Origin of the sequence: Enterococcus xiangfangensis, assembly GCF_005405365.1 — a bacterium.
GTDB classification, from domain to species: Bacteria; Bacillota; Bacilli; order Lactobacillales; family Enterococcaceae; genus Enterococcus_A; species Enterococcus_A xiangfangensis.
The window spans coordinates 288,357-345,526 of record NZ_BJDX01000003.1 but is presented as its reverse complement, the minus strand read 5'-3'; the positions used below and the strand labels follow the sequence as shown (position 1 = coordinate 345,526).

Below are 57,170 nucleotides of genomic sequence, written 5' to 3'. Positions count from 1 at the left end.
TAAAGGTTACAACTAAGAGCTGGTCGACTGAAAGCTTCTGACGTTTGATTTTTTCAATGACACGCCGAACCAACACTGCCGTTTTTCCTGATCCAGCCGAAGCCGAAACTAAAAGATTGGTTCCTTGATCATAAATCGCCTGCCATTGTGAATCCGTGTAGACCTCATTCGGTGTTTTCGGAGGGATGGGATAGTTAGTTGTCATGCAGTTCTTCCTCCATTCGTTTCAAGACTTCCTCTTTAGAAAGTTTTTCTAAGCGGTGATAATTATTTTCTTTCAACATCGCGTCAAATTTGCAGACACTGCGGAATGGACAGTATTGGCAAGCAATCCGCTGATTGTCTTTATAAGTTGGATTCAATTTGATTTCCCCAGAAACAATTTGATTGCCGGCTTGTTGGATTTTTTCTCGATTGTATTTGCGCAGCAGTTCAATCTCAGATAGATCATAAAATTTATCTTTAGACTGCGATACGATCACTGTTTGCCCATCCTTATCTTTTTTGATTGGGAACAATGGTGAGTTTTCTTTTTCTTGTAAACTCTGATCCAGCTGATCATAAAGCTCCGGCTCTTTTGCAAACAAACCATCGTATTGATACGCCTTCAACATCTCTTTTTCAATATTTTTAGGTTCTTTCAACACAGGATTGTGAATATGCAAATAGTAAGCGCCCGCCGGCTTGACCTCTTTTGCATTGGCTTGATTAAAATCGGTGACAGCCACATCCAAGTACGTGATCAATTGCAATGCGATGCCATAATACGCATCCGTCACATTGAAACTATGAGGACTCGACTTATAGTCGATCACACTCAACCAATCATTTTCTTTGCCTTGCAATTGGTCTAAGCGATCAATCTTTCCGCGAACTGCCACTTTTCCGCCATTTGATAGAGGCAAGTTGATTCCTGGGATCCCTTTTTGTCCGCCGATTGATCCAAAAAGAACTTCTGTCTGCTGCGGTTCAAGTTTTGTCCGCATACCTTGCTGGACCAAGCCCCAGCTGACCCTTTGGATTGTCCGCGACAGCTGGTAGCGAATATAATTCATTCGAGCTGAACTGGAGAGGATGGCAAATTTCAACTCGCCAAAAATTTTCTTCAAAACTTCTTCAGCCAACTGATTGCGCTCTGCTTCATTTAACTCTGCTAAGCGCAAACCTTGCTCTTTGATTAAATGGAAAAAATAATCCAATGCTTCATGATAAAAATCCCCTGCTGCTGCCGGTGTCAGCCCGTAAACCGTCCGTTCTTTTAGGCCTAATCCAAAATTAGCAAAATATTTATATTGGCAATTATAGAAATTTTCGATTCGTGAAACGGAAACATAAAGATTTTTCCCATATAACTGTTCCGCCGTTTCTGGCAGCAGTTCCCGCGGGACATTAAGATCTTGTAAACTCTTAAAGACACGTTGAGCCATTGGCGCCAGCGAACTATTTTGGATAAATTTTTGCAATTCTCGCCATGATGGCAAGAAAGCTCGATTCTCATCTTGAGCAAAACGGTTTAAAGCAATTAGATCAGACAGCAACGTCCGCAGCGTCCCTAGATGATCTTCTGGTAAACTCGTTAGCTTCAACGACGCATTTTCTTTGATTGTCAATTGAAGTCCTTGACTTAATTGACGTAAAAAGGAGGAAACTTCTAATTTTTTCTCACCTTCAACTGTTGCCGCCATACTCAAATAGAGTTTTTCCGTCGCGGAAAGAAAAATGGAGTACGCTAAAAACGGTTCTCGGCTTACTTTGGAACTATTACTTTCTGGTAAAAACTTTCCATCCGGCAAATTTTGATTGAACAATGAGCGTTCTTCTGCCGATAATAACCCCTTATCATCAAAACGAGCAGGAAAATCATTGTTGTTCAGCCCGATTGCAAATGTGACTTTCATTTGATCCACACGAGCCAATTCTAAATCATTGACTCGAACTTGATCAATCGCAGTTGGAATCTTGCCGTAAGATAGATTCATCAAGCCCGCTAAAAAGATTTCTTGAAAGGCGGCCCAGTCGAAAGGATCTGCACCATAGATCAAGACATACTCGTCTAAAAGATCAAGTAATGCCTGCCAGGTTTGTTCATGATTGCGAGCTTTATCTAAATTTCCTCTTTCAACTTCTTGATCCCGCCAAAAAAGCAATTGTTTTTTTACTCCGCTGTTTTCTAAGAAACGATAAAAAATCGTTGCGGCTTCTAGTCCATCTGCCGCTTGTTTGATTTTTTCAAAAAATGCCGGTAATACTTGCTGGATTGAGCGGCGGACTTCATTGGTGCTTGCTTCCAATTGTTTCGCATCATTAAAAACGTCCACCTCAAAATCATAATCAACAAATTCCCAATCGGATTTTTTTGTCCAAGCGTTTCCGCGAAAATTATAAGCTAAACAAACATTTTCAGTCTGATCGATTTTTTCGCGATAAATTTGTTGCTGTAAAAACCAAGTATCTGCTGCCCAATTAAAGGGGGCAAATAATTCTGTGCGCAGTAAACGAAATACATCATTGATTCGATAATGGTAATTATCAACCAAAAACAACGCTTGTAAAAATTCAATCAACGGATGAGCCGCCATTACTTGCGTCTCGTCCAAATAAAACGGAATGGCCAGTTTTTGAAAAATATCCGGCAACGCACTGTTATAAATTTGCGGATTCCGCAATAAGATTTGAATATCTTTATAGCGATAGCCCTCGTCTCTGACCAAATGACGGATCTCCTCACCGACCTTTCGGATTTCCTCCGCTACTGTAGCATATTTGGTCAGTTTGATCTGTTCTGTTTGTGACAAATCTGCTTTTTTTTGATCTGCCCAAAAGGCGCCGATTTGATTGAACACCGTTTGTTTCGCTTGTGAAAAACGATCTGACCGTACGGGAATTTGTTGCAAGTCCGCATTTTTCTTTAACTGAAAATAGGTTTTGCCTGGATCTGCAAATAGGTTCAAAGGATTTGGTTCTTCATTTGGATACGGACGATCCAATTCCAAAGAAACAAACAGTTCCCCACAAGTCATCAATGTATTCAAAACATTCAATTCTCTAGCATTGAACCGTGTGAATCCGCTGACGATAAACAAACTTTGTGACAAGTCTTGTCCGTTCAAATAATCATGCAGCAACAATAACGGATCCTCATTGGCTACCTGATAATCGATCAACGCTTCTTCATAAGCCGCAAAGACTTTCTGCAAGTCTTGCAGTTTTAAAACTTGGTCTGGATCGCTCCCATTTTCAACTAAATCTGCAACAGTGACATTGCCAACCTGCATTTCTTGATAGAAGCCTACCAGTTGTTGAATAAATCCTGTTTTATTTACTTCGCCACGAAAAATTGTTAGTTCTTCACGCTGTTCTTGGAGAATTTTTCGCAAAATCATTGCATTGCCGGCTTCAGATAAAATATTTCCTGGAACTTGTCCATCACGCTGTAAAAAATACCAAGCCAAACGTTGAAAACTAAAAACTTGTGTGCGGATCGTACTAAACGCTGTCTTTTTTTCTGTCTGTTTCATAGCAGACAAGAGTGTAATCTCTTGTTCAAATTTATTGTAATTGGGGACTAAGAAAAACACCCGATTCTCTGAACTGCGCGCTAACCAAGCTTGTGCCGTCTGAATCATTTGTTCTGTTGCGTCATTCTGCCCAGCACCTAACAAAAATTGTAATGCCATCGTTTCCCCTCTTTTCTTTAAATGATAGTACTTGTTTATTATAACAGTTCCAGTAAAACAGCGCATAACGAAAAACAAGACAAAAAAAGACTAGCAATTTCTGCTAGTCTACAGTTCCAAAGCGACCAAGTGGCCAAAAAACGAATTTTACATCAGCCATAATATCTTTTTTCTTGATCATACCGATGATTCGACTGTCCTTTGAGATTCGGCGGTTATCACCTAATACAAATAATTCACCCGCCGGAACTTTTTCCGAACCGAATAACTCCTTTAAATCAAAATCATAAGTCAATGGTTGATCGTCGGTCAGTTTCCCTTTAAATTCATCCAAATACGGTTCATCGTATTTTTTTCCATTGATGTAGAGCGTATCGTTTTTATATTCGACTGTGTCGCCAGGTAATCCAATCACTCGTTTAATGTAATTTTTACCAAGATCATCAGGTGCTGGGAAAGTAACGATGTCGAACCGCTTAATCTCCGTATTTTTTAAAGCAATCACACGTTCACCATCAATCAATGTTGGATCCATCGAATCTCCTTTAACAACTACAGGAGTAAAAACAAATTGGCGCAAACCAATTAAAATAGCTGCTAGAAATAAAAAATAAAGAATCGTCTTTCCTATCTCTTTGATATTCATTTATGTGCCTCCATTTTCTCCGTTAATATCGCTAGTTTATCATATTTTAAAAGGATTATTGCAGGTTAATCCTCCACCTTTGAAAAAAATTTCGTTTTTGCGAGCATATTTCTTTCCTTACTTTTTGTAAGATGGTAAAGTAGTCTTTGTAAACAAGAACAAAACAAGAAAAGGTGGAATTTATTATGTCTCAATTTTTAGAATCATTAAAAAACCGTCGTTCATTTTACGCTTTAGGCCGCGACGTTAAATTATCACAAGAAGAAATCACTGAACTAATTAAAGATACTGTGAAAAATAGCCCAACCGCATTCAATGCACAATCACCACGCGCAGTTATTCTATTTGGAGCAGCTCATGAAAAATTATGGAACATCGTTGAAGAAGCGTTGAAACCATTAACTCCAGCAGAAGCTTTTGCTAACACACAAGAAAAACTAGCTGGTTTCCGTAATGCTTACGGTACAGTATTGTTCTTCAAAGAAACAGATACTGTGAAAAACTTACAAGAACAATTCGCATTGTATGCAGATAACTTCCCTGACTGGGCAGAACAATCAAATGGTATTGCTACAGCAAACACATGGACTGCTTTAACAACAGCTGGTCTTGGTGCTAACTTGCAACATTACAACCCAGTTATCGACGATGCTGTCGCAAAAGAATGGAACATTCCTGCTAACTGGCAATTACGTTCTCAATTAGTCTTCGGTTCTAAAGAAGCTGAAGCAAACGAAAAAGAATTCTTAGCTGACGACGAACGTTTCCGCGTTTTCAACTAATTCGCTAAAAATGATAGAAAGCAATACTGATCGATTCAGTATTGCTTTTTTTGATTACAAAAAAATCGTTTTTCGAACAATCACATCAGACACTGTCCGCTACTTGCCAAACAAAAAAAAGATGACGTTTCCGTCATCTTATTGACCGTTCTTATCTTGATCGTCTTTAGTTAAAATTTCTAACTTACTTCCTTCGTTGAGATGTGTCGAAAGAAACACGACAAGCTCCGTTAGCGAATAATCAAAGGTCAAAATTGGCCCCCGACGGTCTTTTCGAAAATAGTTAAGTTTGATCAAACCGCTTTCCTCTTGGAATAAAACTACTCGCTCAATCTCCTTTAAAGGAATTCCACGATTATCTAAACTAAAAAGAATCAAACTCTCTTCAGTAAATCCTCTTTTATCCAACAAAAAACTCAACATTACTAGCGCAGCGAAAACTGTCTGAACACGGCCATTCAAATCTTGCCAGCTAGTGAAACCAATCCATAGAATTAGACCTGTTAAGAAAAGATAAAAAAGATCTTGCTTTCGCCGTTTAACTACTGGGATGACGATGTCTCTGCGAACCATCAGTAAAAAAGCATACAGAACGATCGTAAAAATCCCCAATATTATTGTAAATATACTCAAAAAAACCGCCTTCTAACTTGGAATGAAATTAGAATATTTTACCACGACCATGTTAGATTTGTCATCTCGTTGCTCTTGATCAATCTCTTCACATTGGTTAATACGAACGACTGCGCAATTCGTCATCTTAGAAATTACTTCGCCTTCCACACTTTCTTCAAAACCAATTGGATGACAACGATAACTTCTTCCTAGTTCAATTTCTTCTTCATTCATAAGTAAGCCCTCCAGTATCGACATTCATTGTTCGTCTAGCTTTTGGATCAATGTTATTCGCAATTATACCGAAGTATGGAATGGTTTACAATTATTTTTTTCGCTTCAGTCGCAAAAAATCGTCGAATCGGGTAGAATTATTTTAAAGGAGTGATACTTATGTCAAATTTTATCGATTCAATCAAAAAATATGGCTATCTGAGGAGCGCTTGTTATCTAATTCTCGGAATTGCCACCTTACTTTCACCGCAAAGTGTTTTTAAGGGAATCGTTTATATTATTTTCTTCTATCTGTTGATTTTAGGCATTTTGCAGATTATTCGCGGCTTGAGAGCGAAAAAATATACCGGAAATGTCGGCTTTGAAACTACCGGTGGAATCACCCGTGTCATCATCGCATTCGTTGTTCTGTGGTTTTCAAAAGGGATCATCAGTATTTTACCGATGTTCTTAGGTTTCCTCATTTTGATTTTTTCGATTGGACAATTTATGCAAAACTGGACGGCTAAGAAAAATGGTTTTCCAGTTACTGGTCAAATGATTTATAGTGCGTTGCTGATGATCGCCGGCTTTTTTCTCTTGTTCAACCCTTTCAGTAGTATGATGATTCTCTTTCAAATTTTTGGGTTCTTGTTGATTACCATGGCTGTTTCTGAATTCATCAATACCCGCCGTTTCAATCGCTGACCCATTGTTTCTATTAATAGAAACCCTTATACTAAAAGTATCAAACAGAGCGAGGTTATTATGAATACAGCAAGCGAGCTTTATCAATTCACTAAAAAATATGGAATCAATTACAATACGAATGAAGACAAAGGTATGCTTTTATTCGATCGTTTCTTACAAGCATTTCCCAAAACAAATTTTACTTTTTCTTTTATCGGCTTTCATAAATATGAAAGTCTGAAAAAGCAGGAAGGCTTGACGGCTTATGGGCTTTCTGGAAATACCCTCTATGCACTAAGTAAACAAAAAGCCTATCGCTATAATTTGTATCAATGTCAAGAAATCAGCGGCAAAAAGAGACTAAACGGCATCCGTTTGACTTTGGTTTTTAAAACTGAGATTATTAAAATCAATCTTGGTTTTGCTGACGGCAACTTAGTTTTAGCGGCATTAAAACAAGCCAGTCAAAAAAAATAAGTCGCTTTATTTGAAGAATAGAAAAACTAGAGTTATAATACTTTCTGTTCTTAGTGGGATATGGCCAAACTGGTAAGGCGTCTGACTCTGAATCAGAAGAGTGCAGGTTCGAGCCCTGCTATCCCAATAGCTACAACAATTGATATGACGGTCTTCCTTAACGGGTTGACCGTTATTTTTTTGATATAACATTAGGGCTGACTACCATTTTGACTACCACTAATGCGAAAAAATATTTTTAAATACCATCAACCAAGGCTCTGAGCTTAGTGTCGCAACGCTTGATGCAAAAAATGGTCGCTTTAAGACTGTAGGAGAAGTTTTTCAGTTTAAGGGCTTAACAAGAATTAAGCACATAAAAAAAGTTTTTGCTTTGGTCAAAGCAAAAACTTTTTTGAGTGTTGAAACATTGATTAAGATTTGACTACCATAACATTGCAATGTGCATGATTGATGACATATTCCGCAGTTGAGCCAACTAATGCTTGTTCGACTGCGCCTCGGCCGGTTGCACCAAGAATGATCAGATCTGCTTGAATTTCCAATGCGTAATCAATGATCTTGCGTTTAGGATTTCCTGAATCAATTTTTGTTTCATAATCCAGTTGATTTAATGCTGAATTAGCCGTCAGCTGCTCCAATTCGATTTCAGCATTATTAAGATGAAATTTCAATGCGTCATTGATAAATGCCGGATCGCCAATTGAAAATTTGTAATCGACTACTGTAATGATAAAAAGTTTTGCCCCGTTGCGTTCAGCAATATTTAATGCTTCATTAAAAGCATTGGTTGAAGCAGTTGACCCGTCCGTTGCAACAAGAATCTTATGATAACTTTCTTTCACTGAAAACGCCTCCTCTTGTGGCTATTATACCTCAAACAGATCTTTCTATAAAACTAAAGACATTCCGCTCAAATAAAAATATTTTTTATCACTTTCGTTCAAAAAAGTATTTTTTTTAGTTTTTATTCAATATTTTTATGATAAAATAAAGTGAGCAACAATTTCCCCACCAATTGATCACTTGTTATCATTGGGTTGTTGCTCTTTTTATTTCTGCCTCTTGTTTTTTCATTAGATTTGTTCTAATATGATTAAAACAAAATGAGAGGGTGACCGGATGAATAATCAATCAACACAAACTTCTAGCTTCTCTGACGGTATAAGAGATTGTATTCCAACAGTCATGGGATATTTGGGAATTGGAATCGCCATGGGAATCGTAGGAAAATCTGCTCATCTGGCTATTTGGCAAATATTTTTAATGTCTACATTTGTCTATGCAGGCAGTGCTCAATTTATTCTCTGCGGCTTGATTTTAATTGGTGCGCCTGTTCTATCAATCGTCTTTACGATCTTTCTTGTTAATCTACGCCATCTTCTGATGAGTCTTTCTGTCGCCCATTATTTCAAAGAAGATTCCTTAGTCAACGGTATTGCGATTGGAACACTGCTGACAGATGAATCGTACGGTGTGTTGACAGCTGCTCTTGCTAAAGAAAAAAATGTCACCAGCAATTGGATGCATGGTTTAAATATCACCGCTTATTTGGTTTGGATCCTTTCAACTATTCTTGGTGCATTATTAGGAAATTTTATTCCTGATCCAACGATATTCGGATTTGATTTTGCACTGACAGCCATGTTTCTTGGTCTCTTTCTATTCCAAGTCCAACTACCGCTTAAAAAAAGAAAAAACAAAACACTGATCATTTTGGCCGTGACATCGATTAGCCTATTTCTTTTGATGCGCTTTGTTACTGCCGAACTCTCTGTTATTTTGTCAACTTTATTCGGTTGTTTAACGGGGGTGCTGATCAACAATGAGTAATTCTTATTATTTATTAATAATTTTAGGTTGTACCTTAGTCACCTGGATCCCACGAATCTTACCATTTGTTTTAACTAAAGCAATCACGCTGCCGCCTATCTTGGAAAGATTTTTAAGTTATCTGCCAATGACGATTTTAACCGCGCTGCTGTTACAAAGCCTTTTAAATTTCCACGAAGGTCATTTTCCAACCCTTCGTTTCCCTGAAATTATCGCTTGTGTCCCAGCTCTGATCGTTGGGATTCGAACAAATGACCTCATGAAAATTGTCTTGACCGGCGTTTTGGGAATCGCTTTGTTGCGACTAATTTAAATAACATTTGTTATAGAGCTTATTTCTGGTTTTACTCCTTCTACTGATGTAATATATAACAAAATAGAACAAAAGGAGCACATTCCATGAAAAAGATTACTGGATATTTCTTTAAAAAACCCTTAGTGTTGGAGGACAAAAAACCTTTCGAAATTCATCTTCAAATAGACGCTTTATACGATGGAAAAGAACCGGTCATAAAGTCTAACCAACAAATTTTGCGTGAGATAGGGAAGAAATATGATTACTCAGTGGACAGCCTTCATAGCTTCTTTATTATTTCAGAAATCTCTGATGTTGATTAAAAAAACCTCGATGAATTTTTTCATCGAGGTTTTTTATTATTGTCCATACCAACCGATTCCTTCGTTGCGCCAACCATGTTTGATTAGATTGTCACGTTCGTTTTGGAGCAATGTATAGTGATGGGCCCCAGCTTTTGCATTTGGATTGTACAGCCGATAAAGAGCTTTGCTTCCGCCTGAATACCAGCTAATTCCTTCATAACGCCAACCAACTTTTACTAGGTGATTTTTTTCAGCGAGATGCGGCGTATAATGATGATCGCCAGCATTTGGATTATACAAGCGATAGACTGGCGAACCACTTCTAGGCGCCTGCCAACCGATTCCTTCATAACGCCAACCAGCTTTTCTAATATTATCCCGTTCTGCAGCATTCGCTGTATAAAAATGTTCTCCGCTGTTTGGATTATATAGGCGATACATGGCATTTGTTTGTACTGCAGAACTATTCGTATCATACTGTGTCAAGTTATACGTAGCAATAACACTGTTCAGTGTCGAACCATAATTAGGAGCGGTTGCATATCTACCCGTCAACCATGCGGTTGCATCTTTATAAGATTTTGTATTGCTTTTCCAAGCACCGGAATAATAATAATTCCCCGCCGGAAAAGAAGTTCGTTTCAAAATAGTTACGTTATCTTGTAAGGACTCTTTATACGAGGGGTACTTTCTAAATTTTGCGTTTATATAATACCAACCATCTTTTTCGCTCCATTCTTGTGTTTTCATCGTCACCGATTGACCGTTATATTCTCCTTTGATTCCAAATAAGTTATGGTTCGGTGCTTTAGAGAGGGTGCTGCTCCCCCATCCACTTTCAACAATTGCTTGTGCAATCATCACTGAAGCATATAAATTATTATTACTTGCTAGAACTTTCGCTGTCGGAGCTACTTGATTAATAAATGCTTGCTGAGTGTTTTGTGCCGACCTGCTAAAAGCGGGTGGTTCTAAAGTAAACTCTTCGAATGGGATTGGATGGTAAAATTGCAGATTTCCTAATGAGTCATATTCTGTCTCATCGATACTTTCTATTTTATCACTGACTTCAGGCGAACTGGTATTGACTGTTTCTTCTCCGTGAACCACTGTCGCTGGTCCAAAACTCCCCAATAAAATTATCAAATAAAATATTTTTTTGTAATCCATAACATCCTCCAAATAATAATTATCAATAAATAGTTATAAATATTTTTTTATATTCTTTTACCATTTATAAAGTAACAAAATTTGATCATAAAGTAAAATATTTTTGCCTCTTATTGAAGATAAAATGTACCTTCATAAATACTTGTAGCTTTAGATTTCTAGACTCTATCGTGATTAGTCGATTGAATCATTCACAAAGAATTCGTAATTTTTTTATTTGTTCTATGCTATAATAAAGCATATTTATTCTGAATTATTTGAAGGAGCTTTATTATGACGCTTTTATTGACACTGCTATTTGACCTTCTAATGATCATCCTATTTCTATTCAGGTTGGTTCAAGGAGATCAAATTATCTTTATCGTTAGTATCGTTTTACAAGGATTATTATTTATTGATTTACTCGCGGTCGTTCTCTTGCGTCCGCAAAAACCTAAAAATTTGGCTATTGAAGAAGAAACTCCCCGCAGACGATCCCATTCTCATCAGGCTCCCAAGTCTGCCCGTGGCGGTCTTTTAGCTAAGTTCTCGTGTATTGTTGCATTATTGGTATTAGCTTATTACATCTATACTGTTCTCTATATTTTCATCTAGTCATTCTTTGAGCAAGCAACCGGCTTATAAACTAAAAGAAAGGGCAGTGACAACTAGTTGTCATAGCCCTTTAACTATGAATAGACAGCTTCCTTATTTCACTTTTTATATTCCGAGCTTAAGCGATTGATTTTTTTACTGATTCTCTTTGGCAAATAGGCTAGCAGCGCTAAAAGAATTCCAGCGGCTGTCAGTTCTATTAACAAAGTCAACGAGACCCCTTTCGCAGCGATTTCAGAAGCCATAAAGGCATAGATAAAGCTAGCTGGCATCATAGTCAAACAAGAAATCAAACTAAATTTTTTGAGGCTCATCGGTGTCATCGCGTAAGCATAACTTTGAATGGCAAAAGGAAAAACCGGAACTAAACGTGTAAAAATCAAAAACGACAGACCGTTATCTCGAACACCTTGTTCAATTTTTTGAAAAGTCGGATCGTTACCGAAGCGCTGTAAAATATAGTCTCTTGCTACATATTTACCAATTACAAAAGAAATACTTGCGCCGATTGAAGCGCCAATAACCGTCAGTAGTCCGCCGATAAAGCCGCCATAGGCAAGTCCACCGACAATAGCTAAGAATTGTCCTGGTAACAAAAAGACAGCCACGACAATCGATAAAACGATGAAAATTAGATAGCCCCACCAGCCGAGATTTTCTAAATACTCTCTTAGTCCAGCAATATCGGTCAGAAAATCGACTAGCCCAAACTGGTAAGCGGATAAAATCACGATCAACACGAACACGATAAATGTAATTATTTTTTTCACTTGTTCTCCTTTCCTGTAGTTATTAAATTTTTTATTGAGAAAAACGAGACCATTTCCTGACTAATTTATTTTTGTTTGCCTAAGTCCATTAACCATCCGTCTGATTACTAATTGATTGAATTCAGAAATAGCCAATAGCCGCTTCGGCATTTTTACTAAGTTTTTTGATTTATCCGTCAACATTATTCTCCCTTTATAAAGCCCCAATTGCTCTTTCGCCAAGTAATAATATTCCTCGCTGAAAAATTCCGGATGCTCCAAATATACAGCAGTTGTCATATCCCAATTGCAAAAGCCGCGAAAATCAAACGTTGCTTCGTTCCACAAGATCCATTTTTCTAACGTTGCTTTCAACCAATTGAGTGATTGCCGATCGACTACCGCTTCTGCATCCTGCAAAAATTGATCAAGTTCTCTATCGGAGAAAAATGCTTGTGCAGTCATGTGACCATTCATAATAGTCAGCTGGGCTTGACTTAACAATACTGCTTTAGCAGCGGCTGGATCACAGGAGAAATTCAGCTCAGTCACCGGTCGTTGATTCACTACCAACGGTTCGACAGTTCCTCCCATCAAAACGACCTCTCGAAGCTTTTCAAAAAATCTAGGATCGATTTTTTGTGCTGCAAATAAATTGGTCAAAGCACCTGTCGCAAGTACCGTGATTTCATTTGGAAATTGATTGACTTGCTCAACTAAAAATTCAGCTTGCTTGTTTGCATAATAATCAAATGATAGCTGCAATCGTGTCTGGATTGTTTGCGTCATTTTTTCAGTTTCTTCTATGTTGCCGTTGCCATACGTCAATGTTACACCGAGTAATTCAATCGTTGGCGCCCCTAATAAGTAAAACAGAGTCAAGCCGTCATCGACGTCTCGATTGGCTAAACCAAAAGTATTATCACAATCAAAAATGACTTTTCTCATTCTAACACTCCTCTATTTTTCTCCAACCATTGCAACAAATAGGAATTTTCTGTCCGCAACTCAGGATAGATCCGCTTTAGATCAGCCGGATAATCAATATCTTGTAAGGGAGATAATAATGCAACGTCATACGCAGTCAGAAACTGTAAGGTTGCTTTTAATACCTCGTTTTTCCCCCACACAATATCCGTCTCAAAAATAGGGGTCAAATCAATTCCATAGCGACTGCCGATGAGATAATACCCCCCATCCGATGAAGGTCCTATTACGACATCTTGCATTTGATCCAATGCCGACTGAATCGTGTGTGCATTCAAATTGGGGATATCGCTGCCAGTCAGCACGACTTTTTCATAACCCTTTGCAAAAACAAACTTCAGTGCGTGATTCATCCGCTGACCGATCGTTTTGCCTCGTTGTTCAAACGCATGAAATGATTCAGGCATAGCTGAAAATAACTCCGCGGGATCTCCTTCATCAGAGTAAGCCAAATATAGATCGATTCCTTGCGTACTCAACTGTCCAAATTTGGTAAAACTATCTTGCAAAATTTGACGTTGAACTTGACACGCTTCTTCACCGCTAAGCAGACTTTGCAACCGAGTTTTAACTTTATTGGGTACAGGAACCCGAGTAAATAAAATATAGGCGTATTTATTCAATGACTTGCTCCTTTAATGCCTGTCGTAAAAAATCTTCTTCCAAATAAGCAGTGACTTTTTTGAAAATTTCTTGGTTTGTTAATTTTTTTGTTTCTTTTTGATAGCTGTCATAAGCCATCGCAGACCACGCTAAAGCCCGCAACATCAAAAACGGGTGGTAGATTTTTAATGCCTCTTCCATTGACTGCCGCTCAAATTGTGTTTCAGCGATGTACCGCGTAAGAAAATCCCTTTTTTCAGATTGATCCAAAATTAAGTTGCTGCGCCAAAGAGTTGTCGTTGAAGCTAAAAATTGAGATAGGTCTTGTACTGGATGACTGATGACCGGTTTTTCCCAATCAATCAAAAAACCTTTTTCTCCAATAATAAAATTATGGGAATTCACCTCTGTATTAGTGATCGACCATTGATCCAAATCGATAAAAAATTGTTGCTGAGCAGTGTTATTTTGACACCAGACTAGCGCAGCTGCTAACTGTTTTTTAGCCTGTAACGGTACAACATCGCTTTTTAACACGGGTTCCAGCAATTGTTGGCATTCCGTTACTCGATCAGATAAGATTGTCTCTTTTTCTTTTACAAAGATCCGTGCTGCACGTTCATCGATGGGTTGTTGGTGTATCTGTCCAAAGATCCGCGCTGCTTCCGACAGGTCTTTTCGATAGTTTAAAGGCTGACCTGGTAAAAATTCCATGATCAATAATCCCTGTGAAAAAAAGTCGCGATGATCATCTAAATAATAGACTCTTGGTGTCCGACCCGTTCGCTCTAGCCACTTTAAGCCATGGTATTCATAACTGATCTGATTAGCCAAATGCAGTTGACTCCCATAATTCAAGCGAAAGACATAGCTGACTTCCCCATCAGAAATCAAAAAATTCTGGTTGTATTCACCTTGTGCTAGAAATTCAACTGTAATTGGTTCTTTTAAGTATAATCTTTCAATCAGTTGCTTTTCTTTCAAATAAGCTCGAATTTTTGCTAACATAGCTGACTCCTTCTTATTTATAATAACGCTTTGCTAATTTATCAGGTGACACGCCTAATAAATAAAGCAACTTGATTCGATGCATCTTTAAATGTGTACGAATCTTTCCTTTGCGAAAACGCCGGCTTGAAGTGGTGATCGTTAGCGAAAGTGGACAAAATTTCCCTTGCTTTCGTAATTTGCGGCTCAAACGCCAATCTTCCATCAGCGGTATTGTTTCAAATCCACCTGCCTGATCATATTGTTTACGGGTTGTAAATAATCCTTGATCTCCAAAAATCAAACCAAGATACTCCGCCCGTAAGTTAGACGTCTTCGCCAAATAACGGAAAAAAAATTCTGACGAATCAAAAGCTAGTTTGAAATATCCTGCACTGTAACAAGGATTGTCTACTGCCTTTTGGATTTGCGACAACGCTTGCTGATAATCTTTTATCACGCTATCACTATGTAAAAACCACAAAATATCACCGCTGCTTTTTTCGACACCAAACTTCAACTGCCCCCCACGATTGGCTTGTTTTACCTGATAAACTGTCACAAATTTTTTTGCAACCTCAACAGTTTGATCTTGACTGCCCCCATCGACAACAATGATTTCAAAAGGAACACGATCGTCTAATTGTTTTAATTCACGCAATAAGTTTGCCAGCCTTTTTTCTTCATTTAAAACAGGAATAATAATTGAAATCATTGCTTCATCACCTGTAACCAATCGACTGGTTTTAGAAAAACAGTCTCTCCAGCAATTACTTTTTCAGTTAAATTAGTAAACGTACAACTTGTCTTGCCGATCCTAACTTTTACTTGTTGGCCATTAGGTATCCATTCGCAACTTTCAATAAATGCGGGGATACCACTATCACTGACCTGCATTTCCATACCATATGGAATAAAAAGCAATCCTTCACCAGCTAATTGTGTCGGGTTTTGAACGCTCAAGTCAAATTCGTCTGTCTTAAAACAACGATCCGTGATAATTCCTGGAATAAAATTCGTTTCTCCAATCGTTTCGGCAACTCGCCGATTCGAAGGATAGAAATAAATCTCTTGTGGTTTGCCGATCTGCTGGATCGTCCCATCAAGTAAAATAACCATTCGATCAGCCAAGTGAAAAGCCTCATCACGATCATGAGTAACTAAAATAATACTAAAACGATACGTTTCTTGCAGTCGTTGCAAGTAAGTCCGCATAGAGCGCGTCAGTTGGTCGTCTAGATTGGCAAATGGTTCGTCTAGCAATAACAACTTTGGTTCTAATACAAGTGCACGTGCCAAAGCGACACGCTGTTTCTGCCCACCTGATAATTGATCTGGAAAATGTTGTTCTAGCCCGAGCAAATCAAATACTTCTAGGATGTTCGCTGTTTTTCTTACGATTTCGTCTTTTGAAAATTTGTGAGCTTTCAAGCCAAAGGCAATATTTTCAACTACATTCATATGCGGAAACAGCCAGAAATCTTGAAAAACTAACACTGTATTAGCTTGTGAAAAATTGTCGGTAAAAACGATCGCTTCTTTTTCTGCCGGCTGAATCCCAGCGATCATTTTGAGCAAACTCGTTTTACCAACACCCGACGGTCCAAAGAGTGCGACGATTTCGCCTTCGTTCACATCAAAAGATAAATCATGGAAAATCTCTTTTTTTCCATACTTCAATTGTAAGTTTTTAACGCTTAGTCCCACGCTGGATTCCTCCTATCGCTTTTTTGAATACAAATACGCCCAACATCGTACAGCCTAAAAAAACTAAACTATATGCTGAAGCTAAGCCGAAGCGCCCATTATTGGCATATGGCAGTAATACTAATGGCAGCGTGAGGATCCGACCACCGCCGATGAAAAAAGTCGGCAAATATTGACTAAATGACACGATAAAAACCAAACTTGCAGCAGTCGTCATTCCAGGTCTTAATAATGGCCAGGTAATTTGCCAAAAAATCGACCACGAGTTGGCACCTAAACTTTCGGCGGTTAAACTATACCCTTCTCCTAATTGACGATAGCTGGCTAACAAAACTTGCATCGCATACGGTAAACAGAGATAAGTATGGATTAAAATGATTCCGCTGAACGTTCCTGTCAAATGTAATTGCAGAAATAATACTTGACTAGAAGTAATCACTGCAATCGCGGGTAAAATCAGCGGCAAGTAGATCAGCACTTCAATCAAACGTTGAGATAGAATCGTCTGGAATGCAAAATACCGAGCCGCTGGGACGGCGATCAAAAGACTTATCAGTGTAGTGATTGAAGCAATCAGCAAACTATTTAAACTAGCTGGCAAAAAACTAGGTTCATTGATCATTTGCTTAAAAATTTTAAGTCCGATTTCTTGCGGCCAAAGACCTGGATACTGCCACTTCTTACTGACTGACCACAGTACTAGCAAAAACAGCGGTAATAATGTAAGTACAGCGGCAAAAAATCCGAAAAAGTAACTTCTTTTGGACGAGAGCCTCATGTTGTTTTCTCCCCTCCCGGCAATAGACGACTGATGATCAGAGCAATCAGCGTCACGATCAAACAAATTCCTGACATCACCAAATTCAAAGCAAACGCTTGTGGTCGAGTAGTCAAATCAGCTTGTGAAAACAAGTCATAAGCTGTTAACGCCACTGTCTGATTGCTTGGATTTCCTAGTAAGTATGGCACTTCAAATGAAGCAAAAGTAAAACAAAAAAGAATGACGAACAAAGTGATCACTGTTCTTTGGATCATCGGTAAAATTACTGAAAAAAAGATCCGCATCCTAGAGGCGCCTAAATTTTTAGCGACTTGTATGTATCCTAATTCTAGTTGCTGCAAAATAGCTAAGGTAGTCACTGCAACATAAGGAATTTCTTTATAAAGGAACACTAAAATAATTCCAAAGCCAGCTGAATCATGAATCAATAAAGGAAATTGATTGATTTCATGAATAACGCCTAATTGATAGAACAAGCGAGAAATGATCCCGGACTGACTGACCCCTTGCATCACCATCAACGCCACGATGATGTGCGGTAAAGAAATTGGCAGACTAATTATTTTATTCAGTGCGCTTTTTTTTGTCTTTAAAAGCAAAAATGCTAGACCAATCCCCAACAACAATGACAAAAAAGTCGCGGTTAAAGCTAAGTAACAGCTGTAAACTAGCGACTTTTGAAAAAAAGGATCTGTTAAGACTTGACGATAATGGGCTGCGGTAATCTCTTGCAGCCCAATTACAGGATAATATCCTAAACTAATTTGCAATCCCTTGAACAATGCAGCAAAGATCACTGTCCCGTTTAAAACGAAAAAGGGAATTACTGCTAATTTTTTTTTATTCATGCAAAACATGCTCTTTCCACAATGCTTCGATCATTGGAATTTTTTCCGCTTGCAGCTCAGGAATCTGTTTTTCCTGCATTTCTTCAAGCGAAAGAACTCCTTGATTTTTATAAAGATCAGTCAATTTCTGGTTGGTTTCCTTTGATAATTTTTTAGAATCGAATGGCGGAATACTATAGCCGTATTTAGCTTCAGCTTTTTTTAATTGCGCCGATTCGCTGGTCATTTCATTAATCAAAACAAATGAAGCCGCTTTGACCTTTGAAGTATTTGCGACAGCCAAATAATTTTGATTGGCGATCGTTCCTTTATCAAACAAGAAAGATTCCGTCGTTGCCGGAAATTCCTTGTCACTGCGTTTTTCTGCTACGTGCATTTGCGAATAACTATAATTTAGATCAATCTGCCCTGCGGCAAACATTTGATCAAATTCCGCAGTCGTTGTTGGGTACGTTTCCCCTTTTTGCCATAAATAAGGTTTGATTTCATTTAAATAATCTAGCCCTGGTTTGATGACTTTATATAACTCTTCTTTATCTGATGCAGCTTTTTCTACTTTATCATAACCTACGATATCACAGATCACATTGCGGATAAAGGCGCTACCAGTAAATTCCGGTGGTGCTGTGTACGTAATTTTCCCAGGATTTGCTTTAGCGTATCCCAATAAAGCCTGTGTATCCGTGGGAAAACCCGAGGTGAATTTCTCTTTATTTCCGGCAAAAACTAATTGGGCACTACCATAAGGCACTTCATACCCATCGATTTTGACACCAAAATCATAGTTTGCATCATGACCGTCTACATCCATCAATTGATCGAAACTTTCGATTTTATTTGTGATTGGACCATAAAGCAGCTTGGCTTGTTTCGCTGTAAAAAAGTTCTCACCATTGATCCAAACAACATCGATATCTCCAGTTTTTGCGTTGGCTTCTTTTTCAGTAGTCAGCTTATTCAAAATCTGATCGATATCCATCGGCACACGTTTGACCGTGATGTCATATTTTTCTTTCATAGCCGGTGTGATGACTTCATCGACCCAAGCATTAGCTTTTTCATCACCACCGTAACCATAAAACGTTACTGTATCGCCTTTGCTTTTTTTGACAGCCTCAGAAAAACTGCTGATGGATTCTGTCGTTTTCGTTGCTTTTGTTTCACCTGTTTTGCAAGCAGTTAAAGAAAAAAGTACTCCTGCTGCTAATATACCGATTAACCATTTTTTCATTGTTTTTCCTCTATATCTTTGTCACTATTTTTTTAGATTGATAGCGATTTTTCCATGCTTTGACTGGACTGGCTAGTGGATGTGCGGGACTGTTATCTTCCTGATAGATAACATCGCCAAAAATCAAATCTAATAAATGCCACGCTTGACCGCCACCGAGAATCATCGCTGAAGTACAGCTAGCACAATAAGTTACAATATGATCCGTCTTAAAATCCTGCACACGTTTTTCAGTAAAACTTTTTGCTAATACTGGGTTTGTGACACCACACATTCCTCCCATGCCACAGCATAAAGTGTTTTTCCCCGACAAACGATTGCGCGCAACTTGATAGCCTAATTGGTCTAATAAATAGCGGACCGCTTGATGAATCTCTGTCATTTCTTTCGTTGGGCAAGAATCTTGGATTGAAAAAACGACATCGCTGTCTTTTGCTTTGCCGAGGGCTTCTTCAGGCAAGCCTAATTCTGCCATCTTGACCCATAAAGAAGCGGTCGGAAATTGATTTTGAATCGTCATCGTTTTGATACAGCCTTGACAAGCAACGATTAATTCATCGATCTCTGCTTGATGAACTTGATCAGTCAAATGACTGAAGCGTTCTTGAAATAATTGTTCTTGTCCGATCAAACGTGTCGGTTTTCCGCAACAACCTTGAATGACTGCTAAATCAGGATAATAGCCTTGCAAGTATTCAATGATCTGCGCGACTTGTTTTGGACTGCTGGAACTTAGCGAACAGCCCGCCATAAAACCATATTTCATTTTTTATCCCCTCGATTCACAGCTGAAAAAAGTCTGCTAGTTGAAAGTTTCTGATGCCATTCGACACTTTTCAATTCTTTCAAAGGCAAGCCATCTTTGATCAAATCTTGACGTATTGCTAAAAAAGCTTCATCTAATTTTAACTGTAACGGACAAACAACACTGCAACGACCGCATAACATGCAAGAATACGGAATGATCGGTTCAAGCCCCTCTTTCAAAAATTGTTGAAATAATTTTTGCGGATCTTGGCAATACTGTTGTAAAAAAAGACAATCCGTCATACAATGTTTGCAGCTTGTACAATTTTCTGCAATCAGCCGTGCCATTTCGATTGTTTTTTCCGAGTAATCCATCAGATTAGCTCCTTTTTAGAAAAATATTGATTACTTGCAACAAACAGCCTACAACTAAAATCCCACTAACCAAATAGTAGATTGGTGTAGTTGCTAGCGTAAACATCGTCTGCCATACCAGAAATAAAATTCCTAAGATAATCAGCAAAAGACATTCCCAACTTCTTTTTTTGATTATTAAAAAAACAGACACCACCACTAATAAGAGCGGCAGCAAAAATAACTTGCTGCCGAACATACTAGCTTCAATTTTTTGGGAATAAAATGAAACATTCCGCATAAAACCTAAATGATTTTTGTATAGATCATCCATTAAATAGATGGCATAAATCAATCCCAGTTGTAGAACATGGAAAAAGTAACGAAGTACTTTCATTAGTCTAAAATTTTCAAGTTGTCTTCATCTCTTGGGTCGCCAACTTGAACTGGGTATTTACTTGGATCTTTTTGATGTGATTTGTCCCAATCGTACCAACCACCATCAAATAGTTTTACATCTTTCCAACCTTCTTGTTTCGTGATAAAGAAAGTTGTTGCTGCACGCCAGCCAGTTCCGCAATAGAAAGCGACTTCTTTATCTGGTGTGATTCCCCATTTTTCCCAAGCAGCAAAAATTTTAGTTGGTTCTTTGACGGTGCCATCACTGTTCAATAAACGGGCAACATCTGCGCTAGTTTTACTTGCTTTTGCATAAACCGCGCCTTCAGGTTCGCCAGCATTTTCAATATAATCGTAACCGCTGATTTTACCAGTGAATTCTTTCCATGAACGGACACTTGCAAGGACTAAATCAGGATTTTTTTCTCTAGCTGCTACTAAATCAGCAGATGTTGAGATCAAGCTTTCTGGACGTCCTGGAACTTCTGCACCAAAATCAGTTGCAGCTTTTGCTTTTTCTGTACCTTTTTCTACTTTATAATCCGCTTTTTCCCAAGCACTCAAACCGCCATCTAAAATCTTCACTTGATCGACACCTAACCAATAAGCAACAAAAGCCATCCGTGCTGCCGCATTGATGTCGCTAGAATAGATAACGACAGGTGTTGTCTTTGTGACACCACGTTTTAAGAATGCTGCTTTACATGTTTCAGCGTCTAAGATATTCCAATTGTTTTCTTCAGTTTCGATTTCCATTGTATCCATATGGAATGCTCCAGGAACATGGGCTTTTTTATAATCTTTGCCTTCACCATAAGAAGCTTCGATTACGACTGTTTTGTCATCGTTTTTCATTTGTTTTTTTAACCATTTTGCATCAACAAAAAAGTCACTGTCTTTGATATCTTTGCTATCTACTAATCGTTGAACTTTGGTTGATTTATCTGCTGCGTGAACTTCCTCTGTTTTTGAATAAACTACTAACGCTGTTAATAACAAACAACTGATTACTGCAACTATTTTTTTCATTTTTACTACTCCTCAAATGTTTTTGTTTTTATTTTCACTTAAACCGTTTTCAGTAGTAACAAAGACCCCTTTTAAGCACAACAAAAAAACATACTCAATCAGTATGTTTCCCCCTGACACTATTTTTTTACGCACTTAAAAACCCTTCTAATAGGTTGTAAAAAAAGTTGATTGGAGGAAAGTCGAATGTTCTACTCGCTTAGCAACTCTAAGCAATGCTTGACTTCATAGTCAACGTTGATAGTTTTTAAGCATGCGAACACCCCCACCACTCAAGTTTGAAACTGGATACTTTTACTTACCGAGTATAGCGAAACGATGCTCATTTATCAATAGCATTTGGTTAAAAAGAACAGAAACTTGCTTTGTGAAAAAATGATTATTTTTTAGTTTTTGTAAGTTAATCAAAAATACTGCTCGATTAAATTTAGTTTATTTGATCAGAAAAATAATCTGCTAAGTGCTGAGACTGTTAGGCATTGCATTCTAGTAAAAGAAGGCCGTACTTTAAAAATCAACTGTTCTCTATTTATTAATAGTAGCTTTTGCTATTTTTACATGATACGCTTTTGTTAGAAAAAAGGAGGTCTCGTTATGCTGGATAAGTCTGTTCCTTTCATCCCATTTGCAATGTTTCGACCATCAAATGCACCTTCATTGCCAACTATCCAATTACCGAAAGGCTATCGCATGGTTTTTTATCAACCTGGCGATGAAAAAGACTGGTGCCGAATCGAAACGGCTGTGTTAGAATTTGATACCGAACAAACCGCTGCTGATTATTTTCAACGATCATTTATGCCTTACCAAGAAGAATTAAAACGCCGAATGCTCTTTATTGAAAATCCTCAAGGAAACAAAGTCGCGACTTTTACTGCTTGGTGGACAGAAGAAAATGAACCGCGGCTTCATTGGTTAGCGGTACTTACTGAAGAACAGAAAAAAGGCTTGGCCAAAGCTTTAACGATCCGCGTGACCGAACTGCTCCATCGCTATTATCCGGATCGAGATCTTTATTTGAGTACTCAAACGTGGAGCCATCACGCGGTAAAACTATATAGGAAATTGAATTATGATATTCTTCAGGATCAAAATTATCAAAGAATTTTGAATATCTTAGCTGCTGTTGATTGATTTTTGCTCGCCAATCGTTATTACTCCACTAAAAGCCCCGTTAAGATCAACTTTATAGCTGATTTTAACGGGGCTTTTATTTTTTCTTCTATTTTATAATGGCTTGTTCTTGTGGTTTGCATCAAAGATTCTTTTTAGTTTTTTGTGCATTCTGCCTCTGACTATCTCTGCTTACCAAAATTCAGCGATAAATTTTTTTCTTCGCTTAGCATTTTTTTGATAGTTTTCGGGATTTCGCTGATAATAATCTTGATGTTCTTCTTCTGCGGGATAGAAAGTGCTGGCTGGTTCGATCTGAGTCACGATAGGCCGCTCAAAGTGGCCGCTATTTTGTAAATCAGCACGGCTTGCTTCTGCTACTTTTTGCTGAGTGTCATCAAAGTAATAAATGACTGGCCGGTAACTGCTGCCGCGATCTTCAAACTGACCAAAAGCATCGGTAGGATCTGTTTGCTGCCAATAAATTTCTACTAATTCACGGTATGAAATCAACGCGGGGTCAAAGATGATTTCCACTGCTTCAGTATGACCAGTTGTTCCACTTTTTACTTCTAAATAAGTCGGATTTTCTTTTGTTCCGCCTGTGTAGCCGGAAATCACTGATTCGATTCCCGGAAGACTGTCAAAAGGTTTGACCATACACCAAAAACATCCACCTGCAAAAATTGCTCGTTCCATTTTATCACCTGTTCTTTCTATTCGTTGACTGGTACGACAGAGCCGCCCCATTCTTTTTCAATCCATTTTTGAACTTTTGGTTCATGTAATACTTCAACGATTTTTTTGATGTCTTTATTTGATTTGTCGCTTGTCTTAGTTGCAACGATATTTACATAAGGAGAATCATTTTGTTCGATCATCAATGAATCTTTTACCGGATTCAACCCCTTTTCATAAGCGAAATTAGAATTGATTGCAACTAGATCTCCTTCGTTGTTTTCATAAGCTGAGGTTAACAACGTTGGATCAACACTGTGTTCAAAAACCAGTTTATTAGGATTTTCGGTAATATCATCAAACGTCGCTTTGTCGATTGCTACTCCTGCTTTGATTTTGATCAATTTGTTTTTTACAAAAATATTTAAGACCCGTCCCCATTCAGAAGGTACATTTGAAACGATGACTTTTGCCCCGTCAGGAATAGCGCTGACCTTTTTTATATTGTGTGAATAGATCCCCATTGGCTCTAAATGAATCGCTCCAATATTAGAGAATTTATAGCCGTTTTCTTTCTTTTGTAAATTGAAGTACGGAACAGTCGAGAAATAATTCGCATCAATCTCGCCATCTGCTAACGCCTTATTCGGCAGAACATAATCATCAAATTTCACAACTTCCAAATCGATCCCCTTTTTCTTCAATTCTGGTTTGATATGTTCCAGAATTTCAGCATGAGGGGTGGGGGATGCCCCGATTTTTATTTTATCTACCTTCGCTGAATCAGAGCCGCAAGCAGCCAAAAAAATTATTGCGCTTAAAATCACTATCGTTAAACTAAGTTTTTTCATCCTTAACACACTCCCCAAAATTTTTGACAAATAAAAAAAATATCCATCCCTTTACTTACCAGAACACTGATAAATAAAGGGACGAATATTTTCGCGTTACCACCCTTATTCGTATCATCCTCACAGATAATACCTCAACGGTACAATTATACCCGGCAATGTAACGGTCGCTTCCCGTTCAGCTTGCGTGAACAAACTGAATGCTCAGAGCTCATCTTCATTGATTTTCCACGATCCCTCTTTTCACCTGCCGAGGGTCTCTTTAATCGTTTCGCGGTCAATTACTCTTCTCTTCATAGCACATCGATTGATTAAAGTTATTCTAATATAAATAAAATCAATATGCAATCAAAAAATTCTGAATTTTCATTTAACACCATTTGCTAATGTTGCTAAAAAATCTCAAGCTGAGAAATCCACGTATCAATTTGACTCTATACGTTTTTTTATAGTTATTTATCTCATTGGTCTCAAGAATAATGTATAATAAAAATATACCAATTTGTTTTTTTATATTTTGACTTGCGAGGAAATATGAAATTTTCAGCTTCGTAAAATTCTAGTTAAAAATTTTGCGTACTTTAAAAATAGTAGGTACTTCCAACATTATTACTTAACAGGAGTGTGGTTTTTTGAAAAAAATTGATCAGACACTGCTTTCTACTACCTTTATTTTTATTTTTTTACTGTCCTTTGGTTTGATAATTACATTGGCTGCATTCTTTTTAGCTAGTCCACAAATTTTGATTTCAGGAATGCGGCAGATCATTTATTCACCGAGTAATTTGATTACAGATTACGTTCAGATCGCCGGTGTTGGTCCAGCCTTTTTAAATAGCGGACTACTGACACTAAGCAGCCTTTTTATACTACGTAAACATCGGCACCATTTTTGTTCGCTGACAGTTTCGGTCATTATGATGCTAGCTGGATTTTCTTTCTTCGGTAAAAATATTGTTAATTCTGCGCCAATCGTTTTAGGATGCTTGATTTATTTAAAGATCCATCATTCAAAACGGCAGGATTTATTAGTCATGGGTCTTTTAAGCACGTGTCTATCGCCGATTGTTAGTACAATCTATTGTGCACCGAATCATTTTTTTGTTTCAGCTAAATTGATTGCATTGATCGTTGGACTATTGATTGGCTACGTAAGCTTACCGATTTTCGAATTTTTTAAAGCGCATACAAAAGAATTGAATCTCTATAATATGGGATTTTCTGCCGGTATGATCGGGATTATCGGCAATTTGACTACTAAAAATATTTTAGCAATCGAAATGGTTCCCCACTCACTTGCTTTTGAACACCATCCTTCACTGCTCTATTTTCTAATTGCATTATTTACGATTCCGATTTTGGCAAATTTGTGTTTTTACCTGCTGAGTTCCACTTACTCGAAACATTTGCTAGACTTAAAAAAATCCTTTGTTTTTCTTTGCATGGATTTCTTGGCGTATTTGTTCCATTGATTTTAAATGTTCCGCTTAGCGGCATTTTAGTCGGAGCGATTTTGACCTTTGCTGGATTCAGTATGTACAATTTCAAACTTCGCTACTTTTTATTTCCAGTTTTAGGTGTTTTATTGGTTGCACAATTTATTTATCGAGACACAGCTAGCACTAATAATATCGTCATCATTCTCTTTGCCAGCACATTGTCGCCAATGACGCGCAAACATGGTTTACTAGCTGGTACACTAGCGGGATTTCTTTTTTCTTTGATCACCAGAAATTCACAATACTTAGCAGCCGGAATCAATTTATACCATTGCGGTTTTGCTGGTGGCGTTACGGTTTTATTATTAGATTTTATCCGCAGACTGTTTTATCGAAACCTACGAATCAAATTTTATTGTCAGAAATTTTATCTGCAGACCATTCACTTTGAAAAACAACTACTTTTTAAATTTCAGAGACTCCCGCAAACTTTTTTATTTAAGCTCAATAAAAATAAGGAAAAACAATCTATCAGTGAACGTAATCGCAGTAACTAGAAACTGTCCTCGCAAAAAACAACATGACTTCACTATTTTGCATAGTGAAGCCATGTTGTTTTCGTATTGCTGCTAATAAATTAATCGCTCGTTTGTTGTAAAACTTGGAAAGCCAGCTCATTTAAATAATGAAACAACGGCGTATACTGTGGTACGAAACAAAAATTTTCGACTGCTAAATCTAGGATTGTCGTCTTATGCTGGATCAAAGCACTCAATAAATTTAAATCTTGTAGCAAGTGTTCCTTGCTAACTAGCTGTGCGCCAATTATTTCCATCGTGTCTTTCTGATAAATCAATTTTACTTTTGCTATTTTTTGTTGAGCGATATAAGTAGGTGTCAAACATACTTCAGTCTGAATGGAGCCGACATCCATGTCTAAAAACGGTGCTTCTTCTTCTGTCACTCCTACTGATCCCAAAAAGTAATCCATAATTTTAGTAGCACTTACTTTATTTTCTCGATCAAAAGGAATGGCGTGCCCGATCAATGACAATGCCGCTGCCCGTGCCATATGCACTGCCCGCGTAACTAACGGCATGAATACATGGGCTGTCTTAGAATACGTGATTGGAACGATGTCACCGATCGCATAAATATCTTGTTCACTTGTTTGTAAATAATCATTCACGATAACTGTATCATCTTCGTTCAAGGCAACTTTATCTCGCAAAAATCCCGTGTTAGGCTGAGCCTGAGATGGAAAAATCACTGTATCTGCCTCAATTGTTTTAGACAACAGGCAGACTTTATTGACTTTATTATCGACAGCCTGATAATCAATCAAAAATTCGTTCGGATAAAAATGGATTCCTTGGGCATTCAATGAATCTTGGACTTCTTCGATCATGTCAGAATCAAAATAGCGGGAAAGGATCATCGGCATATTATCAATCAAATGGATTTCACGACCAGTTGCCGCTAACACATTTGCCAACTCTAATCCAATGTATCCTGCACCAAAGATCACAATTTGCTGAGCTTTTTCTAACGAATCCAGCACATACTGAGATTCTTCCAACCCTTTATACGTAAAGACATTCTCCGCGTCAATAATCGTATTGACCGCAGTGGGAGAAGATCCCATAGCAAGGATCAATTTATCGTATGAAAAAATTTCTTCCTGGTCTTCATATTCCAAAAACAACTTGTGATTCTTCGGATCGATATCCATTACTTGCCGTTCAGTTAATATGTTCACACCTAAGTCGATCAAAGGCTGGACATCTGTCGTCACCTCAGTCAACTCTTGAATGATATTTTGAAAGTGCAGATTAACTCCACTAGAAATATAACCCAAAGCATGCAAAGGTTTTTTATCAATTAAATAAACCTCGTTTTTACTTGTTAGCTTGCACAAACTCATCGCAGCGGCAATCCCACCATGAGAGGCGCCAATAATCACAATTTTCATGACCTCATCCTCAAATCGATTTTTTCTAAGTAACATTCTTTTAAGATTTCATTTACATATGGAAAATCAAAATCATACTCATTACTTAACATCACAAATACTCGAGCATTCTTTTGCAACGGATATTCTTTGACTTGATTCGTTAAAATAATATCATATTGATTATTTTTGTTGTATCTAGTTAGAGTTATTGGGAACGTTGCCGTTATCCGTTCCCTGATTATCTCGATCACCGCATCAATCATGATCCGTTCATATGAAAAATCACAAGCAACGTTGATACAAGATTCTACTTCTTTAAAAATTATTTGTAAAACTGAAGCATAGCGGATGAATAATTCTAATTGAATATTTTGTTTATCAAATTCAGAATAATTTGAAATTTCAAGTGCCCGTTGAGTCAAAGTTTCACAAACGTCCAAAATCTTCTGTTCATTGATTTTTTCACTCGCGACTGCAATCCCTGATGTCCAAAAATGTTGACCCATCCCCTGAAATAAACAAGCCGTGAATGGTTTTGGATGATGGTCAAGGCAATTTTATCTGAAAAGGTATCTGTAAAAGTATACCTATAAAAAATTTCATCTAGTGTCGCTTTAAACAGCCCGTTTAGTTGAACGACCAAACTATCTCTTGATTTCTCTTGCAATAAAAATTTATGAACATGAGCATTCTCAGTATCCAGCGTAAAATTGGAAATCATAAAAATATAAAAAACCAATGTCTCGTTCTGATTCCAAACAAAGGCATGTTGAATGAAAAAACGAGCTAAAATTGCTTGTAAAGATAATAGGAAGGCATTTTCTTCAAAAAGTTGATTGGGCAGATTTTCATAGTTAGGATTTTCTTTTTTTATGTTACGCAATCGTTTTCTCGTGATCGCCATCCAAATTTTAAACTTTATTTGGCCATCATCAGTAAATGGAAAGCCAAATTCTTTTTTCAATAGGTTCAACAAAATGTCACTAGTAGTATCTTCAAATTCCCTAAGATTTACTAAATAGGGACGTCCAAACCACAACAAGTGATAATAAAAATACCGAATCTGACTTTCAGATCCAAGCAGTTTCCCATTTTTTATTTGCAAATGAAATTCCGCTAACAAAACATTTATTTCTCTAATTCGTCTAGTAAATGTAGCAGAGCTGAGGCTCAATAAATCTAAAATCTTTTGCCGTTCAAAACTCCCATATTCTAACAAATACATCAAAATTTGATACTTTACAGCATCTTTCAAATATGAGTAATATACATCTGTCATTGATAAATTTCCCAGTCGCCGCAAGAAAATTTTTCCATCACTGACATCAAGAACTATTTGTCCATCGAATTTTGCAAGATTTTCCTTTAAAAGTGACAGATCTTCTTTAAATGTCGCTCGATCGACCGATAGCTGAACGAGCATTTCATTAATAGAAAGGTTGCTGTGCTCCAATAAAAGTTGAAAAATTCTAATTTGACGTTGTTCATTATTCTCAAGTAAACTGAACAATTCCAAGTCTATTATCCTCCTAATATCAGTTCATTTTTAGCAGCCGATATTGGCAAACTAGCTCAGAAAGCTTGATTCAACTATTTTGGCAGTACTATCTATTTCATCAATAGAAAAAACTTCAACTCAAAAAGTTTGTATTTGAGTTGAAGTCAACATTTTGATGACTGCTTATTAGCTTTCTTACTTCACTGGACCGGTTGACAGCTCCCAAGTGACGGCACCTTGGTAAGTTGTGTCTGCCTGAGTATACGTGCTATTGCTTAACTCTAACAGTAGCCCATCACTGCTTGGAAAGTCAACCGAAATATCCCCCTTTTTCACACCATCATTTTGATAGATCATCGCGTTGTCTTTAGTGATCGGAATCTTATTTCCATTATGACTAAAATATAGACCCGCATTCAATTCTTTACCTTCTGCAGTTCTAAATGGCGTAGTCAATCTGCCAGAAAGCTGCCATACAGAATCTGTGCTTGGCAAACGTGTATCTTTTACATCAAAAGAGAAATCACCCTTCGCCTTATAAGATACTGCTTGTGTTGGCACTGGAAGATCATTACCAAAAGTAAAATCGTCGGGCACATCTACCAAAGCTAATTCTTGCTTAGGAATCTGGATCAAATTAGCGTCTGTCTTGACTTCTGTAAATGGTAACTTTGTTCCGTCAGATAACGCAATGTTTCCTGATAATACAGCCGATTTAGTCGGCAAATCGATGGCATTTGTCGTTGCAGTATTCGTATCTATCTTATATTTGTAGGTGATCGTCACTTTATCTCCAGCTTTTGTTAAATATTGTGCAGGTATACTTATTCCATTTTGAATACCATCATCAGGAATCACCGTCCCATTCAATGATAAACTACCCTTTTCATAAGTAACATTTCCCGGAAGCGCAACGCTTACTTTTTTATCTGCTAAAGAATCCCCCATTTTATCTAAGGTAAACGTAATAGTTTCTTGAACAGTATCACCAGCCAAAGCAATCAAGGGTTTTCCTGTCTCTGGCGTTCGACTAAGATTTTTCAAATAACTTTCTTTAGAAATCGTTGGAAAACCAGCCACCGTAATTGCTTTCAAATTCGAGATACCCGTTTGTTCTGACTGCCATTTATAGGCAAGATTTGGATATGCTTTTGAAAGGGTATCGTCCATCAATTTATAATCAAAATAATATTGACCCGAAGCAAGTGCCGGTAGTGTTGTGGTTGCTGAATTATCACCACCATTATTCGTTAAAATCGTTTGAAATAATTTGTCTTCAAAAGTTCCCACTAATTTTTGTGTTGTTTTATTGTACAGCCGGTAATGAATGGACCCTGCTGTCAAATCGCTCGCTCGCCAGACCGCGTTCACTTGATAGGGGGCACTGGTAAGTAGTTTTCCCCATTGGCTATCTGGTTCCAAGTTTGTTGGTTTGACTGTGCCATCTACAGCATATTTTTCAAGTACCTTTAAGGTGACAGGTGACAACGCAGTTCCCCCGGCATCTTTTCCTGTATATAAAATATTTGTTTGCTGATTCAATCCGAGTGTTTGTGTCGGTGTATGAGCTAATGTTGCCCCAGTCGTTTCATTCTTCCCAGTAAAAAAATTCACTACTCGATTAAAACGATTTGTTGGTTGCTGGGCAAAACTTCCTTCTGAGAGTCCCATTGTCAAGATTCGGTTGTTGGTTGTTCCAGGAAGATTCAGGTTGTTGTTGTCAACGTACTCAGTTGTATCAGCAAAACTATTATACTTATTCGTCGTATCCCATGGAGAGATATAGCTGTTCCATGTTGGTAATTTGAAAGTTGATGTTTTTGCGTATGTAGTAGGATTCAGTGCCCCATTTGTTAGTTTAGGATAAAAACGTCCACCTGGACTAATTCCTGGCCATACCCGATCTTGAACCACATTATTCGAATCATAGAAATCTACAGAAAAATCGGCGAGTTTTGTAGTAGAAGGTTGCAGTTTGCCTTTTGTTAGTACTTTGTTTGGGCTGGTGTCATATTTGTCGCCGCTTGCAGTCATCTTTGCAACATCGACGGTAATATCAAAAACAATCGGAATATTCCCAGCATTGAATCCAGGCTGAGTGATGATATTGAAAATTGAACCTACAATATTTCCATTGTCCCATGAACCCATACCAAATCGCAGTGTATGGTTCCCGGCTGACATTAGACCACCTTCCGTTAGTTTAATATTCGACCCATTAATTTTTAAGTACGCATTGTCCCAGTCGATTGCCTTTAAAACATCCTCACTTGAAACATGTTTAGGTAAATTGATGATCGCTACAAAAGCAAACCCTTGAGCAGGAATATTTATTACATCTAAATAGTTCGTCAATTCCACATGGCTTTCCCAATGAAACCCGATTTTTCCGCCTTTCCAAGGATCATTCGAACTATCGTTTGTGTAGGTAACATTCAATTTGGGTAATTGATCGGCTCCAGTCAATTGAACGACCTTGCCGCCATCAATCTTTGGTTGCCCAAAAATATTGGAGTTTGTTCCATTTGTCGGTGTGATATTTTCATAAGTATCTGGATCATATGCAATAGTTGGCGGTGTTACCCCAACCGCATTTACTGGTTTGGATAGTCCAAAAATTCCCACAGTTAGAATCACGGACAAAAGAAAAAGGGAAAGAAGATCAGTTACTATTTTTTTGTTCATCATCTTCCTCCTCCTTCCGTCGTTTCCACAAAATAGCTAGACTAAGTAAAATCAATTCGCCGCCAATAAATGAAACTAAATAATTCAGCGGTTTATCATTGGTTTGGGGAAGTCTTTTGTTTTTGCTGGTTATTACTGGCTGACTATTCACTTTACCTGCGGTCTCATCATTTATCGATATAACTGGTTTGGGAACTGGGCTGGGATCATAAAATGTGATGGTTGCCTGACTACTTGTCTCTTCTACGGCATGGACCTGCTGCCCTCCAACAAGCAGCAGGCTTACGATTAATCCTCCTTTTAACAATAGTTTTTTCAACAAAATCACCTCATTTTACTTTGGTTCCTCATCCTTTTTGCGACGTTTCAAATAGACAATTAAAATAATAAGCAACAGCAGTGCAATCACAGCGAGAATAATGTAGATCCAAGGGAAGCTCTTTTCTTCAACGGCAAAAATAGAATTTTCGTTGACTTTTTTAGCTTCTTCTTCTTTAATCGTGAATTTTTGGGTAAAATGCCATTCGTAATCCTCACCCGATTTTGCAACAATCTCTGCTCGATAGTTCCCAGCTTTTGCGCGTCCTCCATCTAAATCAAGATTTAAATGAAAATTTGAACTAGGAGCTACTAAAAATTCATTCGAAGTGTTTTCAATGTATAATTGATCTTCATAATAAATTTTGCTTGTAAAAATTAGCTTATTGATGATCGTCGGTTTTGGATTTTGAAAAAACAATTGAACAGTCGGACTGGCATTCACGGCAACTACATCGCCTGACAAAAGCTTCAAATCCGGTGTGACTGCGTCTTGGCTTTCTTGTAAAACTACCGCAAGATTATATGCGATTCGATTTTTTATTTGGACGCCATCTTTTTTAGAAGAATTCTTTCCCTCTTCCTCTTTAGGAGTGACATGAATTCCCGCAAGAACACGACCAGTAAATGCTTCAGCTGGAATTTTTGCTTTGATCGGAATCGTTATCTCTGATTTAACAGCGACCGTATATTCCTTCTTTTCAATCGTCAGCACTTCCCGTACGTCAAACGGCAAACTTTCATCTAAACGCGGCTTCTCTTGCCCATAATCAATCGTTCCACCATCACTGGTCACCGCTGGATTGATAGAAACTTCAAATGCTCTTTCCTTATCAGCAGAATTTGTGAGGGTCACTTCCAACGTCTGCTCTTGTTCAGGAGTCACTAACAAATCAAAATAACCGATTGCTTTGTCTAGTTGATTCTCTGGAAAAACTGGTTTCACACCAAAATCTCCCGAAGCATCGGCGGCGTGACTGATCATTGGAAAACTAAAAAACATCCCTAAAACGGTAAAAAATACAAAAAGCAATCGTTTTCTTTGATTCACTATTGACCACTATCCTTTCAAAAAGGGAGCAAAATCGCTCCCCTTAAATTTATTTTTTATTCAACTGGAGCTGCACTGATTGTCCAAGTTAGTGTTGATTCAAATGCACCTTTTGCTTGTTGAGGTACTGTTAAGTTCACACTTGCTGAATCGAACGCTTCCATCCAAGTTCCAAGACCTTTGCCTTTATCAGCAGTAAGAATTGTAGTAGCTGCTGTTGTAGGTGTTAGATTAACTGCACTAGCTGTAGGTAATGCTCCTTTATTCGTGTTTGTATCCGGAGCATCAACAAGTCCTGTACCAATCGAAAGTTCCGTTCCAGGAAGTGTTGTCGTACCATCTGAGAATTCGGACATCGAAACGTCTACGACCCAGCCTTGAGCTTGTCCGTCTACGCCTACCCCGCGGCGGTCAGAAACTTGCAAATAAGGTGCTCCCGTATTTGTTGATGTATATTTTTGTGATGATCCAGTAACTTCGTGTTCGCCAAATGCAAAATCAGGAACTGTATCGATCGTCAATGGTCCTGTATTCCCAGTACCAGGTTGCGTTGGATCAACGGGATCAACGGGTCCAGTAGCTTCAGTAAAACTAACTGTTCCTTTTGAAGTTGCTGGTTGAGGGGCATCTGCCGCAAAAACTGGTGTTGCTGCCAAAGTGCTAAGTAAAACTGTTGAAAATAACATTGCGCCAATAATTTTGTTTTTCATAGTAATCTCTCCTTTACTCTTGTGGACTCATTATAAATGTAAAGGCTATCAAAAAATCATCATATTTTCGTCAATTGATATGAGTTTTTGATCCTAAATGAAAAACACGACATAATCTTCCCGTCACAACCAGTTATTTAGCTATTTTTTGACCATCGTTGTCGTTATAAATAGTTCAACAAAGCCATTCAAAGCCGCATGAATGGTACTTAAGTTTAATAATGATTCTGTTGTGTTTTTTACTTCTGACTGAAGTTCATTGCTATAATTCTTAATCCCATAGTCTACGAATTGATTTGACAACAAAAAAGCCGCCAATTACTTGGACAGCAAAGTAAACTATCATTAAAATATTGAGAAAAGCCTACCTATTCTAATTCCTCCCACTTTAATTTGTTCAATGAAAATCCTTTGTTTTCTCTGCTTCGTGCTCGTTGTTCCGCTAATTCTTTTAACGCTTTACCAAATGCTGCATTTATTTCTCCTTGTGTATAGCCTTCTGTTTCGACAACGAATACTGTCCGATCTGGAAAATCAGGTTGTTCTTCACCGTAATCGATTATTTGATTTGCAAAATTTGCGTAATGTGTTTTAAACGTATTTTCATTTCTGAAACGATTTTTTAGCAGATATTCCTCAAACTCAGCCTCGCTTTTCCAAAAATGATTCTCTTTTAATTGTTCGATAAATTCCTGATATGTACCTGTAAACACAAAATTTTCTTTCTGATCAAAGATCATTTTTATCCCTTCTTTTTAATATTTTTCCGTTAGCGGACTTCACTTTTTTTGAAAACAACTGCCTTTAGATCCTCCATTTGCGGAATTTTTTTATTATGGTAAGCTGGCCTAAAAAGGAAAATATTATGATTAAAATTATTGAAAACCTAACTGATTTTGAACTAAATGTTATTTCAAAAATTTGGCTACAAAGTAATTTGGATACGCATGATTTCATTCCCTCAGAATATTGGATTAAAAACTATAATTCTGTCAGAGAAGGCCTTTCAAATACCATAATTTATACATACTCGTATGAGGACGAGATTGTTGGTTTTTTAGGCCTTGTTGATGATTATATTGCCGGAATATTTGTTCTTAAAGCCTTCCGTTCATTAGGCGTTGGTACTAAATTATTGAATGAAGCTAAATCAAAAAATAATAGGCTAACCTTGAGTGTATTCAAGAAAAATAAACAAGCAATTCATTTTTACCAAATGAATGGTTTTAAAATACTGCAAGAAAGACTCGACAATGAAACGAACGAACTTGAATATCTGATGAACTGGAATCAATAATTCTGTAATAGTACCCAGCCATGATTTATATCCGTTACTCGATATAATCTATCGTTTTATAACGTTCCTGTTTTCACTTTGTTCTATAAAATTCAAGTGTTCCCCTTATTCAAAGGAGGTACTTAGATGTCGGAAGATAAATTAAAAACGCTGATGGAACAATTGAGTTCTACATACTCAGATGAAGAAGTCTCCCGAATCCCAGAGTTACAAACTATCATTCTTGAAGCGGCCCAAGAACTGGATAAAACAAGCAATGTAAAATTGGTGTATACCAAACTTTGCAATGCCATCTCTTTCTATTATCTTAGCAATAAGGAACAATTTCCTGATGCAATGATAGAGTTATACTACAAATTAAAAAGTGACGCAGAAACTTACAAGGGCGTAGCAATGAGTTCGATAATGTTCCCATTATGGTTTTAATTGATATATTTATTTTTTTCACGACAGCAAAGAAATTTGCTGTTTTTTTATGAAATAGCAAATTTCTCTTAACATCTGCCTCCCCATATTAATTTGCATTAACTAGTGGTTTGACATTTGTCATAGCTTTTATAACTTTAAATTGTGTAGCCAGATTCGGCACAAACGTACATTGATCTTAAACTAAAAAGACCAAGAGAAAAAAGTCCTCTTGATCTCTAAATTCAAAAATTTCTCTTTACTGTTATCATTGACAACGCACCAAAATAACTAGCATGTATTTTTATCTATCTAATTTAGATTCTTACTTTTTTAAAAGTGCTAAAAATTGCTCGCCGTAATTATCGAGCTTGCTCTTTCCAACACCTTTGATCTGTAAGAATTCTAACGATGTTTGCGGCTGCTTTTCAGCCAACTCGGTCAACGTCTTATCAGAAAAAATCACATATGGCGGCAGATTTTTTTCTTGTGCGAGTTGTGAACGCAAGCTGCGCATCTTTTCAAAAAGCTCGTCATCTGCGACAATTTTTTTTACCGGTGCCTGCTTGCGATAGACTTCTTGCTTGCCTAAAAGAACTGAAACCCCTTGTTCGGAAACTGACAATAAAGGATATTGCCCTTCTGATGGTACTAAATAGTGCTCCGCAGTCAAGTAATCAATTAGGCTAGAAACTTCTTTTTGCGAATACTCCTTCATTAGTCCATAGGTCGGCAACTGCTCAAAATGCCATTGTTTGATTTTTTGATCATTTGATCCCGTCAATACTTTTGCCACTAATGCCTTACCGAATTTCTCTCCCATACGTTTGACACAGGATAAAACTTTTTGCGTATCTGTCGTGATATTCACTTGCTCTCTTTCATCTAAACAATTGCTGCATTTTCCGCAATCCGGCTGATCTTCTCCAAAGTATTTCAAGATGAAACGCTGCAAACACATTTGAGTATGAGCATACTGGTTCATTTCCCGCAGTTTTGTGTATTCATTTTGTTGATAAGCGGTCTCTGATTGAGACTGTTCAATAAAAAATTTCTGCACCTGCAGGTCTTGCGGCGCGTATAACAAGACTGCTTCACTAGGCAATCCGTCTCGACCCGCTCGTCCTGCTTCTTGATAGTAAGACTCCAAATTTCCCGGTATCTGCGCATGAATAACAAAACGAACATTGCTTTTATTGATTCCCATGCCAAATGCGTTGGTAGCAACCATTACTTCACTGCGATCAAATAAGAAATCCTCTTGATTTTGTAACCGTTCCTGATCATTTAATCCGCCATGGTATCTGCCCACAGCGAAATTATGGTGCTTTAATAGATGATATAAGCGTTCAACTTCTTTACGAGTAGAAGCATAGATAATTCCAGATTGCCCCTTATTTAGCTTCAAATATTCCAATAGATATAAATCCTTTTGTTCCTTAACCACTTGAAAAGCCAAATTTTCTCGGGCAAATCCGGTTTTGATTTCATTTTCTTTGGGAATGTGCAGCAAATTAGAAATATCGTCTGCTACTTGCGGTGTTGCTGTAGCTGTCAAAGCAATGATGGTCGGTTGCTGATCAAAATTTTGAATGGTTTCAGCTAATCGTAAATAGCTAGGACGAAAGTCATGTCCCCATTGAGAAATACAATGTGCTTCATCGACTGCTAAAAGTTCGATGGGGACGTAACGTAGCAGTTCGCGAAAATCCGCAGATTCTAGTCGCTCTGGTGCAACGTACAGCAATTTGATTTCACCACGAGCTGCTTTTCTGACCCGTTCATTCATTTCTAAATTAGATAATGTACTGTTTATAAAAGCTGCTGGAATACCCACTTCATTCAAACTATCGACTTGATCTTTCATTAAGGAAATCAATGGAGAGATGACTAAAGTCAAACCTTCTAAAACAAGCGCCGGCAATTGGTAACAAATCGACTTTCCTCCACCTGTTGGCATTATCCCTAAAACATTCTGTTGTTGTAATACCTTTTGAATAATCGCCTCTTGCCCATTTCTAAATTGCGTATAACCAAATTTTTCTGACAACAGAGCTTTAATTCGTTCCATAAATGTGCCCTTTCATGATTAAATTGGGCCTAAGCGACCAAAAACAATAGTTATTTGCTAAAAAATCCCGAAACTGCCAGCTTCTCTTACATTAGCAAACTAGAAATACAGACGGAATTAACTACCATTTAATCAGTATACTCAAATGACTACAGCGTAGCAAGTTACGATGACAAGCTACCTAGTTCAGATTATCTATTTCGTAATAATTTGTCGAAACATAAATGTCCATTACTTTAGTGGGCAAACAGCGAGCTGAAAGTTGAAAAATAATTTCATTTTTTTAATTTTCCTCATACCAACACTGTATCTTTTTTTGCGAGATAGAGTGATTCACTAATATTTCCTTTTTTAGCATTTACAAGTGAAGATTCTTTTGTCGCTGAGATTTTTGGTTTCTTAACTAACTCCTTTAAAAAGCTTCCTAAACATATCAGCACTTCAGATACTGTTAGGAACGGGTATTCATCTTTTACAGAATAAAAAAAAGCCCATCCTTGGATAGGCTTTAGAAAATATTTTTCATCCGTACAAACAAGCATCCCTCTCAAATTTTTATTCTAACGTACAGTCTATTTTTAGACATTAAGGATAAAGGAGTCTTACTTGATATATATAGACAAAAGTTTTATATATCATTTGTACTATTCACAATTTCTGATAAAACATTCTTCCCATGAATAGTTTGAATATCTACCATCCAATAGTGCTCTCCACCTGAGTCTTCAATCAATTGAATTTCTTCCCCAAGTGCTTTTGCTCTCTCATAGTAATGTTGACTTAATCCAAACGGCACTTCAATATCCATATTTCCATGAATAAGAATTTGCGGAACAGCTAATGGCAGCTGATTGATTGGAGATAACTTACTGAAAAGCATCTCATATTCATCTCTTAGAAAATCCTGAATAGGATTTTCTTGGATATTTTTCATCTGCTCTTTACTTTGATGTACGGCTTCCATCACCTGGAAATCTAACACACCGGCCAAAAGAATCAGTTTAGAGATTTTCATTTTAGATATAGGGGGCTCTTTCGTAAGGTATACAGCCAATTGAGCACCCACCGAATGTCCAATCAGAATCATCTTTTTAATTCCTAGTTCTCTATGAAGGGCAATCTCTTCGCCACATTGAAGGGCTTTGGAAACAGATTCTAAAATTTCTGATGCACTATATTGTGGGGTTACGCGTTTATATTCAAATTGCCAAGTATAAAAGCCTTGATTTGTAACTTGTTCAACAAGTGGTGATAAATAATCCGTTGTCACTTTTTCCCGCCAAAACCCACCGTGAATAAAGACTAGCAGGACATCTGAATTAAAAACCTTCTCAGGTTGGCGAAAAATCCCATAACAATCCTTGTTCTCTTCATAAAAGAATTTCTTTTCATCCATATACTTTCACCATCAATTGTTAACCCTTCTGCAGTGTAGCTAGGTAACACTGGACTGCAATAGTATATAATTTATTTTGTTTACGATCGGATCTAGAGGTCATCACCAATGGTAGCTTGATACCAGCGATAATTGAGGCTGCTGGTCTCTGAGCATAGTGGATGATTGCTTTACTCAAATTATTTGCTTCTCTTAATTCATGAGTAACTAAAATATCCGCTTGACCTGCTACCTCACTATCGATATCCTTCAACTCAGCAAATTCAACAAAAACTGCATTATCAAATGACAATGGACCATCAATAACACAATCCTTAATTTGCCCTCGACGATTCATTTGAGTTAGTGCAGCCGCTTCAAGAGTTGAAGGCATCTTAGGATTGACTATTTCTACTGCGTCAAGGATAGCAACTTTAGGCAATTGAATACCCAATTTTTTAGCTACGCCTACTGCATTATTAATGATATCTACTTTAGCTGCAAAATCTGGTTGAATATTAATAGCACAATCAGAAAGTAGCTTTAATTTATGATCCAACCCGTCAAACAGGGTTATTTGACTTAACCGACTCTTCTTGTCAAAAAACTTTGGTGATTGCATCACTGCTCCTAAAAAAGTTGCGGTATGAACTTGTCCTTTCATTAGTATATCGGATCGTCCTTCAACAACCTCTTGTACAGCTAACTCAGAACATTTTTTAGCATTAGTTTCATGAATGAGCAGCATATCTTTCGGATCCAGTCCTACAGCTAGTAAGGAATCAATAATATCTGATTCATCACCGATCAAAGTGAAATTTGCTAGATTTAGCTCCTCCGTCTGCTTGACGACCATGATTTCTTCTAGTGTTGCGTTGGCTATAACAATTCGTTGTTTTTTTTCATTTTTTTTTACGGATTCCAATATTTCTGAAACTGACTTCATTGTTCATCCCTCATTTATAATTTAAAATTTTATTTTCTTTTAACCCTTCCAAAACACCGATTAATAGGGCCTCCAGTTCATTTTCTTCTTTCATGATTTTTATGGGCGCCAACCAACTCGTACGATTTATAATCAATTGAGTGAAATAGCGAGAGTTTGCTAAACCACCCGTAATTAATATAGCATCTGGTTTAGTTCCCAACGCTGCTGCTGCGGCACCTACCCCTTTAGAAACCTGAAAAGCCATCGCGTGATAAATCTGTTTTGCCTCCTCATCTCCATCAGTAATCCTTCGCTCTACTTCTTGACCATCAATCGTATCTAAATAGGCTTTGATACCACCCTGTCCATCTAAATAGCTTAACAATTCTTCAGTTGAATGTTTTTCAGAAAGACTTGCTTTTAACAAATCTTTTCCAGGAATCGTCCCCGTTCGGTCTAGTCCCATTGGTCCATCGCCTTCTAATCCGTTGGTGACATCGATGACTTTTCCAAATTTATGTGAGGCAACAGATACACCGCTCCCTAAATGTGTGATGACTAAATTCAATTCCTCGTATGTTTTCCCTATGCTTGTTGCATAACTTCTTGCAACTGCGTGGTGATTCAATACTTGATAGTAGCTCTTTCTTTTAATAAAAGGCAAACCTGTATATCTGGCTTCTGAAATCATTTCATCTGAACATGGAGGATCAACTGTGTATACAGGTAAGTCCCCTCCACCTAAAATCATAGCAATCTCGGAACCTAAGCTACAGGGATGTTGTCCATAAAAGCCGCTTTTTGCGTCTTCAACCATTAACGCATTTACTCTATAGGTACCCTTGGGTATTGGTTTTACTAATGGTCCTCGTGTGATAATTCCAGAAAGATCGGACAATGAAATCTTTTGTTTTTCCAAATAAATTTGAATATCTTCTAAGCGTAAATTTAATTGTCCCCATAAGTTTCCGCACGCCTTTAATGTCTTTGATGAATACCGAATCGTTTCCGTTGTAACAATCGTTTCCTTCTCAGCCAGACCAATCTTTGAAGAAGACCCACCTATATTTATAATAAGATATTTTTCCATACATCTACCACCTAGCCCACACTTAATTTACAGTAATAGTTAATCAACAAACTTTATCCCCATCCCCAAAAAATACCTATCAAAAAACTCCCTTTAAAAATTGCCTCTTTAGTAGCAACATTCAACTATCAAAGAGGCAATTATTCACTATAATCTTCTATATTTATGCTTTAATTTTTTCAACAAGACCTCTGAAATCCTCTTCATTTAATGTGCGATGTTCAGCCAGTGACAATTCTTTAACTGCTAGGAGCAATTCTGGAAATTGCTCTTCTGTTACTGTTTCATCAATCTTATCTAGCCAGACCTTCACATTGTCCTTTCCACTTTTCTTGCTTAGTAGCAGCTCAGGCATACGATGACCTGTCATACTCCAATGATAAGGAAGCATAAATAATGGATTCACATCTTTCACATTCATCCAAAGACTTGAAGGCAATCCTGTTTCCCATAGAAAAATCTTATCTCCTACAACTGGTCTTGTTGGATGAATTGGTGTACGTGTTGCTTTTTCTACGAACTCTGATAGCTCTTTGAACTGCGTCATGTCAATACCTGTACCAACTCCGTAAAGCGCTTCCAAAGATAAGGCAGTTGCTTCTAACGGTGCTCCCCCCGCACGTTCACCAACTCCTGCTACTGTTACATGGGCAACTTCTGCCCCTGCAGCCAGACCGGCAATTGTGGTAGAAACAGCCATTCCAAAATCATCATGGAAATGACATTCAATTGGTAAATCTGGGAATTCCGCTTTTAATTGTCCTACTCTGAAAGCAGCACCTTCAGGCGAGAAGACGCCAAATGTATCTACTAGAGCTAACGAATCAATATGTCCATTGCGATAAACCTCACCAACTAATTTCAGTAAGAATTCAATATCTGCACGAGAACCATCGGCTGGGAAGAAAGTTACTTTTAATCCTTGTTCATGTGCATAACTAGTTGCTTCAATACAGGCGGAAACGGCTTTCTCAAAAGTCCAACGTTTTCCATTATTTAATAAATGCTCACTACCTAAAATTTCTGCGATTACGCCATCGACACCACATTCTTTTGCCAAATCGATATCTTTTTTCATATTCCGAACAAAGCAATAAATATCGGCTTTCAATCCTAATTTAGTTATTTCTTTAATCGCTTCCTCATCGGCTTTCAATACCGCTGGAGTTCCAGCTTCAATTCTTTGAACTCCGGCTTTGTCTAAACGTTTCGCAATTTCGATTTTTTCTTCCTTAGTTAGGATAATTCCTGGCTGCTGTTCTCCATCTCTTAATGTCGTATCAATAAATTCAACTTTTTTTGGAAAATTAAACTTACTTGTTACTTCTTCTGCATAATTAGATGGACTCACCCACCATTTACCTTCTTCTTTGTATCCCATTTTTAGTCCTCCAAAAATTTAATTTGTGTTACGCGCGTTTACAAATACATTATGTATCCGTTTTCCTGAATTGTCAATATAAAATATCAAGTTTAGGAAAAACGCTCTTATAGATGCTGTAATATCAAAGTTCATAAATGTTCAATTTTTCTTATACTTAACAACTTGCTAACAATCAGTTATAATAGTCACAGAAAGAGGTGATGTTTCATGCTTTTAAATATTTCACAAATTGCAAAATTGTTGAATCTATCGCCCAATACTCTAAGAAATTGGGAAAAAAAAGGATTACTTACCCCTCAAAGAAGTGATGGAAATCAAAGACTTTACTCAAAACAGGATCTATATCGTATTCGATATATTCTTTATTTAAATCGGGAAAGAAAAATTCCAATGAATGATATTCATAAGTTTTTAGATAATCCAGTCAACGAACCTATCTACATGAAGCAAGAAGAAAACGAGAACCAGCTAACAGGGATAAAATGGAAAGAAGAACGTCTTCAGCGTGGCCTATCCTTAAAGGAACTCTCGGAAAATGTAGGGATATCTGTATCTTATTTATCAAAAATTGAAAACGGAGCTAGAAATGTTTCTATGGATGTTCTGACAAAGCTTGCGGATTTTTACGAAAAAAATATTCTATATTATTACACCAGTCCTCAACAGGAAAACAAAACACTTATCAAAAAGAATGAAAGATCTTCATTCTACATTGATATTCCTGGCGTTCATGTCGAAAAACTAGGACAATCGGATGATCAACAAACAAATATTATGTTATATACTGTCGAAAAAGGAGCCGAACGAACTATTCCACACAAACACAATGGGTTCGAAATCGTATTTGTTAATCGGGGCGAAATAACTTTCTTCCTAGACGATGAAACTTTTGAATTGGAACAAGGTGATACGCTTCAATTTTCATCTGAACGAATGCACAGCTGGAAAAACAATCTCATTCGTGAAACAGAATTGATCTGGCTCCATATTTCTTAGAGTTAAGAACGCCTGTCTTCGATCACAATCATCAGGTTTTCCTAAAAAAATGAGGGTAAAATCATTATTAGACCCTGTCTAATACAAGATTTTACTCTCATAAAACGTTTTTATTGTATCCCCAAAAACATTATTTTTCGATTGTTCTCCGCTTTATCAAAAATCAATCCCATTTTCTAACTAAATTTCCCCCATCAACCATAAGGTTCGTTCCGTAAACAAAACTAGCCTCTTCACCTGCCAAAAATAGTACTGCATTTGCAATATCTTGCGGATGGCCATAAGTACCATGTGGTGTTCGCGCCAGTTTCTCTTTTGCTTTTGGCATATCTAAAAATTTTCCAGAAAGCGGCGTATAGATTGATCCTGGACTGATTGTATTGCAACGAATTCCATATTTTCCGTAATCAAAAGTGATTTGCTTAGATAACCCGATTACTCCATGTTTGCTTGTAGTGTAAGCTGCTCCGCCATGACCAGCAATAACCCCAGCTATGGATGAAATGAAAATCAAGGCCCCACCACCGTTTTCTATCATATGCGGTACAGCGGAACGAGAAATATAATAGTTCCCATTCAAATTGACATCGATAACTTTTTTCCATGTTGTATCTTCTATTTCAAGTAACGGCTGATAAAAATCAAAGGCCGCTGCATTACTGACAACAATATCAATCTTTTGATATTTATCTTTTGCCTGTTTAAATATGCGTTCAACATCTTCTTTTTTAGAAATATCCCCTTCAACCATGAGAAAAGAAGCTCCTGATTTTTTTAATTCTTCGCTCATCTTTCTACCTGCTTCTTCTCCTGGTAAACAGTTGATTACAACGTTCGCCCCTTCTTTCAAAAAACTTAAAGTAATGGCTTCTCCAATCCCAGATACCCCTCCTGTCACAATTGCTGTTTTTCCCTCATAGCGTTTCATGCAGTTTCCTCCTCAATAACAGTTTTTTTTATACTTGTTGGTTCAGAATTGTCTGTAATTGGTATTTTCGCGAGTGCATTCGCATAGACTGGTCCTAATACGGCGGCCATTAAGGCAACAATAATACACAATAAGGCGGCTTCAGGATATTGTGAAAAACTAACTCCCGCGAGCATAGCTGAAAGAACCGTATTCTTAAATCCCGCTTCAATCGAAACCGCTCTTCGTTGAAATTGATTAATTCCTAAAAACTTTGCGATTAAATACGACAAGCCAGCACTAAACGCTAAAAATAATACTCCACCCACAAGTGTTTTCCAGTTTAAACTTAGTAACGCCTCTCTTCTACCTGCCACTAGACCGCCTGTCATAATGCTGATCGCTACAAGAGAAATCATAGGAGAGAATTGAGATACCTTTAAAACAGCATCTTTAGCCAATGCCTTTAACAGCAATCCTATAATTAAAGGAATGATTACACTAATTATCATCGTTTTAATCATGCCAGGACCATCCATTTCCGTCACCTCACCTAGAAGTAACAAACATAACGACGGAGTAATAACCGGTGCCAAAAATGTTGCCAAAGAGGTAAGGCCGATTGAAAGTGCGACATCTCCCTTTGCAATAAATGTCAATACATTAGTGATATTCCCTCCTGGACTTGCAGCACACAAAAGCAAACCAACTTTTAAAGCTGTTGGCAGTTGTAATCCATAAACAATCCCTAATGTTCCAGCAGTTGAAACAACAAAGACACAAAGCAGTCCAACAATCGTTGCTTTAGGAGCCGTAAAAAGTTCTTTGAAATCCTTCATTTCCATTGTTAAACTCATTCCAAAAATTACAAGTCCCATCAGTAAGTTCATATATGGCCCTGACCATAGAAATAAATCTGGTATAAAATAAGCAGCTAGAGCAATAACAATTGTAAAAATAGCAAAATTTTGCTGGAGTGTTTTTGCGACCTTATTTAAGAGTTCCATTTTTGCACCTCATTTTTATTTTTTAGTCATCAAAAAGTTCCTTGGCTCCGACAATAAAGAAAGCGCTTTTATTTCTTTTTAATAAAAAACTATCCAATTATTTTCCTATACCTAATAATAATAAAACAAGTGATTGTTAAGTAAATATCTGGTTATCCTTATAAAAGAAAGCCTTTCATTATTAGAAAAAAATGATGTCACAGTCCTTATCGTCTCAGAATCTCACATAAATTAAACGCGCGTTTCACAACATCATTATGAATTTATTTTCTTAGAATGTCAATATAAATATTAAGTATAAGAAAATTATTATGACTCAATTTTACTTCATGATTCAAAACATTTATTGAGAATCTAACACTTATACAGTTTTTACTTTAAAAAACTTTTTGAGGGAATATATTTCTATCTTCCTACTCCTCAAAAAGTAATTCTCTGATTGCAAAAAAGATAACACCCTACTTAAAAGCTTAAACTTTCCTACTTATAGGAATCTTTTTGCTATCACATGAAAATTTTTTCATTAAAAAAGGCGAAGGACAGCTCGTCCAACGCCTTATAATTTTTATTCCGTTTTTGAAAATTTCTATTTCTTCTTAGGTTCATCCTCATCCATTTTCAGTACTGCCATGAAGGCTTCTTGTGGTACTTCGACTGAGCCGATTTGTTTCATTCGTTTCTTACCTTCTTTTTGTTTCTCTAACAATTTGCGTTTACGAGAAATATCGCCACCGTAGCATTTTGCCAAAACATTTTTTCGCAATGCTTTGATATCTGTCCGGGCGACAATTTTTGTACCGATCGTTGCTTGGATTGGAACTTCAAATTGTTGCCGTGGAATCAAGGTTTTTAGTTTATCAACGATCGCACGTCCGCGTTCTTGCGCGAATTCACGGTGAACGATGAAACTTAACGCATCGACTGTTTCGCCGTTTAACAGGATATCCATCTTCACTAAGCGGCTTTCACGGTAATCAGCCATTTCATAATCCAATGAGGCATATCCTTTAGTGCTTGATTTTAGTTTATCGAAGAAATCAAACACGATTTCTGATAACGGAATATGATAAACAACATTTACTCGATAATCATCTAAGTAATCCATCGTAATAAATTCTCCACGTTTACGTTGTGAAAGTTCCATTACCGCGCCGACATATTCATTTGGCACCATAATATTGGCTTTCACAAAGGGTTCTTCAACGTTTTGAATTTTTGATGGATCTGGAAAATCAGATGGATTATCTACGATCAGTTGTGTACCGTCTGTTAAATTCACATGATAAATAACAGACGGTGCCGTTGTGATCAATTCAAGATTGAACTCACGTTCCAAACGTTCTTGGACCACATCCATGTGCAGCAAGCCTAAGAAGCCGCAACGGAAACCAAAGCCAAGTGCTTGAGAAGTTTCTGGTTCGAACTGTAAGGCCGCATCATTTAATTGTAATTTTTCTAGTGCTTCACGTAAATCATTGTAACGAGAAGTATCGATTGGATACAATCCGCAAAAGACCATTGGATTCATTTTACGATAACCATCTAATGCTTCTTTGGCTGGATTATTGGCAAGTGTAACGGTATCCCCTACGCGAGTGTCTTGTACAGATTTGATGCTGGCAGTGATATACCCAACATCGCCTACCATCAAGTAATCACGCTGAACTGTTTTTGGCGAGAAGACACCCACTTCTGTTACGTCAAAAGTTTTGCCATTGCTCATTAATTGAATTTTATCTCCAGGGCGAACGATTCCATCTGTAATCCGGACATTCAAAACAACCCCACGATAGCTGTCATAAATTGAATCAAAGATCAACGCTTTTAATGGGGCTTCTAAGTCACCGCTTGGTGCGGGTACATTCGTGACGATTTGTTCTAAAATATCGCCAATCCCAATTCCTGTTTTTGCGCTTGCTAAAACAGCATCTTCTGCATCGATCCCAATCACGTCTTCGATTTCTTTTCGTACTCGTTCAGGATCAGCCGCTGGCAAATCGATTTTATTGATGACAGGTAAAATTTCTAGATCGTTATCTAAAGCTAAATAAACATTGGCTAATGTTTGTGCTTCGATTCCTTGCGCAGCATCGACAACTAAAACGGCTCCTTCACAAGCTGCTAAACTGCGTGACACTTCATAAGTAAAGTCGACATGTCCCGGCGTATCGATCAAGTGAAAAATATATGTTTGACCATCTTTAGCGGTATAATGTAATTCTACAGCGTTTAATTTAATTGTAATTCCGCGTTCACGTTCCAAATCCATTGAGTCTAACAGCTGTTCTTGCATTTCTCGGGAACTTACGGTATTGGTCTGCTCTAAGATCCGGTCAGCCAAGGTCGACTTCCCGTGGTCAATATGCGCAATGATCGAAAAATTTCGAATCATTTTTTGGCGTTTCTTCATTTTTTCTATATTCATTAAAGTTCCTCATTTCTTTTAATCAGCACTGTCAATTATACCAACGTTTCTAATAGAAAAAAAGTCTTTTCCCCTATTTCCCAAAGTCGGTAAGAGAAATATCATGCTGGTTTTGCTATACTTAGAACATTCATTGGATTTTTGTTTTGCTTTTTGTTTCTAGCAAGTGATCAAATAAGTAATTTTTTAACAGCGACTTATTTGATTGAAGGTGCCCCAGCCTTTATAAAAAAGTTGTACACTATAAGTAAGTTGTTCGATCTTTTTTAGTATCTTTTAGTAAAATAATCTGCGTAGTAAAAATCCGAATTCATTTTTGTCAAAAAATGATTCCCATATATGAATTAGGAGATGAGAAAATGGATAATGACTTTAGGGAACAATTAGTCTTAAAGCCTGTCGGTGAGGAATATTTAGCTCAATATGACGAGCTGCTCAGCTATGTCTTTCAAGTAACCGAAAGTGACATTGAAAATAGCGGCTATGAAAACAAACGAGAAATGGTTCGAGCTAAAAAACCGGTCTTAGAGCAATCAAAAGTTTTCGGCTGGTTTCAAGAGGATCATTTGATTTCACAGATTGCTATTTATCCTTGTGAAGTGAATATTCATGGGAAACTGTTCAAGATGGGGGGGATCACGGGCGTTGGTACTTATCCCGAGTATGCCAATCACGGCTTGATGAAAGATTTAATTGAAACAGCTCTGAATCAAATGCGCAAGGATCAGCAATGGATCTCTTATTTGTATCCATATAATATTCCCTACTATCGCCGCAAAGGTTGGGAGATCATGTCAGACAAGCTTAGCTTCAAAGTCAAAGACACCCAACTGCCCAAACAAGTTGATGTTCCTGGGATCGTTGAGCGAAAAGACGTCAATGATCCAGATGTTTATCAAGTATATCATGAATTTGCCTTGAATAATCATGGCGCGATGATTCGTAAAGAATTGAATTGGGAAGAGTACTGGCGTTTTGAAAATGAGGAAGAACGAATCGCTGCGATTTATTACGATGCTGACAAAAAAGCAACTGGTGTGCTCTTTTATTGGATCTCTGATGAAGTATTTCATATTAAAGAAATGTTTTACTTGAATCAGGAAGCACGCAATGGGTTGTGGAACTTTATCAGCGCACACTTTTCAATGGTCTATTGGGTCAAAGGCGATATTTTTAAAAATGAACCTTTATCTTTTCTGCTTGATGATAGTGAAATCACAGAAACAATCGCCCCATTTTTTATGGCACGAATCGTTGATGTCAAGGAATTCTTATTGAACTATCCATTTGCAAAGCCAGTTGAACCTTTTTATTTTGTGGTAGATGATCCAATTGCTGAATGGAACAACGGTATTTTTGCACTTAGTTGGAACACCGCTGGGAAACTAACTATTTCCAATCAGCCAAAAGGCAAACGGATACGTTTGACTATTCAAACCTTGACTTGTATGCTGATGAATTATCGCCGAGCCGCCTATCTTGCTCGAATCGAGCGGTTAGAGGCTGACAAAAAAGCAATCGAATTATTAGAAACAACAATACCGGATATGGAGGCTTATTTCAGTGACTACTTCTAAACATATTTATTTTGCAGCACCATTATTTGCACAAAGCGATCTTTTATATAATCAACATTTAGCAGCAAAAATTCGTGAGCTTTCAGGAGAGCTGACGATCTATCTTCCCCAAGAAAATGCCGGTATCAACGACAAATCGGCTTACGCTGATAGTAAGATGATCGCACTTGCCGATACCGAAGAAGTCCTGAAAAGCGATTTGATGATCGCCTTATTAGATGGTTTAACAATCGATGCTGGTGTGGCTTCTGAGATCGGTGTAGCATACGCTAAAGGAATTCCAGTAATCGGCTTATACTCCGATTCTCGTCAAAAAGGCGCCGACAATCAGCAAAAATTGGCTGCCTTACAGACACCTGCAGAAAATCAATTCCATTACTTAAATCTTTATACAGTCGGATTGATCAAATTAAATGGAACGATCGTTGCCACTGAAGACGCATTATTAGAACAAATCAAATCTTTTTTAGAAGGTAGTGATTTCCATGACTTATAAAAAATATCGAATCGCCTTGTTGATCTTTGGCCTTCTTTGCCTCAGCTTTAATATATACGAGTTTGCTATAAGCAAATATTCAACACGCCAAGGGATCATTTTCATCATTGAATGTTTAGCTGGCATCGCACTTATTTTCTTGCCGGAGATCATTGCAAAATTATTCAGACTGGTTTTGCCTGAAAAGATCATTTATTTTTATTGGTTCTTCCTCGTTATCTCGGTTTTCTTAGGAACTTCTTTGCACATGATTTCAATTGTTTCTTTCTGGGATAAAATCTTGCATACAGTCAGTCCAATGGTCTTGACCGCATTAGGCTATGGATTGCTTGGATTCTTAATGAAAGATGCAACTATCAGCAAAACCTCGCCATGGTTGTTCTTACTGTTTGGTTTTGCCTTTGCAGGTGTCTGCGGTGTCTTCTGGGAATTTTGGGAATTACTTTGCGATACCGTTGCAGGCATGAATCTGCAGCGCTATGCAACATCTACCGGTGAATTATTGGTCGGTCGTGCTGCATTAATGGATACCATGGGAGATTTATTGACCAATACCCTTGGCGCTGTTCTGATGGGAATCTTCACTCGCATTCAAAGTCGCGGAAGTGCCAGTTATTTTGAAGAATATCGACTAAAGAAAATAAAAAAATAAAAAAATTCCAAACCGGATCCGGTTTGGAATTTTTTATTGTTCTTTTTATAACCGTGCAATACGCATAACGTCACGCGCAATAATTACTTCCTCATCCGTTGGAATGACCAAAACTTTTACTTTGCTGTCAACAGTTTCAATCGATAAAGCATTTTCTTTATTTTTACTTTCATCAATCGTAATACCTAAATAAGTTAAAGAATTACAGACCATTTTACGAACCGTCGCGGAATGTTCCCCAACACCTGCTGTGAAAACAAGTGTATCCAATCCATTTAAATCTGCTGCATAAGCTCCGATATAATGAATAATTTGATGTGCAAAGACATCTAATGCCAACTGTGCACGAGAATTTCCTGCTGATGCTGCTTCTTCGATATCTCGACAATCATTTGAAATACCAGAAAGTCCCAATAATCCAGATTTTTTATTCATTAAGTCTTTGATCCCTTGTGCATCTAATCCCTCTTTTTCCTGAATGAACGGAATAATCTGCGGATCAATATCTCCTGTTCGTGTCCCCATCACTAAACCAGCTAATGGTGTGAAGCCCATTGATGTATTTATCGATTCTCCAGCTAAGACCGCAGCTATACTAGCACCACTTCCAATATGACAAGTAATAATTTTATGTGAGTCAGGATTGATTCTAGCTGCTTCTTCTGAGACATATTGATGGCTTGGACCATGGAATCCATAGCGACGAATCCCGTATTCTTCATAATACTTATAGGGTAAAGCATACATAAAGTTTTTCTCTGGAATCGTATGATGGAACGAAGTATCAAAAATCGCAACTTGTTTAGCATCTGGTAGAACTTTTTCGAATGATTGAATTCCAATCAAGTTTACCGGATTGTGTAAGGGTGAAAGTGTACTCAATTCATCAATATGTTGCTCAACCGTTTCATCAATCAATGTTGCATCTTGATAATAGGTTCCGCCATGAGAAATTCTATGACCCACACCAGCGATTTCATCATAAGAATCAATGATACTTTGTTTGATCAATGTATCTAATACTAATTGAACAGCTTGTTGATGGTTTTTGATCATTGTCGTACGAGATTTTTTTTCACCGTTATATTTAAAACTAAAAACGGCATCTGCTGATCCGATCCGCTCTACTATTCCTTCGGTGATAACAGTTTCTTCGGGCATTATAAATAGTTTGAATTTCAAGGAAGAACTTCCCGAATTAATTGCCATTATTTTAGTCATAATATCTTTTTCCTTTCAATACGCTTAGAATAAAACATGCACAAGACAAGCTAAGAACGCACCAGCAATTGGCCCAAGAATCGGAACCCATGCATACTCCATATGTGCATCTCCCTTATTTGGAATCGGTAAAATTGCGTAAGCTAACCGTGGAGAAAAATCTCGAGCAGGGTTTAAGGCGTAACCTGTAGTTGATCCTAATGCCAAACCAATCCCAGTGATGATCATCCCAACAATAAGAGGTTTTAAGCCCTCAGTAAATTGACCCAAATTCAACAAAATATAGATGAAGAAGAAGGTAGCGATCATTTCACTAACAAAGTTCCAGCCTTTTTTACCTGGAACTTTAGGTCCTGTACTAAAAATACCAACGATATTTCCCTCTTCTTCAGTTTTAGTCATTTTAAAATGCGGATAATAATGGATCGCGATTACGACTGCTCCTAAAAAGGCGCCTAAAAATTGTGCAATTAGATAGCCTAGAACTTTTGTCTTTGCAAATAAATTGAATGCTGAAAAAGATAATGTAACTGCTGGATTTAAATGTCCCTCAGCACCAAAGGATCCAGCCACATAGACACCAAACATCACAGCCAATCCCCAACCAAAACTGATATATAACCAATCGACACCTTTTGCGTAAGCATTTTTTAAATTCGCACTGGCACTTAGACCTGTTCCGAGCACAACTAACACCATCGTCCCCATAAATTCGCCTAAATATTCCCCCATAAATACACTCCTTATTCAATGTTAATAAATTTATTTCTAATAGCTCTTTCTATTTTTAACAGCATAGTTTACTTTTTAACTAGTTATTGATTGGTAACCTTAACAACGTCAGCTTGAGTTAAAACAACTATTTGATAATTTTTTCAATTAGTTGTTTTAACTCAGCATCGGTTGGAACAACTGGATTTCCGGGAAATGTTCCATCTTCTTTTGCATGACTGATAATCCAATCCATATTTTCAAGAACGTCTTTTTCCTTGATACCAAAATCTTTTAAAGTCTTTGGACAATCCATTTCACGCATCATTGTAAAGATGTACTTTTGTAATCGCTTGATCAATAAGTTGTTACTTAATGTCGGAGCACCCAAATGTGCTTTTATTATCGCTTTGCCATATTTTTCAGCAACTTCTTCGTTCTGACCGTTAAATGCAACTACGTAAGGTAGTAACATTGCATTTGCTAATCCATGAGGCACATGAAATTTTGCACCCAATTGATGCGCTAATGAATGGCAAATTCCCAGTCCTGCAGTATTAAAAGCTAATCCGGCAGCACAAGATGCTTCGTGAATAGTCTGTCTTGTTTTTACATCATCCCCATTTTTATAAGCGGATACTAATTGATTTACAATCGTATCGATCGCTTTTTCAGCCAATGTGTCCGTAAAAAGATTTGCATCTTTAGCAACTAACGATTCTAACGCATGCGTCAATACATCTAAACCAGAAAACGCAGTTACACTTTTAGGTGCACTCATGACTAATCTAGGTTCTAATATAGCGATATCTGGAATTAGATGATCCTTGATGATTGGAAATTTCACGTCATTTTTTGTGTCAGATACAACCGCTGTATTCGTTACCTCAGAACCTGTTCCGCTAGTTGTAGGAATAGCAATAAAGGTATCAATTGGTTGATCGATCAGTTTTTCTCCAAAGAATCGGATGGCTTTAGCCGTATCAATCGCAGATCCGCCTCCAATTCCAATCATAATAGTCGGCTTAACGGCTGTAAAAACTGATACCCCCGCCATGATATTATCAAGCGGTGGATCGGGTTTTACATCAGAAAACAAAGTGACGCTATTTGAAGAGGCTAAATGACTTTGAATATCTTTTAAGCTGTCGCTCTTTGGCAAGAAGGCGTCACAAACTAATAAAATACGGCAGTTTTGAATTAAGTCTAAAACTGACAAACTATCTGTTCCAGAAAAAATTTTTGTAGGAACGATCAAATGATCCATCTTAATCTCTCCAAACTCTCATTGAAAATCCTTCAGGTGAATTTAGACGGCGACGACGAGTAAATGTTTTCGCAGTAGTGGTTCCTTCACCTGTTGGTGTTGAAATAGTTAATGCAGATGCACCGGTAAAACCAACACCTGTTCCAGAGTAAGTCGGTCCATTCACAACAAAGATTGATGTATTAATCCGATGTGCAGCTTTATTGATGTTTGGCAAGTACTCTGAGTGAATCGATGCAGTATGGTGATTGCCGCCTTCAACTTCTACAGCAATTGCTAACATTTCATCAAAATCACGAGCAGAAACAACTGGCACGATTGGCATCAGCATTTCTTTTACTACTAGAGGATGATCTTTTGGTGCTTCTAAAATGATTAATTTTGGTTTGCCTGTGTAGCTGATGTGTGCTTCATCTAAAATAAATGATGCATCTTTACCGATAAATTTACGACTAGGCGTTCCATTTTCCCGCAAAGTACTTGCGACAAGTGTTTCGATGTCTTTAGGATCTGAAACAAGGAAAGCTCCTTCTTGCTGCATCAAACGAATTAACTCGTCTTTGATACTATTGACAGCAACGATTTCTTTTTCAGCAGTACATAAAATATTATTATCAAACGATGCTGAATCGACAATATTATGAGCAGCAAGAGCGATATTGGCTGTTTCATCGACCATCGCTGGAGGATTACCTGCGCCAGCGCCGATGGCTTTTTTACCGCTTGTCATTGCTTGATGCACAACACCTGGTCCACCAGTCACGACTAATGCAGCAATATCAGGATGTTTCATCATTTCTTGTGCTGCTTCAATCGATGGTGTTTCAATCGTTACAACCAAATTTTCTAATTTTACAGCATCGTAAATAAATTCATTAACTTTCTCTACAGCCCAACGAGAGATAGCTTTTGCTCCTGGATGAACACTGAAATAAACGGTGTTTCCGCCAGCTAACATCATGATTGCATTCGCAATAACTGTTTCAACAGGATTAGTACTTGGTGTGACTGCACCGATTACACCAAATGGCGCATATTCATACATGATCAATCCACCATCGCCTGTTTGAATCTCTGAAGTTAAATCTTCTGTTCCTGGGGTATTGTACAAAGCATTTTGTAATTTCAAAATTTTCGCTTCTTTTGTTCCCATTCCAGTTTCTTTTACAATTTCTTCAGCAATATAGTCTAATGAATCAGCAAAGCCAGCTTTGATCGCTTCAATTACTTTATTTCGTGTTTCGATTGAACAATCAACATACACTTCTTGTGCTGCTTTTGCGGCTGCTACTGCATCACTGACTGTTGCAAAGATTCCTTTATTTCCATTCGCTGAAACCGGTGCTGCAGCCCCTTTGCCCATTTCTTCTGCTAAAATTTTTCTAATTTGTTCTTCTAATGATGCCATCATTTATTCTCCTTTTAAGAAGGCTGCTACTGCAGTCTCACAAATTAATTGATCTTCAGATACTAAGCCACCGCTAACGCCGATAGCTCCAATGATCTTCCCTTTGAATTCTATTGGTATGCCGCCAGCAAAAGTTACCAGTTTGCCCTCTAGCATCGTTTCTATTTGATAAAGTTCGCCGCCAGGTTCCGTATCTTTGTTTAAGTCTTTGGTTGGTGCTTGCATCATTAAAGCTGAATTTGCTTTTTTTGGTGCTAATGTCAAACTGACTAATTTGGCATCCACCATGCGATACAACATTCTTGGATTACCTGCTAGATCACTGATACAAATCGTTACAGGAACATTTATTTCACAAGCTTTATTTTCTGCCGCATCAATCGTTTGCTGTAGATTTTTTTTTGAAAACAATTCTTCAGCCTGTACGGTAACTAATACTTTTTCAATCATTTCTTCTAAACTATTCATTTTATTCACCTACTTGTTCGATGTAACGTTTTACGATTTCATCGACCTGTTTTTCTTCTTTATCAAAGCAATCTTCATCACGTGCAATAATGTATAAGCAATCGGATAGACGATTAACATATTTTAAAAGTTCTGGACGAAGTGTTAGGTCTGCCTCTTCAGATAAACGAACAAGCATCCGTTCACCACGACGACAAACTGTTCGAGCTAAATGTAAGTGAGCCCCTGCAACACTTGTACCAGGTAAAATAAAAGAAGTGATCTTTGGCAGTTTGTCAGTATAACGATCGATTACATCTTCTAAACTGGAAATATCCAACTCAGAAATCTGTTCACTTTTTCCATAAAATTTCTCCGTGTCGGCTGTTGCAATCTCGCCAGCTAGCTGAAACATTTTATACTGGATTTTTTCTAATAGATGAACATTCTCGTTGCGTCGGCAAAATTTTGCTGCTACACTGATGCACGCATTGCACTCATCAAATGTTCCATAAGTATCCACACGATCTGAATATTTTTTTACTCGTTGACCATCAAATAGACTGGTTGTTCCTTTATCGCCTGTTTTGGTATAGATAGCCATGCACACACATCCTTACTTATTAAAGCGATCAATAATTCCAACGATCGCACAATCAACAACATCACGAGTACCCGCAGCCTCACGTTGTGTTTTGCGAGCACCGGCACCTTTAACTAACAATACATATTCGCCCACACCAGCACCAACAGTATCGGCGGCCACTTCTTCATAGCGAATTTCTTCTCCGTCACTGTTGACTTGTTGGACAATCATCAATTTACGCCCAACGAGAGAAGTGTCTTTTTGACTTGCTTCAATCGAGCCGACTACTTTCCCCATATACATGATTCATCGATCCTTTCTGTCACTTTGATTTTTTTCCGTTGAATTAGTTCATAAGCTTCGGCAGTTATTTTCTGTTGGTTCGTTTTTACTAGAAGCGAACCCTCTTTCAGTAATAGTAGATCTTCACGTTTGATCGTACTTTTTTTACAAGCGCTGACTACTTCCCCATTTATATGAAATTCAAGCGGCCATTGGGTCAACATTTTCCATGGGATAAAGGCAAGCGTTTGTTCGCTGATGTCGAAAACAAATTGAACTTGATAGGAGATTCCGGTCAAGAGCCAATCTATCCACGGTTCTTTCTCAAAATAATAAAGGTCATGAATCAATTGAACTGGAACTTGGATCAACCCGATTTGATGATAATCGAAAAAAACTCTTTTATCTGGCACAGGAGTCAGCACAAAATTTTTCTGACAGAGCAGATTTAATCGAGCTTTTTCTCTTTTTGTGAGGCGTTCAATAATCAAACTGATGAGTTTCTCTTCATCCATTTATGTGCCTCCTAATCAAACATTGCAATTCCAAGTGGTGTCACAAATTGAGGTTATTCGGGTCGTAAAACTGGATGATCCATAACTTTGCTGAAAGTTGGAACAAA

The 57,170-nt window shown here is 37.6% G+C and carries 64 protein-coding genes, 1 tRNA gene and 1 other annotated feature (2 of these 66 cut by a window edge); of the genes, 17 read left to right on the top strand and 48 right to left on the bottom strand.

Annotated elements, in window-relative coordinates; all coding sequences use genetic code 11:
• The 3 genes from addA to lepB form a co-directional block, all read right to left on the bottom strand.
• On the bottom strand, positions 1-205 hold the 5' portion of the coding sequence (addA, locus tag FFM68_RS05755; protein ID WP_137618465.1) for a helicase-exonuclease AddAB subunit AddA. It extends 3,473 nt beyond the left edge of the window; 205 of the gene's 3,678 nt are visible here — the first part of the coding sequence; its start codon is at positions 203-205; its stop codon lies off the left edge, out of view.
• On the bottom strand, positions 195-3,677 hold the full coding sequence (locus FFM68_RS05750; protein ID WP_137618464.1) for a PD-(D/E)XK nuclease family protein: 3,483 nt from the start codon (positions 3,675-3,677) through the stop codon (positions 195-197). The genes addA and FFM68_RS05750 overlap by 11 nt, the downstream gene beginning before the upstream one ends.
• A 103-nt stretch (positions 3,678-3,780) precedes the next feature.
• Positions 3,781-4,323 carry a signal peptidase I gene (gene lepB, locus FFM68_RS05745; RefSeq protein ID WP_137618463.1) on the bottom strand — a complete coding sequence of 181 codons (543 nt, stop codon included), beginning with the start codon at positions 4,321-4,323 and terminating at the stop codon, positions 3,781-3,783.
• A 185-nt stretch (positions 4,324-4,508) separates the two neighbouring features.
• Between lepB and FFM68_RS05740 the strand changes: the two genes are divergently transcribed.
• Positions 4,509-5,105 (top strand): nitroreductase family protein, encoded by a 597-nt coding sequence (locus tag FFM68_RS05740; RefSeq protein WP_137618462.1) that lies wholly within the window; start codon positions 4,509-4,511, stop codon positions 5,103-5,105.
• A 138-nt stretch (positions 5,106-5,243) separates the two neighbouring features.
• Here the strand turns inward: FFM68_RS05740 and FFM68_RS05735 are convergent, their stop codons facing one another.
• On the bottom strand, positions 5,244-5,738 hold the full coding sequence (locus FFM68_RS05735; RefSeq protein ID WP_137618461.1) for a hypothetical protein: 495 nt from the start codon (positions 5,736-5,738) through the stop codon (positions 5,244-5,246).
• A gap of 12 nt (positions 5,739-5,750) precedes the next feature.
• Positions 5,751-5,954 carry a hypothetical protein gene (locus tag FFM68_RS05730; RefSeq protein ID WP_010739262.1) on the bottom strand — a complete coding sequence of 68 codons (204 nt, stop codon included), beginning with the start codon at positions 5,952-5,954 and terminating at the stop codon, positions 5,751-5,753.
• Between the two features lie 159 nt (positions 5,955-6,113).
• Here FFM68_RS05730 and FFM68_RS05725 point away from each other — a divergent pair, with 159 nt between their 5' ends.
• The 3 genes from FFM68_RS05725 to FFM68_RS05715 all read left to right on the top strand — a co-directional run bounded on the left by FFM68_RS05725 (position 6,114) and on the right by FFM68_RS05715 (position 7,227).
• Positions 6,114-6,641 carry a DUF308 domain-containing protein gene (locus tag FFM68_RS05725; RefSeq protein ID WP_137618460.1) on the top strand — a complete coding sequence of 176 codons (528 nt, stop codon included), beginning with the start codon at positions 6,114-6,116 and terminating at the stop codon, positions 6,639-6,641.
• Positions 6,642-6,701: 60 nt separating this feature from the next.
• A complete protein-coding gene (locus FFM68_RS05720) occupies positions 6,702-7,100 on the top strand; it encodes a hypothetical protein (RefSeq protein ID WP_137618459.1) in 399 nt (132 codons plus the stop codon).
• A gap of 54 nt (positions 7,101-7,154) precedes the next feature.
• A tRNA-Gln gene (locus tag FFM68_RS05715) sits at positions 7,155-7,227 on the top strand.
• A 286-nt stretch (positions 7,228-7,513) separates the two neighbouring features.
• Here the strand turns inward: FFM68_RS05715 and FFM68_RS05710 are convergent.
• A complete protein-coding gene (locus tag FFM68_RS05710) occupies positions 7,514-7,945 on the bottom strand; it encodes a universal stress protein (protein WP_137618458.1) in 432 nt (143 codons plus the stop codon).
• Positions 7,946-8,222: 277 nt separating this feature from the next.
• On the opposite strand from FFM68_RS05710, the gene FFM68_RS05705 reads away from it, so the two are divergent.
• From FFM68_RS05705 to FFM68_RS05695, 3 genes are all read left to right on the top strand, one after another.
• Positions 8,223-8,933, top strand: a complete 711-nt coding sequence (locus FFM68_RS05705) for an AzlC family ABC transporter permease (protein ID WP_137618457.1) — start codon at positions 8,223-8,225, stop codon at positions 8,931-8,933.
• Entirely contained in the window at positions 8,926-9,246 is a 321-nt protein-coding gene (locus tag FFM68_RS05700; RefSeq protein WP_137618456.1) for an AzlD domain-containing protein, read from the top strand. Before FFM68_RS05705 ends, FFM68_RS05700 begins: the two co-directional genes overlap by 8 nt.
• 86 nt (positions 9,247-9,332) lie before the next feature.
• On the top strand, positions 9,333-9,551 hold the full coding sequence (locus FFM68_RS05695; RefSeq protein WP_137618455.1) for a hypothetical protein: 219 nt from the start codon (positions 9,333-9,335) through the stop codon (positions 9,549-9,551).
• A 36-nt stretch (positions 9,552-9,587) separates the two neighbouring features.
• Here FFM68_RS05695 and FFM68_RS05690 read toward each other — a convergent pair whose 3' ends face one another.
• Positions 9,588-10,703: a glycoside hydrolase family 73 protein gene (locus FFM68_RS05690; RefSeq protein WP_137618454.1), complete on the bottom strand. Its 1,116-nt coding sequence runs from the start codon at positions 10,701-10,703 to the stop codon at positions 9,588-9,590.
• Between the two features lie 273 nt (positions 10,704-10,976).
• On the opposite strand from FFM68_RS05690, the gene FFM68_RS05685 reads away from it, so the two are divergent.
• Positions 10,977-11,297 carry a hypothetical protein gene (locus FFM68_RS05685; RefSeq protein ID WP_137618453.1) on the top strand — a complete coding sequence of 107 codons (321 nt, stop codon included), beginning with the start codon at positions 10,977-10,979 and terminating at the stop codon, positions 11,295-11,297.
• Positions 11,298-11,395: 98 nt separating this feature from the next.
• Here FFM68_RS05685 and FFM68_RS05680 read toward each other — a convergent pair whose 3' ends face one another.
• From FFM68_RS05680 to FFM68_RS05620, 12 genes are all read right to left on the bottom strand, one after another.
• Entirely contained in the window at positions 11,396-12,067 is a 672-nt protein-coding gene (locus FFM68_RS05680) for a TVP38/TMEM64 family protein (protein WP_137618452.1), read from the bottom strand.
• Positions 12,068-12,127: 60 nt separating this feature from the next.
• Positions 12,128-12,994 (bottom strand): nucleoside hydrolase, encoded by an 867-nt coding sequence (locus tag FFM68_RS05675; RefSeq protein WP_137618451.1) that lies wholly within the window; start codon positions 12,992-12,994, stop codon positions 12,128-12,130.
• On the bottom strand, positions 12,991-13,656 hold the full coding sequence (locus FFM68_RS05670; RefSeq protein ID WP_137618450.1) for a TIGR04282 family arsenosugar biosynthesis glycosyltransferase: 666 nt from the start codon (positions 13,654-13,656) through the stop codon (positions 12,991-12,993). Before FFM68_RS05670 ends, FFM68_RS05675 begins: the two co-directional genes overlap by 4 nt.
• Positions 13,649-14,644 carry an aminoglycoside phosphotransferase family protein gene (locus tag FFM68_RS05665; RefSeq protein ID WP_137618449.1) on the bottom strand — a complete coding sequence of 332 codons (996 nt, stop codon included), beginning with the start codon at positions 14,642-14,644 and terminating at the stop codon, positions 13,649-13,651. The genes FFM68_RS05670 and FFM68_RS05665 overlap by 8 nt, the downstream gene beginning before the upstream one ends.
• Before the next feature lie 13 nt (positions 14,645-14,657).
• Positions 14,658-15,338, bottom strand: a complete 681-nt coding sequence (locus tag FFM68_RS05660; RefSeq protein WP_137618448.1) for a TIGR04283 family arsenosugar biosynthesis glycosyltransferase — start codon at positions 15,336-15,338, stop codon at positions 14,658-14,660.
• Complete coding sequence (locus FFM68_RS05655; protein ID WP_137618447.1) at positions 15,335-16,330, bottom strand: ABC transporter ATP-binding protein; 996 nt, start codon at positions 16,328-16,330, stop codon at positions 15,335-15,337. The genes FFM68_RS05660 and FFM68_RS05655 overlap by 4 nt, the downstream gene beginning before the upstream one ends.
• The gene (locus tag FFM68_RS05650; protein WP_137618446.1) at positions 16,314-17,108 is read right to left on the bottom strand and encodes an ABC transporter permease; all 795 of its coding nucleotides are present in this window, start codon (positions 17,106-17,108) and stop codon (positions 16,314-16,316) included. Before FFM68_RS05650 ends, FFM68_RS05655 begins: the two co-directional genes overlap by 17 nt.
• Entirely contained in the window at positions 17,105-17,959 is an 855-nt protein-coding gene (locus FFM68_RS05645; RefSeq protein ID WP_137618445.1) for an ABC transporter permease, read from the bottom strand. Before FFM68_RS05645 ends, FFM68_RS05650 begins: the two co-directional genes overlap by 4 nt.
• Positions 17,952-19,190 (bottom strand): ABC transporter substrate-binding protein, encoded by a 1,239-nt coding sequence (locus tag FFM68_RS05640; protein ID WP_137618444.1) that lies wholly within the window; start codon positions 19,188-19,190, stop codon positions 17,952-17,954. The genes FFM68_RS05645 and FFM68_RS05640 overlap by 8 nt, the downstream gene beginning before the upstream one ends.
• Positions 19,191-19,200: 10 nt before the next feature.
• The gene (locus FFM68_RS05635) at positions 19,201-19,956 is read right to left on the bottom strand and encodes a heterodisulfide reductase-related iron-sulfur binding cluster (RefSeq protein ID WP_137618443.1); all 756 of its coding nucleotides are present in this window, start codon (positions 19,954-19,956) and stop codon (positions 19,201-19,203) included.
• Complete coding sequence (locus tag FFM68_RS05630) at positions 19,953-20,312, bottom strand: 4Fe-4S dicluster domain-containing protein (protein ID WP_137618442.1); 360 nt, start codon at positions 20,310-20,312, stop codon at positions 19,953-19,955. The genes FFM68_RS05635 and FFM68_RS05630 overlap by 4 nt, the downstream gene beginning before the upstream one ends.
• A gap of 375 nt (positions 20,313-20,687) precedes the next feature.
• Positions 20,688-21,719 (bottom strand): sulfurtransferase, encoded by a 1,032-nt coding sequence (locus tag FFM68_RS05620; protein ID WP_137618440.1) that lies wholly within the window; start codon positions 21,717-21,719, stop codon positions 20,688-20,690.
• 594 nt (positions 21,720-22,313) lie between these two features.
• Between FFM68_RS05620 and FFM68_RS05615 the strand changes: the two genes are divergently transcribed.
• A complete protein-coding gene (locus tag FFM68_RS05615) occupies positions 22,314-22,853 on the top strand; it encodes a GNAT family N-acetyltransferase (RefSeq protein ID WP_137618439.1) in 540 nt (179 codons plus the stop codon).
• A 171-nt stretch (positions 22,854-23,024) separates the two neighbouring features.
• Here the strand turns inward: FFM68_RS05615 and msrA are convergent, their stop codons facing one another.
• On the bottom strand, positions 23,025-23,531 hold the full coding sequence (gene msrA / locus FFM68_RS05610; RefSeq protein ID WP_137618438.1) for a peptide-methionine (S)-S-oxide reductase MsrA: 507 nt from the start codon (positions 23,529-23,531) through the stop codon (positions 23,025-23,027).
• Positions 23,532-23,548: 17 nt separating this feature from the next.
• Positions 23,549-24,361, bottom strand: coding sequence for a MetQ/NlpA family ABC transporter substrate-binding protein (locus tag FFM68_RS05605; protein WP_137618437.1), 813 nt, complete (start codon positions 24,359-24,361; stop codon positions 23,549-23,551).
• 74 nt (positions 24,362-24,435) lie between these two features.
• Positions 24,436-24,667, bottom strand: a binding site (T-box leader).
• A 326-nt stretch (positions 24,668-24,993) separates the two neighbouring features.
• On the opposite strand from FFM68_RS05605, the gene FFM68_RS13245 reads away from it, so the two are divergent.
• Both FFM68_RS13245 and FFM68_RS13240 read left to right on the top strand, forming a co-directional pair.
• Positions 24,994-25,833, top strand: coding sequence for a DUF1576 domain-containing protein (locus tag FFM68_RS13245; RefSeq protein ID WP_239585082.1), 840 nt, complete (start codon positions 24,994-24,996; stop codon positions 25,831-25,833).
• Positions 25,830-26,357 (top strand): DUF1576 domain-containing protein, encoded by a 528-nt coding sequence (locus tag FFM68_RS13240; protein ID WP_239585081.1) that lies wholly within the window; start codon positions 25,830-25,832, stop codon positions 26,355-26,357. The genes FFM68_RS13245 and FFM68_RS13240 overlap by 4 nt, the downstream gene beginning before the upstream one ends.
• A gap of 80 nt (positions 26,358-26,437) precedes the next feature.
• On the opposite strand, the gene FFM68_RS05595 is transcribed toward FFM68_RS13240, so the two are convergent.
• The 9 genes from FFM68_RS05595 to FFM68_RS05565 form a co-directional block, all read right to left on the bottom strand.
• A complete protein-coding gene (locus tag FFM68_RS05595) occupies positions 26,438-27,772 on the bottom strand; it encodes an FAD-dependent oxidoreductase (RefSeq protein WP_137618436.1) in 1,335 nt (444 codons plus the stop codon).
• Positions 27,769-28,176 (bottom strand): hypothetical protein, encoded by a 408-nt coding sequence (locus FFM68_RS13235; protein ID WP_239585080.1) that lies wholly within the window; start codon positions 28,174-28,176, stop codon positions 27,769-27,771. The genes FFM68_RS05595 and FFM68_RS13235 overlap by 4 nt, the downstream gene beginning before the upstream one ends.
• On the bottom strand, positions 28,173-29,270 hold the full coding sequence (locus FFM68_RS05590) for an AcpB/EbpR/MafR family transcriptional regulator (protein WP_239585079.1): 1,098 nt from the start codon (positions 29,268-29,270) through the stop codon (positions 28,173-28,175). The genes FFM68_RS13235 and FFM68_RS05590 overlap by 4 nt, the downstream gene beginning before the upstream one ends.
• A gap of 177 nt (positions 29,271-29,447) precedes the next feature.
• Complete coding sequence (locus tag FFM68_RS05585; protein WP_239585078.1) at positions 29,448-31,937, bottom strand: hypothetical protein; 2,490 nt, start codon at positions 31,935-31,937, stop codon at positions 29,448-29,450.
• The gene (locus FFM68_RS05580) at positions 31,915-32,265 is read right to left on the bottom strand and encodes an LPXTG cell wall anchor domain-containing protein (protein ID WP_137618435.1); all 351 of its coding nucleotides are present in this window, start codon (positions 32,263-32,265) and stop codon (positions 31,915-31,917) included. The genes FFM68_RS05585 and FFM68_RS05580 overlap by 23 nt, the downstream gene beginning before the upstream one ends.
• 6 nt (positions 32,266-32,271) lie before the next feature.
• The gene (locus FFM68_RS05575; RefSeq protein ID WP_137618434.1) at positions 32,272-33,306 is read right to left on the bottom strand and encodes a WxLIP family cell surface protein; all 1,035 of its coding nucleotides are present in this window, start codon (positions 33,304-33,306) and stop codon (positions 32,272-32,274) included.
• A 56-nt stretch (positions 33,307-33,362) separates the two neighbouring features.
• On the bottom strand, positions 33,363-34,016 hold the full coding sequence (locus tag FFM68_RS05570) for a WxL domain-containing protein (RefSeq protein ID WP_137618433.1): 654 nt from the start codon (positions 34,014-34,016) through the stop codon (positions 33,363-33,365).
• A 141-nt stretch (positions 34,017-34,157) separates the two neighbouring features.
• Positions 34,158-34,319 carry a hypothetical protein gene (locus FFM68_RS13105; RefSeq protein WP_167483454.1) on the bottom strand — a complete coding sequence of 54 codons (162 nt, stop codon included), beginning with the start codon at positions 34,317-34,319 and terminating at the stop codon, positions 34,158-34,160.
• Positions 34,320-34,384: 65 nt separating this feature from the next.
• On the bottom strand, positions 34,385-34,756 hold the full coding sequence (locus tag FFM68_RS05565) for a hypothetical protein (protein WP_137618432.1): 372 nt from the start codon (positions 34,754-34,756) through the stop codon (positions 34,385-34,387).
• Between the two features lie 125 nt (positions 34,757-34,881).
• Between FFM68_RS05565 and FFM68_RS05560 the strand changes: the two genes are divergently transcribed.
• Positions 34,882-35,313: a GNAT family N-acetyltransferase gene (locus tag FFM68_RS05560; RefSeq protein ID WP_137618431.1), complete on the top strand. Its 432-nt coding sequence runs from the start codon at positions 34,882-34,884 to the stop codon at positions 35,311-35,313.
• Between the two features lie 126 nt (positions 35,314-35,439).
• Complete coding sequence (locus FFM68_RS05555; protein WP_137618430.1) at positions 35,440-35,739, top strand: bacteriocin immunity protein; 300 nt, start codon at positions 35,440-35,442, stop codon at positions 35,737-35,739.
• Between the two features lie 304 nt (positions 35,740-36,043).
• Here the strand turns inward: FFM68_RS05555 and recQ are convergent, their stop codons facing one another.
• From recQ to FFM68_RS05525, 6 genes are all read right to left on the bottom strand, one after another.
• Positions 36,044-37,789, bottom strand: coding sequence for a DNA helicase RecQ (gene recQ / locus FFM68_RS05550; protein WP_137618429.1), 1,746 nt, complete (start codon positions 37,787-37,789; stop codon positions 36,044-36,046).
• A gap of 293 nt (positions 37,790-38,082) precedes the next feature.
• Positions 38,083-38,331, bottom strand: coding sequence for a hypothetical protein (locus FFM68_RS13190; protein WP_137618428.1), 249 nt, complete (start codon positions 38,329-38,331; stop codon positions 38,083-38,085).
• Between the two features lie 86 nt (positions 38,332-38,417).
• Positions 38,418-39,185, bottom strand: coding sequence for an alpha/beta hydrolase family protein (locus FFM68_RS05540; protein ID WP_137618427.1), 768 nt, complete (start codon positions 39,183-39,185; stop codon positions 38,418-38,420).
• 19 nt (positions 39,186-39,204) lie between these two features.
• The gene (locus FFM68_RS05535) at positions 39,205-40,110 is read right to left on the bottom strand and encodes a phosphate acyltransferase (protein ID WP_137618426.1); all 906 of its coding nucleotides are present in this window, start codon (positions 40,108-40,110) and stop codon (positions 39,205-39,207) included.
• Positions 40,111-40,120: 10 nt separating this feature from the next.
• Positions 40,121-41,182 carry a butyrate kinase gene (gene buk, locus FFM68_RS05530; RefSeq protein WP_137618425.1) on the bottom strand — a complete coding sequence of 354 codons (1,062 nt, stop codon included), beginning with the start codon at positions 41,180-41,182 and terminating at the stop codon, positions 40,121-40,123.
• Positions 41,183-41,345: 163 nt separating this feature from the next.
• Positions 41,346-42,563: a LeuA family protein gene (locus FFM68_RS05525; protein ID WP_137618424.1), complete on the bottom strand. Its 1,218-nt coding sequence runs from the start codon at positions 42,561-42,563 to the stop codon at positions 41,346-41,348.
• Between the two features lie 210 nt (positions 42,564-42,773).
• Between FFM68_RS05525 and FFM68_RS05520 the strand changes: the two genes are divergently transcribed.
• Entirely contained in the window at positions 42,774-43,562 is a 789-nt protein-coding gene (locus FFM68_RS05520; RefSeq protein ID WP_137618423.1) for a helix-turn-helix domain-containing protein, read from the top strand.
• A 163-nt stretch (positions 43,563-43,725) separates the two neighbouring features.
• Here the strand turns inward: FFM68_RS05520 and FFM68_RS05515 are convergent, their stop codons facing one another.
• From FFM68_RS05515 to lepA, 3 genes are all read right to left on the bottom strand, one after another.
• The gene (locus FFM68_RS05515; RefSeq protein ID WP_137618422.1) at positions 43,726-44,490 is read right to left on the bottom strand and encodes an SDR family NAD(P)-dependent oxidoreductase; all 765 of its coding nucleotides are present in this window, start codon (positions 44,488-44,490) and stop codon (positions 43,726-43,728) included.
• On the bottom strand, positions 44,487-45,476 hold the full coding sequence (locus FFM68_RS05510) for a bile acid:sodium symporter family protein (protein WP_137618421.1): 990 nt from the start codon (positions 45,474-45,476) through the stop codon (positions 44,487-44,489). Before FFM68_RS05510 ends, FFM68_RS05515 begins: the two co-directional genes overlap by 4 nt.
• Before the next feature lie 586 nt (positions 45,477-46,062).
• Positions 46,063-47,901 carry a translation elongation factor 4 gene (lepA, locus tag FFM68_RS05505; RefSeq protein ID WP_137618420.1) on the bottom strand — a complete coding sequence of 613 codons (1,839 nt, stop codon included), beginning with the start codon at positions 47,899-47,901 and terminating at the stop codon, positions 46,063-46,065.
• Positions 47,902-48,260: 359 nt separating this feature from the next.
• Between lepA and FFM68_RS05500 the strand changes: the two genes are divergently transcribed.
• Genes FFM68_RS05500 through FFM68_RS05490 form a run of 3 tightly spaced genes read left to right on the top strand, consistent with a single transcriptional unit; the run spans position 48,261 to position 50,626 of the window.
• Positions 48,261-49,478 carry a GNAT family N-acetyltransferase gene (locus FFM68_RS05500; protein WP_137618419.1) on the top strand — a complete coding sequence of 406 codons (1,218 nt, stop codon included), beginning with the start codon at positions 48,261-48,263 and terminating at the stop codon, positions 49,476-49,478.
• The gene (locus FFM68_RS05495) at positions 49,465-49,974 is read left to right on the top strand and encodes a nucleoside 2-deoxyribosyltransferase (protein WP_137618418.1); all 510 of its coding nucleotides are present in this window, start codon (positions 49,465-49,467) and stop codon (positions 49,972-49,974) included. Before FFM68_RS05500 ends, FFM68_RS05495 begins: the two co-directional genes overlap by 14 nt.
• Positions 49,964-50,626 (top strand): DUF2238 domain-containing protein, encoded by a 663-nt coding sequence (locus FFM68_RS05490; protein ID WP_137618417.1) that lies wholly within the window; start codon positions 49,964-49,966, stop codon positions 50,624-50,626. The genes FFM68_RS05495 and FFM68_RS05490 overlap by 11 nt, the downstream gene beginning before the upstream one ends.
• 45 nt (positions 50,627-50,671) lie before the next feature.
• Here FFM68_RS05490 and FFM68_RS05485 read toward each other — a convergent pair whose 3' ends face one another.
• From FFM68_RS05485 to eutJ, 9 genes are all read right to left on the bottom strand, one after another.
• Positions 50,672-51,850: an acetate/propionate family kinase gene (locus FFM68_RS05485; RefSeq protein WP_280531856.1), complete on the bottom strand. Its 1,179-nt coding sequence runs from the start codon at positions 51,848-51,850 to the stop codon at positions 50,672-50,674.
• 21 nt (positions 51,851-51,871) lie between these two features.
• Positions 51,872-52,579 carry an MIP/aquaporin family protein gene (locus FFM68_RS05480; RefSeq protein ID WP_137618415.1) on the bottom strand — a complete coding sequence of 236 codons (708 nt, stop codon included), beginning with the start codon at positions 52,577-52,579 and terminating at the stop codon, positions 51,872-51,874.
• A 127-nt stretch (positions 52,580-52,706) separates the two neighbouring features.
• Positions 52,707-53,825: a 1-propanol dehydrogenase PduQ gene (locus FFM68_RS05475; protein WP_137618414.1), complete on the bottom strand. Its 1,119-nt coding sequence runs from the start codon at positions 53,823-53,825 to the stop codon at positions 52,707-52,709.
• Between the two features lies 1 nt (position 53,826).
• Complete coding sequence (locus tag FFM68_RS05470) at positions 53,827-55,233, bottom strand: aldehyde dehydrogenase family protein (RefSeq protein ID WP_137618413.1); 1,407 nt, start codon at positions 55,231-55,233, stop codon at positions 53,827-53,829.
• Between the two features lie 3 nt (positions 55,234-55,236).
• The gene (locus tag FFM68_RS05465; RefSeq protein WP_137618412.1) at positions 55,237-55,701 is read right to left on the bottom strand and encodes a GlcG/HbpS family heme-binding protein; all 465 of its coding nucleotides are present in this window, start codon (positions 55,699-55,701) and stop codon (positions 55,237-55,239) included.
• A 1-nt stretch (position 55,702) separates the two neighbouring features.
• Positions 55,703-56,284 carry a cob(I)yrinic acid a,c-diamide adenosyltransferase gene (locus FFM68_RS05460; RefSeq protein WP_137618411.1) on the bottom strand — a complete coding sequence of 194 codons (582 nt, stop codon included), beginning with the start codon at positions 56,282-56,284 and terminating at the stop codon, positions 55,703-55,705.
• Positions 56,285-56,296: 12 nt separating this feature from the next.
• Positions 56,297-56,569, bottom strand: coding sequence for a EutN/CcmL family microcompartment protein (locus tag FFM68_RS05455; protein WP_137618410.1), 273 nt, complete (start codon positions 56,567-56,569; stop codon positions 56,297-56,299).
• Complete coding sequence (gene pduM / locus FFM68_RS05450; protein WP_137618409.1) at positions 56,551-57,063, bottom strand: PduM family microcompartment protein; 513 nt, start codon at positions 57,061-57,063, stop codon at positions 56,551-56,553. The genes FFM68_RS05455 and pduM overlap by 19 nt, the downstream gene beginning before the upstream one ends.
• A 53-nt stretch (positions 57,064-57,116) precedes the next feature.
• A protein-coding gene (eutJ, locus tag FFM68_RS05445) for an ethanolamine utilization protein EutJ (protein WP_137618408.1) crosses the window boundary here: on the bottom strand, positions 57,117-57,170 show its 3' end. Its footprint extends 729 nt past the window's final position; the window shows 54 of its 783 coding nt (coding positions 730-783); its start codon lies beyond the right edge, outside the window — the gene reads right to left on this strand; its stop codon occupies positions 57,117-57,119.

Coding starts and splice junctions, on each gene's coding strand:
- FFM68_RS05685 (WP_137618453.1), top strand. CDS start 10,977: ATGACGCTTTTATTGACACTGCTATTTGACCTTCTAATGATCATCCTA.
- FFM68_RS05675 (WP_137618451.1), bottom strand. CDS start 12,994: ATGAGAAAAGTCATTTTTGATTGTGATAATACTTTTGGTTTAGCCAAT.
- FFM68_RS05480 (WP_137618415.1), bottom strand. CDS start 52,579: ATGGGGGAATATTTAGGCGAATTTATGGGGACGATGGTGTTAGTTGTG.
- FFM68_RS05645 (WP_137618445.1), bottom strand. CDS start 17,959: ATGAATAAAAAAAAATTAGCAGTAATTCCCTTTTTCGTTTTAAACGGG.
- FFM68_RS05640 (WP_137618444.1), bottom strand. CDS start 19,190: ATGAAAAAATGGTTAATCGGTATATTAGCAGCAGGAGTACTTTTTTCT.
- FFM68_RS05515 (WP_137618422.1), bottom strand. CDS start 44,490: ATGAAACGCTATGAGGGAAAAACAGCAATTGTGACAGGAGGGGTATCT.
- FFM68_RS05630 (WP_137618442.1), bottom strand. CDS start 20,312: ATGGATTACTCGGAAAAAACAATCGAAATGGCACGGCTGATTGCAGAA.
- FFM68_RS05720 (WP_137618459.1), top strand. CDS start 6,702: ATGAATACAGCAAGCGAGCTTTATCAATTCACTAAAAAATATGGAATC.
- FFM68_RS05650 (WP_137618446.1), bottom strand. CDS start 17,108: ATGAGGCTCTCGTCCAAAAGAAGTTACTTTTTCGGATTTTTTGCCGCT.
- FFM68_RS05635 (WP_137618443.1), bottom strand. CDS start 19,956: ATGAAATATGGTTTTATGGCGGGCTGTTCGCTAAGTTCCAGCAGTCCA.
- FFM68_RS05740 (WP_137618462.1), top strand. CDS start 4,509: ATGTCTCAATTTTTAGAATCATTAAAAAACCGTCGTTCATTTTACGCT.
- FFM68_RS05725 (WP_137618460.1), top strand. CDS start 6,114: ATGTCAAATTTTATCGATTCAATCAAAAAATATGGCTATCTGAGGAGC.
- FFM68_RS05660 (WP_137618448.1), bottom strand. CDS start 15,338: ATGATTTCAATTATTATTCCTGTTTTAAATGAAGAAAAAAGGCTGGCA.
- FFM68_RS05605 (WP_137618437.1), bottom strand. CDS start 24,361: ATGAAAAAACTTAGTTTAACGATAGTGATTTTAAGCGCAATAATTTTT.
- FFM68_RS05585 (WP_239585078.1), bottom strand. CDS start 31,937: ATGAACAAAAAAATAGTAACTGATCTTCTTTCCCTTTTTCTTTTGTCC.
- FFM68_RS05470 (WP_137618413.1), bottom strand. CDS start 55,233: ATGGCATCATTAGAAGAACAAATTAGAAAAATTTTAGCAGAAGAAATG.
- FFM68_RS05665 (WP_137618449.1), bottom strand. CDS start 14,644: ATGTTAGCAAAAATTCGAGCTTATTTGAAAGAAAAGCAACTGATTGAA.
- recQ (WP_137618429.1), bottom strand. CDS start 37,789: ATGGAACGAATTAAAGCTCTGTTGTCAGAAAAATTTGGTTATACGCAA.
- FFM68_RS05570 (WP_137618433.1), bottom strand. CDS start 34,016: ATGAAAAACAAAATTATTGGCGCAATGTTATTTTCAACAGTTTTACTT.
- FFM68_RS05555 (WP_137618430.1), top strand. CDS start 35,440: ATGTCGGAAGATAAATTAAAAACGCTGATGGAACAATTGAGTTCTACA.
- FFM68_RS05620 (WP_137618440.1), bottom strand. CDS start 21,719: ATGAAAAAAATAGTTGCAGTAATCAGTTGTTTGTTATTAACAGCGTTA.
- lepA (WP_137618420.1), bottom strand. CDS start 47,901: ATGAATATAGAAAAAATGAAGAAACGCCAAAAAATGATTCGAAATTTT.
- FFM68_RS05615 (WP_137618439.1), top strand. CDS start 22,314: ATGCTGGATAAGTCTGTTCCTTTCATCCCATTTGCAATGTTTCGACCA.
- FFM68_RS05475 (WP_137618414.1), bottom strand. CDS start 53,825: ATGGATCATTTGATCGTTCCTACAAAAATTTTTTCTGGAACAGATAGT.
- FFM68_RS05525 (WP_137618424.1), bottom strand. CDS start 42,563: ATGGGATACAAAGAAGAAGGTAAATGGTGGGTGAGTCCATCTAATTAT.
- FFM68_RS05455 (WP_137618410.1), bottom strand. CDS start 56,569: ATGTATATGGGGAAAGTAGTCGGCTCGATTGAAGCAAGTCAAAAAGAC.
- buk (WP_137618425.1), bottom strand. CDS start 41,182: ATGGAAAAATATCTTATTATAAATATAGGTGGGTCTTCTTCAAAGATT.
- FFM68_RS05705 (WP_137618457.1), top strand. CDS start 8,223: ATGAATAATCAATCAACACAAACTTCTAGCTTCTCTGACGGTATAAGA.
- FFM68_RS05490 (WP_137618417.1), top strand. CDS start 49,964: ATGACTTATAAAAAATATCGAATCGCCTTGTTGATCTTTGGCCTTCTT.
- FFM68_RS05510 (WP_137618421.1), bottom strand. CDS start 45,476: ATGGAACTCTTAAATAAGGTCGCAAAAACACTCCAGCAAAATTTTGCT.
- FFM68_RS05690 (WP_137618454.1), bottom strand. CDS start 10,703: ATGGATTACAAAAAAATATTTTATTTGATAATTTTATTGGGGAGTTTT.
- msrA (WP_137618438.1), bottom strand. CDS start 23,531: ATGGAACGAGCAATTTTTGCAGGTGGATGTTTTTGGTGTATGGTCAAA.
- FFM68_RS13190 (WP_137618428.1), bottom strand. CDS start 38,331: ATGCTTGTTTGTACGGATGAAAAATATTTTCTAAAGCCTATCCAAGGA.
- FFM68_RS05465 (WP_137618412.1), bottom strand. CDS start 55,701: ATGAATAGTTTAGAAGAAATGATTGAAAAAGTATTAGTTACCGTACAG.
- pduM (WP_137618409.1), bottom strand. CDS start 57,063: ATGGATGAAGAGAAACTCATCAGTTTGATTATTGAACGCCTCACAAAA.
- FFM68_RS05700 (WP_137618456.1), top strand. CDS start 8,926: ATGAGTAATTCTTATTATTTATTAATAATTTTAGGTTGTACCTTAGTC.
- FFM68_RS05595 (WP_137618436.1), bottom strand. CDS start 27,772: ATGAAAATTGTGATTATTGGCGCCTCTCATGGTGGGATTGCCGCTGCG.
- FFM68_RS05695 (WP_137618455.1), top strand. CDS start 9,333: ATGAAAAAGATTACTGGATATTTCTTTAAAAAACCCTTAGTGTTGGAG.
- FFM68_RS05750 (WP_137618464.1), bottom strand. CDS start 3,677: ATGGCATTACAATTTTTGTTAGGTGCTGGGCAGAATGACGCAACAGAA.
- FFM68_RS05500 (WP_137618419.1), top strand. CDS start 48,261: ATGGATAATGACTTTAGGGAACAATTAGTCTTAAAGCCTGTCGGTGAG.
- FFM68_RS05460 (WP_137618411.1), bottom strand. CDS start 56,284: ATGGCTATCTATACCAAAACAGGCGATAAAGGAACAACCAGTCTATTT.
- lepB (WP_137618463.1), bottom strand. CDS start 4,323: ATGAATATCAAAGAGATAGGAAAGACGATTCTTTATTTTTTATTTCTA.
- FFM68_RS05520 (WP_137618423.1), top strand. CDS start 42,774: ATGCTTTTAAATATTTCACAAATTGCAAAATTGTTGAATCTATCGCCC.
- FFM68_RS05730 (WP_010739262.1), bottom strand. CDS start 5,954: ATGAATGAAGAAGAAATTGAACTAGGAAGAAGTTATCGTTGTCATCCA.
- FFM68_RS05540 (WP_137618427.1), bottom strand. CDS start 39,185: ATGGATGAAAAGAAATTCTTTTATGAAGAGAACAAGGATTGTTATGGG.
- FFM68_RS05560 (WP_137618431.1), top strand. CDS start 34,882: ATGATTAAAATTATTGAAAACCTAACTGATTTTGAACTAAATGTTATT.
- FFM68_RS05535 (WP_137618426.1), bottom strand. CDS start 40,110: ATGAAGTCAGTTTCAGAAATATTGGAATCCGTAAAAAAAAATGAAAAA.
- FFM68_RS05565 (WP_137618432.1), bottom strand. CDS start 34,756: ATGATCTTTGATCAGAAAGAAAATTTTGTGTTTACAGGTACATATCAG.